Below are 56,243 nucleotides of genomic sequence, written 5' to 3'. Positions count from 1 at the left end.
TCACCTGCGCCATCTCCGGCCCATGCTCCTGCCCCGTCAGCGCCAGACGCAATGGCCGGAACAGCCCGCGCCCCTTGCGGCCCGTGGCTTCCTTGACCGCTGCGGTCCAGCTGGACCAAGTGGTCTCATCGAAGGGCATTTCGGGCAGCAGCAGCATGGCCTGCGCCACGAATTCGCGGTCTTCCTCGGCAATCACGGGCTCCGCCCCGTCGCGGAACATGGCCCACCAAGGGCCGAGGTCTTTCAGGGTCGAGATATTCTCGCGCGTCACGGCCCAGAACTGCGCGGCCTTATCCTCAGGCACGCCGAGAGCGGTGATGTCGTCTTTCACGGCTTCCAGCGGCAATTGCTGCAAGTAGCGCCCAGTCAGCGGGAAGAGGTCAGCCACGTCGAATTTCGTCGGGGCCGAGCCGAAGCGGTTGATGTCGAAGCCGTCGATCAGCTCTGCCATATCCGTGCGCAGTTCCACCGGATCGGAGGACCCGAGCCGCGCCATCAGGCTCAGAAGCGCGAAGGGCTGGACCCCCTGCTCACGCAGATCGCGCAGCGCCAATGTGCCCAAACGCTTGCTCAACGCCTCGCCCTGCGGGCCGGTCAACAGGGAGTGGTGCGCGAAGGAGGGGACATTACCCTGCCCAAGCGCCTCCATGATCTGGATTTGCGTGGCGGTGTTGGTCACATGGTCCGAGCCGCGCACCACATGGGTCACGCCCATCTCGGTGTCGTCCACAACGCTCGCCAATGTATAAAGGATCTGCCCGTCGCCGCGGATGAGCACCGGGTCACTGACCGAGGCCGCGTCGATGGAGATATCGCCAAGAATGCCGTCATCCCATTCGATCCGCGCGTGATCCAGCTTGAAGCGCCAGACCCCATCGCCGCGTTCGGCCCGCAGGGCGGCTTTCTCTTCGTCCGACAGGCTCAGCGCGGCGCGGTCATAGACCGGCGGCTTGCCCATGTTGAGCTGTTTCTTGCGCTTGAGGTCCAACTCCGTCGGCGTCTCGAAAGCCTCGTAGAAACGGCCCTTCTCGCGCAGGTCATCGGCGGCGGCGTGGTAGCGGTCCAGCCGCTCGGACTGACGCTCGACCCGGTCCCACTCCAGACCCAGCCATTCGAGGTCTTGCTTGATGCCATCGACATATTCTTCCTTGCTGCGCTCGGGATCAGTGTCATCGATGCGCAGGATGAAAGTACCGCCCGCCTTGCGCGCGATGAGGTAGTTCATCAGCGCGGTGCGCAGGTTGCCCACATGGATATAGCCAGTGGGGGACGGGGCGAAACGGGTGATTGTGGGGTTGGACATCTGGCGTACTCCTGTTGCGCGCGGGCTTGCCACAGGGCGCGGGCGTTGTCCAGCAAAGGCGGGGGTCAGCCCCCGTCTGCTGCGGTGCCGGTCTGCGCGGGCGTGGCCTCTGACGTATCCGCGCCGGTGCTGTCCTCGGGCGCGGGTGTTTCGGTGGCCGCGTCCTCACCGCCAGCCTCTTCCGAAGCCGCCTCCGCCGCTTCCGAGGCTTCGGCCTCGCTAGCCCCATCACTCAGCGCGCCGTTCTCCCATTGGCCTGAGGCTTCCTCGCCGCTGGCATAGCGCATGGTGCCGCTGCCCTGCCGCTTGCCCGCTTTGAATGTGCCCTCATAGACATCGCCATTGGCATAGGTCGCAACACCCTGCCCTTCGATCTCACCCTCGGTCCACTCGCCCTCATAGACGAAACCGCTGGCCATGGTGATCTTGCCCTGACCGTGGCGCTGGCCGTCCCTAAAGGCCCCCTCGTAAACGGTGCCATCGGGATAGGTCGCCTTGCCCTGCCCATGCCGCTGGCCGTCTTGCCAGCCGCCCTCATAGCGGTAGCCATCGGCATAGGTCATCACGCCTTGGCCGTGGTTACGGGCGTCCTTGAACGCGCCTTCATAGACCACGCCGTTGGTATAGGTGGCGATGCCCTCGCCCTCGATCACCCCGGCGACCCATTCGCCCTCATAGGTGGAGCCATCGGGATAGGTGATCTTGCCCGTACCATCGGCCAGATCATTGCGGAAGGTGCCGACATAGACCGACCCGTCAGGATAGGTCACCTGACCCTCGCCTTCGATCTGCCCCGCCACCCAAGAGCCGGTATAGACATAGCCATCGGTGCCGGTGAAGGTACCCTGCCCATCGCGGCGGTCATCCTTGAAGTCGCCCTCATAGGTGTCACCGTTTTCATAGGTGACCTTGCCCTTGCCCTCACGCCGCCCCGCGACCAGCGTGCCTTCGTAGACGTCGCCATTGGGTTGGGTCAGTGTGCCGGTGCCGTCGATCTGGCCGTCTTTCCATTTGCCCACATAGACCAGCCCGTCGGGCATGGTCAGCGTGCCTTCGCCGCTGCGTTTGCCGGCTTCGATCTCACCTTCATAGACCGCGCCATCGGGATAGGTGATCGTGCCGACGCCCTGTTTGACGCCATCGACCCAATCGCCCTTGTATTCATAGCCACCGGGGCTTTGCATCACGCCTTTGCCGTGGTGTTTGGCGTTGCGGAACGCGCCCTCATAGCGCACGCCATTGGCGTAGATCGCCACGCCCTGCCCCATGATCGCGCCCGCTTCCCATTCGCCCTCATAGGTGCCGCCATCGGCAAAGGTGATCTTGCCCAGACCGTCAGGCTTGCCCTTGGCGAAATTGCCTTCATAGACCGACCCATTGGGGAAACGCGCGACGCCTTCGCCCTTGATCTCCCCCTCGACCCATTCGCCGGAGTATTCATAGCCATTGGGCAGCTTATAGGTGCCGGTGCCATGCTGAAGACCGCCTTGAAAGGTGCCCTCATAGATGCCGCCGTCGTCATATTCCTTGGTCAGCACCTGCCCGTCCTGCGCCGCAAGCGGCGTGGCCAGAAGGGCGATCAGACAGAGGGGCAGGCTGCGGTGCAACATGGGCGGAAATTCCCGATCTCGTTAAGTGGCATTCGGCCCGAGGTTACGGGTGATAGAGGGCAGAGGCAACGTGTTTGCAAGAGGGGCACGCCGGTTTGGGCGGATCCCGCGCACCCGGTGCTGCGGGTCAGCTCTGCGCACGGGGGTTTCGCCCCCGGTCCGATCTGCTAGACCCACCCGGTGCCAGCCAGCCCGGAGCCTTGCCATGTCAGACCGTTTCCGCCTCACCCTCGGGCAGTTGAACCCCACCGCCGGTGATCTGACCGGCAACGCGGCATTGGCCCGCAACGCATGGCAGGCCGGGCGCGACGCAGGCGCGCAGATGGTCGCCCTGCCCGAACTCTTCCTGACCGGGCATGACGCGCAAGGGCTGTCGCAAAACCCTGCCTTTCAGCACGATGTCTTGGCGCAGCTTGAAGCGTTGGCCGCGCATTGTGCTGATGGCCCCGCCTTGGCACTTGGCGCGCCGTGGGTCGCGGCGGGCAAGCTCCACAACGCTTACCTTATTCTGCAAGGCGGAAAGATCGCGCACAGGGTGCTGCAACACGCGCCCCGACCGCGCGCGCCCTTCGATCCCGTGCCGATCAGCGGCCCCTATGCGGTGGCGGGGCTGCGCATCGGCTCTCCCATCGGCGCGGATGGTGAGACGGGCGACGTGGCCGAAACGCAGGCCGAGACGGGGGCCGAACTGCTGCTGATCCCCCATGCCGCGCCCCATTTGCGCGGCGCGATGGAGCGGCGCCTCAACCACATGGTCGCGCGGGTGATCGAAACGGAATTGCCGGTGATCCACCTCAACATGACCGGCGGCGAGGGTGAGACGGTTTTCGACGGCGCCACATTCGCGCTGAACCCCGGCGGCAAGCTGGCATTGCAGATGCCCGCCTTCGACACAGCGTTTGCCCATGTCGATCTAGAGCGCGGTCCCGAGGGCTGGAGCATCGCCGAAAGCGCCTTCGCGCCGCAGCCAGATGCGCTGGAACGGGACTATCTGGCCTTGGTCGTGGGGCTGCGGGACTATGTTGCCAAAACCGGCGCTTCCAAAGTGCTGATCGAACAGGCCGAGGGGAACGATACCGCACTCGCGGCGGCAATCGCGCGGGATGCCTTGGGGGCCGAGAATGTCCGCCAGATTGCCCTGCCGCTGTCGGACAATCTGCACGCCGCGCTGCGGGATGAACTGGCCGCGCTCGGGGCAGAAGTCAGCACCGAGACGCTCACCCCTCCCCTGCGCGGCCTGATGCTGCACGCCTTGGCCGATGACGCGGGGGAGATGCTGCTGACGGCACAGAACAAATCCGCCGCCGCCATGGGGACTGTGGCCCTGCCGGGGGATTTCAACCCGGTCAAAGACCTGTACCAAACCGAGGTGCGGGCACTTTGCGACTGGCGCAGCAAGACGGCGCGGGCATGGATGCAGGGGCCGGCGCCCAGCCCGGCCTCCTCCCCCGACACGGAAAAGGCCCGTGCAGAGGACGCCATCCTGCGCATCCTGCTGGAGGACGGCGGCAACGTTGATGACTGCGTGGCGGCGGGCCACGCGCCGCAGAGCGCGCAGAGGCTTGCAGGGCGGATCGCAGCGGCGAAGGCGCGCAACGGGCCAACCGTTCCCGGCCCGCGTTTGAAAGCAGCGACGGCCTAGACCGTCTCGCCCGCGTCCAACCGCTGCAACCATTTATCCGCATCGCGCAGGACCGCTTCGCGCCGGTCGTCGTCCATACGGTCCCAAGTGGCATAGATGTTTTTCATCCGCATGTTGCCCTGAAACCGCTCGCGGTGGCGGTAAAGGAAATGCCAGTAGAGCAGGTTGAAGGGGCAGGCCTTCGGGCCCGCCTTGGTGCTGACGCTATAGCTGCACCCTTTGCAGTAATCCGACATGCGGTTGATATAGGCTCCGGACGACACATAGGGTTTCGAGGCGATCACCCCGCCATCGGCGAATTGGCTCATGCCCACCGTGTTGGGCGCTTCGACCCATTCATAGGCGTCGGCGTAGACCTCCAGATACCACTCATGCACCTGATGCGGGTCGATCCCGGCCAGCAGGGCGAAATTGCCCGTCACCATCAGCCGTTGGATATGGTGGGCATAGGCGTGTTTCTGGGTCTGGCCAATCGCCTGACGCAGGCAATTCATCTGGGTATCGGCGCCCCAGTAAAAGGCAGGCAAGTCCCGGTCGTGGCGCAGCACGTTGCGCTCAACATAGTCCGGCCCTTCGAGGAAATAGATGCCGCGCACATATTCCCGCCAACCGAGGATCTGGCGGATAAACCCTTCGGCGGCGTTGATCGGCACGTCTCCCGCCTGCCAGGCTTCCTCAGCAGCGCGGCAGACCTCTAACGGGTCCAGCAGCCCGAGGTTGAGATAGGGCGAGATCAGCGCGTGAAAGAGATAGGGCTGCCCCTCTAGCATCGCGTCCTGATAGTCGCCGAAACGCGGCAGGGCGTGGGCGATGAAATGCGCCAACACTTGCAAGGCTTCCGCGCGCGTCGTGGCAAAGTCAAAGGGGTGCAGATCGCCGAAGTTGTCGCCATAGCGCGCCGTCACCAGTTCCAGCACCGCCTCCACCTCCGCATCGGGGGCGAAGGTCAGCGGGTCGGGGATATCCAGCCCTTCTTTCGGAGGTTTGCGGTTGTCGTGGTCGAAATTCCACTTGCCGCCTGCGGGGTCATCGCCCTCCATCAACAACCCCGTCTCGCGGCGCATCTCGCGGTAGAAGTATTCCATCCTGAGCGCCTTGCGCCCCTCGGCCCAATCCTCGAACCGTTTGCGGCTGGCGATGAAGCGGTCATCCGGCACAAGCCGTGTGGGGATCGGCGCGTGGGTCAGCGCGTTGATCAGCCGCCACTCCCCCGGCTCGGTCACGATCACCTCACCCGCGCCCGCCTCTTCCGCACGGCGGAGCAATTCGCCCACGATTGAGCCCGCATTCTCGGGATCGTCCAAGGGGGTATAGCGCAGCGTCCAGCCGTCTTTCTCCAACGCACGCGCGAACTTGCGCATCGCGGCAAAGACCAGCGCGATCTTCTTAGGGTGGTGGCGGACATATTCCGCCTCTTGCGCCACTTCGGCCATGACCACCACATCGCGCGCCTTATCCGCTTCGCGCAGGGACGACAGGTTTAGCGAGAGTTGATCGCCCAAGACCAAGATCAAACGGCTCACCACGGCACCGCCTCTCCGGCCCAGTCGAAGAACCCGCCGCTATCGTCCGGGGTCAGCCCATCGATCACCCGCAGTAGATTGCCCGCCGCTTGGGGAGCCGGAACAGCCGGATGGCGGCCAAGGTATTTCTCGGTGAATGGTGTCTCCACAGTGCCGGGATGCAGCGCCACGCAGATGCTTTGCGGATGGCTGCGGCTCAGCTCGATCGCGGCGGTATGCACGATCTGGTTCACCGCCGCCTTGGCGCTGCGATAGCTGATCCACCCGCCCAGACGGTTGTCCCCGATGGAGCCGACCCGCGCCGAGAGCACGGCGAACACCGCACGCCTGTCGCGGGGCAAAAGCCTTGCTGCGTGGCGCAGCACCAGCGCCGGGCCGACCGCGTTCAGCGCGAACTGATCCAGCATCGCCTTTTGCGTGACGGCACGCAGCGATTTCTCTGGTGTGGCCCCGTCGATCTCCAACGCGCCGGTGGCGACGATCACCGCGTCGAAAGGGCCACTCAGCCCCTCCAGCGCGGCATTGACCGATGCCTCATCCGTCAGGTCCAGCCCATCGCCCGTGCGGGACAGGGCCGTCACCGTATCGCCGCGCGCACGCAGAGCCGCGCTTAGCGCTGCGCCGATCCCGCCGCTGGCACCGATCACCAGCACCCGCGCGCTCATGCCGCCACCCATGGTATCGCTTGTCGCTGCATCCTGATCTCCCTTGCTTATAGGCAGATAGGCGGCGCTGACGCAGGGGCAAACAAAAGCCGCAACACCCCCTTTTCATTTGAAAAGACGGGCGTATAACTACTCCCATGACACAGGCCGTCCATATCCCGACCCTGCCGCGCAACTGCGCGGGCCTGCTGCGCGCCAACTTGCTGCACCTAATCCGCCTCTGAGCGTGCCCTTCGGCGCGCCCGCTCAGAGGGATGTGTTGCGCGCCAAGGATACCAGCAAAGAAAGAACCCAGGATGACAGATATGACGAAACAGGACCGTGTGCTGATTTTTGACACCACCTTGCGGGATGGCGAACAATCCCCCGGGGCGACGATGACCCATGCCGAGAAGCTTGAGATCGCCTCGCTCTTGGACGAGATGGGCGTCGACATCATCGAGGCCGGCTTTCCCATTGCCTCAGAGGGCGACTTCAAGGCGGTGTCCGAGATCGCGCGGCAGAGCCAGAATTCCGTGATCTGCGGCCTTGCCCGGGCGCAACTGGGCGATATCGACCGTTGCTGGGAAGCGGTGAAACACGCAGCCCAGCCGCGCATTCACACCTTCATCGGCACCTCGCCCCTGCACCGCGCCATTCCGAACCTCACCAAGGACGAGATGGCCGACCGCATCCATGAGACGGTGAGCCATGCCCGCAATCTCTGCGACAACGTGCAGTGGTCGCCGATGGATGCCACGCGGACCGAGCTTGACTACCTCTACCGGGTGGTGGAGATCGCCATCAAGGCGGGTGCCACGACGATCAACATCCCCGACACTGTGGGCTACACCGCCCCGCGCGAGAGCGCCGATCTGATCGCGAAGCTTCTGGAAAACGTGCCCGGCGCGGATGAGATCGTCTTTGCCACGCATTGTCACAACGACCTCGGCATGGCGACGGCCAACAGCCTCGCTGCCGTGGAGGCAGGCGCGCGGCAGATCGAATGCACCATCAATGGCTTGGGCGAACGCGCGGGCAATACCGCGCTGGAAGAGGTCGTCATGGCGCTCAAGGTGCGCAATGACATCATGCCTTATGAGACCTGCATCGACAGCCGCAAGATCATGAACATCTCGCGCCGGGTCGCCGCCGTCTCAGGCTTTGCCGTGCAGTTCAACAAGGCCATCGTCGGCAAGAACGCCTTTGCCCATGAAAGCGGCATCCATCAGGACGGCATGCTGAAGAACGCCGAGACTTTCGAGATCATGCGCCCCGAGGACGTGGGCCTCACTGAAACCAACATCGTCATGGGTAAGCATTCGGGCCGCGCCGCGCTGCGGTCCAAGCTCGAAGACCTCGGGTTTGAACTGGGCGACAACCAGCTCAAGGATGTTTTCGTGCGGTTCAAGGAACTGGCCGACCGAAAGAAGGAAATCTACGAGGATGACCTCATCGCGCTGATGCGGACCGCGACGGACCCCGAGGAAGACCGCATTCGCCTGAAATCGCTCAAGGTCGTTTGCGGCACCGATGGCCCGCAGACCGCCGACATGATGCTTGAGATCGACGGCGCAGAGCAGACCACGAACCAGACCGGCGACGGCCCCGTCGATGCGGCGTTCAACTGCATCAAGGCGCTGGTGCCGCATTCCGCGCGGTTGCAGCTTTATCAGGTGCATGCGGTGACCGAGGGCACCGACGCGCAAGCGACGGTTTCCGTGCGGATGGAGGAAGAGGGCCGCATCGTGACCGGCCAGTCGGCGGATACCGATACCGTGGTGGCGAGTGTCCGGGCCTATATCCACGCGCTCAACCGCCTGTTGGTGCGGCGCGAGAAGGGCGGCACAGACAAGCGCGAGATTAATTATAAAGATGTGAGTTGAATTATAGGGCGGGGGCAACCCCGCCTTTTTACGTATACAGTATGGAAGTAGGGCATCGCCTGCCCGCGGGGTGGCGAACCGAACCTTAGTTCATACCACTTTATTGATCTGCCATGGCGCACCCTCAAAATGGCATACCCAGCCTCACCAAATCGCCTACCCGTCCGGGCGGGCAGGCGATGGCCCGGCGCCTGCGGCTTGATTCCGGGCCCGGTGGCAACTTCAATACGGATTCTTCGCCCCGCGATCGTCACTCAGCGACGCCTGCCCCCGCTCTACGATCTTCACCACTGCATCCGCGAGATGCTGCCGCTGGATATGATCATCCCCCGCCGCCACGCGCAGTTTGTGGGCCTCCAGCATCACCTCGGCATGGCTCGACCCGCGCGGCGGGATGAAAGTGTAGCAGGCCAGTTCGATCAACAGCCCCAACGGATCCTTGAAATAGATCGAATGCATGAAGCCGCGGTCCTTCACGCCGGAATGCCCGATGCCCCGCGCCTCCAACCGCGCGGGCACCTGATCGAACATCGCGCGGTCCACCTCGAAGGCCAGATGATGCACGCAGCCCGGGCCCATCGGCGTGCGGTTGTGCACCCGCTTGCGGTTCTCATTGGTGAAGATCGTAATCAGCCGACCATCGCCGGGATCGAAATACAAATGCCCCTCGTCCGGGTCATCCAGATTGGGCTGGTCAAAGATGAAAGGCATCCCCATCACCCCCTCCCAAAAGTCGATCGAGCTTTGCCGGTCCGCCCCGGTGAGGGTGATGTGATGCACCCCAAGTGTCTGTATCTTTTGCATGGTATCGCCGTCCTCCGCCTGTGCTGCGCCCTAAATATTCCGCTCTATGATAGCGCGGCGGCAATATCGCGCCACCTTTGCGGTCTTGCCCCTTTCACCCTGACCCCGTGCGCCCTATAAGAGCCAATAGCCCGCGCGTGGACCCATGCAGGCGGGCCTGTCCGAATAGTTGCAAGGCTCCGCTACTCTATGTCCATCCTCGATCAATTCCGCGGCCTGTTCTCCTCTGATATGGCGATCGACCTCGGCACCGCGAACACGCTGGTTTACGTCAAGGGCAAGGGCATCGTGCTGAGCGAACCTTCGGTTGTGGCCTATCACGTCAAGGACGGTGTCAAGAAAGTGCTCGCCGTGGGTGAGGATGCGAAACTCATGCTGGGCCGAACCCCGGGCAGCATTGAGGCGATCCGCCCAATGCGCGAAGGTGTCATCGCGGATTTCGACACCGCCGAGGAGATGATCAAGCACTTCATCCGCAAGGTGCACAAGCGCTCGACCTTCTCGAAACCCAAGATCATCGTCTGCGTGCCGCATGGCGCCACCCCGGTTGAGAAACGCGCGATCCGCCAGTCGGTGCTGTCGGCAGGCGCGCGCCGCGCCGGACTCATTGCCGAGCCCATCGCCGCGGCCATCGGCGCGGGCATGCCGATCACCGACCCCACAGGCAACATGGTCGTCGACATCGGCGGCGGCACGACCGAAGTCGCGGTGCTCTCGCTGGGCGACATCGTTTATGCCCGCTCGGTCCGTGTCGGCGGTGACCGGATGGACGAGGGCATCATCAGCTACCTGCGCCGCCAGCAGAACCTACTGATCGGGGAGACGACGGCCGAACGGGTCAAGACCTCCATCGGCACGGCGCGGATGCCCGACGACGGGCGCGGCACCTCAATGCAGATCCGCGGCCGCGACCTGTTGAACGGTGTCCCGAAAGAGATCGAAGTGACCCAAGCCCAGATCGCCGAGGCGCTGGCCGAGCCGGTGCAGCAGATCTGCGAGGCGGTGATGACCGCGCTGGAGACCACGCCACCCGATCTGGCCGCCGACATCGTCGACCGGGGCGTCATGCTCACGGGCGGCGGCGCGCTCTTGGGTGATCTCGATCTGGCGCTGCGCGAACAGACCGGACTTGCGATCTCGGTCGCGGATGAGCCGCTCAACTGCGTGGCCCTCGGCACCGGCAAGGCGCTGGAATACGAGAAACAGCTGCGCCACGCGATCGACTACGACAGTTAACACTGGCAAGTTAGCCAGACCCGGCACGCGGCGACACCGCCCCGCCTGACCGGGTGGGAGTTTCGGCACAGATGGCCAAGGACCGTTCCAGTTCCAGCGATTTCACCGGCCCGCTGCGGCGGCTGCTGCTGGTCGTGTTGGTATTGGCGCTGACCGGCATATTCCTGCTTTGGCGCATCGACAGCCCCCGCGTTGAACGCTTTCGCGCGCAGGTGACGGATCGTTTCGTGCCCAATCTCGACTGGGCCATGGCCCCGGTCACCGGCACCATCAACCTGCTGCGCGACTTCCAAAGCTACCAGCGCCTGAGCGAGCAGAACCGCGAGCTGCGCTCGGAACTGCGGCAGATGCAGGCGTGGAAAGAGGCCGCGCTGCAACTTGAGCAAGAGAACGCCCGGCTGCTGGACCTCAACAACGTGCGGCTCGACCCACGGCTGACCTTCATCACCGGCACGGTGCTGGCCGACAGCGGCTCGCCCTATCGCCAATCGGTGCTTCTGAACGTCGGCGCGCGCGACGGGCTGGTCGAAGGCTGGGCCACGATGGACGGCATCGGCCTTGTGGGCCGCATCGCGGGCGTGGGCAAGAACACCGCGCGGGTGATCCTGCTGACCGATGCCTCAAGCCGCATCCCGGCGACGATCCAGCCTTCGGGACAACGGGCCATCGTGGCGGGCGACAACAGCGCCGCGCCGCCCTTGGATTTCATCGAGAACCGCGAGCTGGTCCGCCCCGGCGACCGGGTGATCAGCTCGGGCGATGGCGGCGTGTTCCCCGCGGGCATCCTGATTGGACAGGTCGCCGCCGATCCGGGCGGGCGGCTGCGCGTGCGGCTGGCGGCGGATTACGAACGGTTGGAATTCCTGCGCGTGCTGCGCCACCACGGCAATGAAACCGTGCCGGACACCGCCCATGTCATCACCTCCGACGGCCCCTTGGCCGATCCGGCAGCGCCGGTCGGGGTGCAGCCATGACCGATCTGTCGCGCAGCCGCCTTTGGGTCATGCGCCTGAGCTTTGTCGCGCTGGCGCTGGTGATCCTGTTCTTCCACCTCCTCCCGCTTGAGACGACCCCGCGGGCTTGGGCCGGGCCGGACCTGCTGCTGGGCTTTGCCTGTGCTTGGGGGCTCCGACGGCCTGAATACGTGCCCTCGCTTTTTCTGGCGCTGGTCTTTCTGCTGGCGGACCTGTTGCTGCAACGCCCGCCCGGCCTTTGGGCGGTTCTGGCCTTGATCGGGGTCGAGAACCTCAAATCGCGGGGGCGGCACCTGCGGGACGCGAGCTTTGCCGCCGAATGGCTGACCGTGGCGGTGATCCTGACCATGGTGATCTTTGCCAACCGGATTCTCCTGAGCCTTGCGCTGGTGCCGACGCCTTCGCTGACGCTGAACCTCACGGAATTGGCACTGACGACGCTCGCTTATCCGCTGATCGTGGCGGTGACCCATGGTATCATGGGCGTGCGCAAGACCGCGCCGGGCGATCTGGATGCGCTTGGCAAACGGGTGTGATCGGGGAGCGATGAGATGAGACGAAGCCGCGCCGACAATGATGCAACCCACACGCGCCTGACGCGCCGCGCCGCCCTTTTGGGCGGGGCGCAACTGCTGTTCATGGGCGGGCTGGCCGCGCGCATGCGCTATCTACAGGTCGATCAGGCCGACCAGTTCCGCCTGCTGGCCGAAGAGAACCGCATCAACATCCGCCTGATCCCCCCCGCCCGGGGTGAGATTTTCGACCGCAACGGCATACAGCTTGCCGATAACGTGCCCTCCTACCGGATCGTCATGGTCCGCGAGGATGCGGGCGACGTGGAAGCCGTGATGGAGCGGCTCGCCCAAGTCATCGAGATCGACGAGGAGACCCGCGAACGCGCCATGACCGAAATGTCGCGCTCTGCCCCATTCCTGCCCGTCACCATCGTTGATGACGTGAGTTGGGAAGTCGTGAGCAAAGTCAGCGTCAACGCCCCCGCCCTGCCCGGCGTCACGCCCGAAGTGGGCCTGACCCGCGTCTACCCGCGCGGCGCGGATTTCGCCCATGTGGTGGGCCGCGTGGGCCGGGTGAGCCAAGCCGACCTCGACGCGCTGGAAAACCCCGATCAGGTGCTGCGCATCCCGCGTTTCCAGATCGGCAAAATCAACGTCGAAGCCCGCGCCGAAAACCTGCTGCGCGGTGCGGCGGGCACCAAACATGTAGAGGTGAACGCCACGGGCCGCGTGATGCGCGAGTTGGAGCGGCGCGAGGGGCAGGCCGGGGCCGATCTACAACTGACCGTGGACGCCAATCTGCAACGCTATGTGCAGGCCCGTCTGGGCGAGGAAAGCGCCGCCGTGGTCATCATCGACTGCGAGAATGGCGATCTGGCCGCGCTTGCATCCTCGCCCAGCTATGACCCGAACCTCTTTATCGGCGGCATCTCTTCGGCGGATTACAATCCGCTGCTCAATTCCAAATACCGCCCCTTGGTGAACAAACCCATACAGGGCACCTACCCGCCCGGCTCGACCTTCAAAATGATCGTGGCGCTTGCCGCCATCGAAGAGGGCATCGTCACCCCCGATGAGACGGTCTATTGCCCCGGTCATTTGGAGGTCGCGGGGCGGCGGTTCCACTGCTGGAAACGCGCGGGCCACGGCTGGGTCGACCTGCAACATTCGCTGAAACAATCCTGCGATGTCTATTACTACGATCTGGCGGTAAAAGTCGGGATCGAAAAGATCACCGCCATGGCGAACCGCTTTGGCCTTGGGATCAAACATGATCTTGCGCTGTCCTCGGTCGCGGGCGGGCTGGCGCCCACGAAACAGTGGAAACGCTCGGCCCGGGGTGAGGATTGGGTCGTCGGCGACACGGTCAACGCCTCTATCGGGCAGGGTTTCACCCTCTCCTCCCCGCTGCAATTGGCGGTGATGAGCGCGCGGATCGCCACGGGCCGCGCGGTGACGCCGCGGCTGATCAAATCCATCGATGGGGTAGAGCAACCCAGCGGCGCGGGCGAACCGATGGGGCTGAACGAAAACAACCTGCGCCAATTGCGCAAGGCGATGTACGACGTGGTGAACGACCGCCGCGGCACCGGCTACCGCAGCCGCATCATCGACGACACGATGCGCATGGCGGGCAAGACCGGCACCAGTCAGGTGCGCAACATCACCGCCGCCGAACGCGCCCGCGGCGTGACCAGCAACGCCGACCTGCCGTGGGAACGCCGCGACCACGCGCTTTTTGTCTGCTTTGCGCCCTATGACAAACCGAAATACGCAGCCTGCGTGCTGGTGGAACACGGCGGCGGCGGCTCGACAGCCGCGGCCCCGATTGCGCGCGACGTGATGTTGCAGGCCATGGCGGGCGGCGAGCCGCCGCTCGAAGCCTACCCCAAGTCCGACCGGGGCCGCATCGCCACCCAGCAAGAGGAACTGCGCAACACCACGCCCGAGACCACCGCCAATCTACAGGGGGAGGATCAGGCATGAGCTATCTTGAGCATACGGTCAAATCCGTCCCCACAGGGCTGCGCAAGATCCTCTTTATGAACTGGCCGCTGGCGATCCTGCTGACCAGTGTCGCGGGCGTCGGTTTTCTGATGCTCTATTCGGTTGCGGGCGGGTCATTCTCCCCTTGGGCCGAACCGCAGATGAAACGTTTCGCCATGGGCATGGCGATCATGTTCACCGTGGCGATGGTGCCGATCTGGCTTTGGCGCAACCTGTCGGGCGTGGCCTATGGGGCGACCTTGGTGCTGCTGGTCGCGGTCGAACTTTTCGGCTCGGTCGGCATGGGCGCGCAGCGTTGGATCGACATCGGCTTCATGCGGTTGCAACCGTCGGAACTGATGAAGATCACGCTGGTCCTGTTTTTGGCGGCCTATTACGACTGGCTGCCGGTCAAAAAGGTCTCGCGCCCTTTTTGGGTGCTGGTGCCGATCCTGATCATCGTGATCCCCACCGCGCTGGTGCTAAAACAGCCCGATTTGGGCACCTCGATCCTCCTGTTGACCGCGGGCGGCGGGCTGATGTTCCTTGCAGGCGTGCATTGGGCCTATTTCGCCGCCGTTATCACCGCCGCCATCGGGCTGGTCACCGCTGTCTTTCAATCGCGCGGAACGCCGTGGCAATTGCTGAAAGACTACCAATACCGCCGCATCGATACATTCCTTGACCCCAGCCAAGACCCGCTTGGCGCGGGCTATCACATCACCCAATCCAAGATTGCGCTCGGCTCGGGCGGCTGGTCGGGGCGCGGCTATATGCAAGGCACCCAGTCGCGGCTGAACTTCCTGCCCGAGAAACACACCGACTTCATCTTCACCACGCTGGCCGAAGAGTTCGGTTTCGTCGGCGGCGTCTCCCTTCTGGGTCTTTACGCGCTGATCATCCTGTTCTGCGTGGCTTCGGCGGTGAAGAACAAGGACCGCTTCTCAAGCCTGCTGACCCTTGGCATCGCGCTTAACTTCTTTCTCTTTTTCGCCGTTAACATGTCGATGGTCATGGGGCTGGCCCCCGTGGTCGGCGTGCCGCTGCCGATGGTGAGCTATGGCGGCTCGGCCATGCTGGTGCTGCTGCTGGCCTTCGGCTTGGTGCAATCGGCGCATGTTCATAGACCGAGGTAATTCATGACGATCAACATTCTCTTCGCCGCTAAAGCCGAACGCTGGGACGGCTACGAACAGCCTTTGAACGAAGCGCTGCGCAAAGCACTGCCGGGGCAGGATTTCACGCTGGCCACCGATCTGCCGCCTGAAGAGGTCGACTATATCGTCTACGCCCCCAACAGCGATTTGCAGGATTTCACCCCCTATACCCGCGCCAAGGCGGTGCTGAACCTCTGGGCCGGGGTGGAGGCGATCACCGGCAATGAGACCCTCAAGATCCCCCTGGCGCGGATGGTCGATTTCGGCCTGACCCACGGCATGGTGGAATGGTGTACCGGCCACGTGATGCGCCATCATCTGGGGATGGATACCGACATTCTGCGCAAGGATGCCAAATGGGAGCCGCGCACCCCGCCGCTGGCGCGCGAGCGCAGCGTCGCAGTGCTGGGCATCGGCGCGCTTGGGCAGGCTGTGGCCGAGGCGCTGGTGGGAGTGGGCTTTGACGTGACCGGCTGGTCGCGCAGCGAAAAGCAAATCGAGGGCGTGCGCTGCCTGCATGGCGACGAGGGTCTGAAGGAGGCGCTCAAACGCGCCGAGATCGCCGTGCTCCTGATGCCCGACACGCCCGCCACGCAGAACGTTCTGAATGCCGAGACGCTGGCGCAAATGCCCGAGGGCGCCTTCATCATCAACCCCGGTCGCGGGCCGCTGATCGACGACGATGCGCTCTTGGCAGCGCTCGATAGCGGGCAGATCGCCCATGCAACGCTCGATGTCTTCCGGGTAGAGCCGCTGCCCGAGGATCATCCCTATTGGGCGCATCCGAAGGTGACCGTGACCCCGCATATCGCGGCGGCCACGCGCAACGACACGGCCTCGGAAGTCATCGCGGAAAACATCCGCCGCAGCGAGGCCGGCGAGCCCCTGCTGCATCTGGTCGACCGCGACCGGGGATATTGACCCCCGGCCCCGGCAAGGCTCAGGCGGCCAGCCCGCGCCCCTTGAGCAGCGCCTCAACCCCCGGCAGTCGCCCCCGGAAGGCGGTGTAAAGCTCTGCCGGATCGCGGCTGCCGCCGGTCGAGAGGATGTGTTCCTCCAACGCCTCGGCGCGTTCGGCGTCGAAAGCCCCGCCAGCCTCCTCGAAGGCGGCGAAGGCGTCGGCGTCCATTACCTCGGACCACATGTAGCTGTAATAGGCGCTGGAATAGCCATCGCCTGAGAACACATGCGCGAACTGCGGGGCGGCGTGGCGCATGCGGATCGCCTGCGGCATGCCGATGCTGCTGAGCACCTCGGCCTGTTTCGCCATCGGATCGGCAGGTGGTTCGCCGTCGTGGAACTCCAGATCGACAAGGGCGGAGGCGATATATTCCACCGTCTGAAAGCCCATGTCGAAGGTCGCGGCGGCCAGCACCTTGTCGAGCATCTCCCGCGGCATGGCCTCGCCCGTCCGCGCATGGGTCGCGAATTTCTGCAGCACCTCTGGCTGGTCCAGCCAGTGCTCAAAAAGCTGGCTCGGCAACTCCACGAAGTCGCGCGCCACCGAGGTGCCGCTGACGCTTTCATAGGTCACATCCGAGAGCATCTGGTGCAGCGCATGGCCGAACTCGTGAAACAACGTGCGGGCGTCGTCGTAGGACAACAGCGCTGGATCGCCCTTGGCGAAATTGCAGACGTTGATCACCACGGGGGCCTGTTCGCGCGGGAACTTCGCCTGCGCGCGCATCGCCGAGCACCACGCGCCCGACCGTTTCGAGCCGCGCGCGAAATAATCACCGATGAAGACCGCCACATGCTGGCCGTCCCGCGTCACTTCCCACGCCCGGCAATCGGGGTGGTAGAGCGGCACGTCAAGGGCTGCGAACTCCAGCCCGAACAACCGGTTGGCGCAGTCGAAGGCCGCGTCGATCATCCGGTCGAGCTGGAAATAGGGTTTCAGCGCCGCCTCATCGAGATCATGCTCCGCCGCGCGCCGCTTCTCGGCGTAGTAGCGCCAGTCCCAAGGCTCCAGCGCCCCGTTCACGCCGTCCTCGCGCATCAGCGCGGTCAGCACCTCGGCATCGGCGTCGGCCTGCGCCTTGGCCGGTCTCCAGACCGACATCAGCAGGTCGCGCACGGCTTGCGGGGTCTTCGCCATCTCGGTTTCCAACTTGTAGGCGGCGAAATTGTCGTAGCCCAATAGCGCCGCGCGCTCCTTGCGCAGGGCGAGTGTTTCGGCCGCGATCTCGCGGTTGTCGGTCTCGCCGCCGTTCGCACCGCGGGCTTCCCACGCGCGGAACGCCTTCTCGCGCAGGTCGCGGCGGTCCGAAAATTGCAGGAAGGGCGTGATGAGCGAGCGCGACAGCGTGACCACCGGGCCTCGCGCGCCCTTTTCTTCGCCCGCGGCCCGGGCGGCATCGATCACGAAATCCGGCAGGCCGGTCAGATCGTCCTCGGACAGCGGCATGAACCAGTCGCGCTCATCCGCCAGCAGGTTCTGGGTAAACTGCGTGCCCAGCACAGCCAGCCGCGCCTTGATCTCTTTCATGCGCTCGGCCTCCGACCCCGTCAGCGCGGCGCCTGAGCGGACGAAGCCACGGTGCGTCAGCATCAGCACGCGGGCCTGTTCCTCGCTGAGGTCGAGCCTGTTGCGCGCCTCCCAAACGGCATTGATGCGGGCGAAGAGTTTCGCGTTGCCCGAGATCGCCGATTGATGCGTGGCGAGCTTGGGCGAGAAGTCGCGCTGCAACGCCTCGCGCGCCGGGTTGCTGTCTGCGCCTGCGACGGTGAAGAAGACGCTCAAAACCTTGTCGAGCGCCTCGCCCGAGGCTTCCAGCGCCTCGATGGTATTGGCGAAGCTGGGGGCCTCGGGGTTCTCGGCGATGGCGTCGATCTCCGCCCGGTGGGCGGTGAGCGCCTCCTCCAAAGCGGGGGCGAAATCGTCGTCTGAAATGCGGTCAAAGGGGGCGATGCCGAAGGGGGTCTCCCATTCGGTCAGAAACGGGTTTGTCATGCAGGTCTCCTTTGCGCCCAAGATGGGGCGCGCCGGGGTGACTTGCAATCACCCGCCGCAGGTTTCGCAGCCCGCCCGGCGTTTGAGGCCGATCTTGCGGGTCTCGCCGTAAAGCCCGTCGTAGATCATCATCTCGCCGCGCAAGACGCTGCCCGCCCCGGTGATGAGCTTTACCGCCTCCAGCGCCATCATCGTGCCGATCACGCCGGGCAGCGGCCCGATCACCCCGGCCTCGGCGCAGGAGGGCGCAAGCCCCGCCGCCGGCGCTTCGGGGAAGATGCAGCGATAACAAGGCGCGCCGCGGGCGGGGTCGAAGACGCTGAGCTGCCCCTCCCATTGGCTGAGCGCGCCCGAAATCAGCGGCGTGGCCGTCGCGACGCAGGCCGCGTTCACCCGGTAGCGGGTATCGAAATTGTCGGTCCCGTCGAGCACGAGGTCATAGTCGGCGACGAGTTCCTCGGCGATCTCGTCAGTCAGACGGCGGTGGTAGGGGCGGACCGTGACATGGGGGTTCTGCGCCAGCATCTCGGCCTGCGCGGAAAAGACCTTGGGCGTGCCGATGGCGGCGTCCTTGTGGATCACCTGCCGCTGCAGATTGGCGTTTTCGACCGCGTCGTCGTCGATCACCCCGATGGTACCGACGCCCGCCGCGGCGAGGTACTGCAGCACCGGCGCGCCGAGACCGCCCGCACCGATCACCAGCACCTTCGCGTTCTTCAGCGCCTTCTGCCCGGGGCCGCCGACCTCACGCAGCACGATGTGCCGGGCGTAGCGGTTCAACTCACTCTCCGAAAAACGGCCCGAGGCGGGGGCTTCGGTCGGCGCGTCCGGCGTGGCGCGCGCGCGCAGGGTCGCCAGCCCCTGCCGGTAGAGCAGCACCAGCACGACGAAACCGCCCAAGAGCAGCCAAGGCGCGGCGCTGCCGCCGGTGGCGAGGCGCAGCGGATGGGTGGCCGGAAACAGCAGATGCAGCGCGACCAGCGCCAGATACATCAGCCCGACCAGCCCCGCGCGCAGCCCGCGCGGCAGGCCAAGGAAGCCGCCGCCAAACCAAAGCGCCGCCGCGATGATCAAAACAGCCAGCATCACTGCGCCCCCGTCGAGCCGAACCCGCCCGCGCCGCGCGGGGTCTCATCAAGGCGCTCGGCCAGATCGAAGCCCGCCTGCACCACCGGGGCCACGACCATCTGGGCGATGCGCATGCCATGTTCGACGGTGAAGGCCTCCGCCCCCATATTGCCCATGATCACCCCCACGACGCCGCGATAATCGCTGTCGATGGTGCCGGGGCTGTTGATCAGGGTGATCCCATGCTTCAGCGCGAGACCCGAGCGCGGGCGGATCTGCACCTCGAACCCCTGCGGGATCGCCATGTGCAACCCGGTGGAGATCAGCGCCCGCGCGCCGGGGGCCAGATCGACGGCGCCGCCGGGCAGATTGGCCCGCAGATCCGCCCCCGCGGCCCCGGCGCTTTCATAGGCGGGCAATGGCAGGCTGCGGTCCGCGCCATCGGCCCAGCAGAGTTTGATCGTGGTCATAGCGGCCCCTCAGGCAAGTGCTGCGGCGATACGTTCGGCCAGACGGGCGGCCACGGCATCTTTGCCCATGCGCGGCCAGTCCTCCGCCCCGGTCTCGGTGATCAGTGTCACGGCATTCTCGCGCCCGCCCATGATGCCGGTGGCAGGCGAGACGTCGTTGGCGACGATCCAGTCACAGCCCTTGCGATCCCGTTTCGCGGTGGCATGGGCCAGCACGTCGTCAGTCTCGGCGGCAAAGCCCACGACGAGCGGCGGGCGGCCTTCGCCGCGCTGGCTAATGGTCTTCAGGATGTCGGGGTTTTCCGCGAAAGTCAGGCTGGGCAGCCCGTCTTTCGATTTCTTCAGCTTACGGTCCCCTGCCCCCTGCACATGCCAATCGGCCACCGCGGCGGCAAAGACGGCGGCATCGGCGGGCAGTGCGGCCTCTACCGCCTGCATCATCTCTTGCGCCGTTTGCACCGGCACCACCTCGACGCCCTCGGGCGGGACGACCTCGGCGGGGCCGGTGACAAAGACGACCTCAGCCCCCAGATCCGCCAGCGCCCGCGCGATGGCTGTGCCCTGCGCCCCGGAAGAGCGGTTGGCGATATAGCGCACCGGGTCGATCGGCTCATGCGTCGGGCCGGAGGTGACGAGGATGCGCGTGCCCGCGAGCGGCCCCTGCCCCAGCCGCGCCTCAACAGCCGCGACAATCTCAAGCGGTTCGGCCATCCGTCCCGGCCCGTATTCACCGCAGGCCATATCACCGTCGTTCGGTCCGACCATGGCGATGCCATCGCCGCGCAGGGTGGCGATGTTGCGCTGCGTCGCGGGGTGCTGCCACATCCGTACGTTCATCGCAGGCGCCAGCAGAACCGGCGTATCGGTGGCCAAAAGCAGGGTCGAGGCCAGATCATTCGCCGCCCCCTGCGCCATCTTGGCCATCAGGTCTGCCGTGGCGGGGGCGACCACCAACAGGTCCGCCGCGCGGCTGAGCTGGATATGCCCCATCTCGGCCTCATCTCCAAGGTCGAAAAGATCGCGAAAGACCTTCACCCCGGTCAGGGCAGATACGGAAAGCGGGGTGACAAACTCTTCGCCCGCGCGGGTCAGCACCGGTGTCACCTTGGCCCCACGCTCGCGCAGACGCCGGATCAGATCGAGGGATTTATAGGCGGCAATGCCGCCGCCGATGATCAGCAGAATATGTTTGCCCGACAGCATAAAGGCCCCCCGTTTGCGTTGGGGAGACCTTAATCCGGGGCGGGGAAATCTGCCAGCCCCGGAAGGGATCGCGATGCGGGGTTAGGCCAGAAAGGCAAAGACCTCACGCGATTGCATCTCGAGGGACTTGCGCATCTTGCCAAAGGCCGCGGCCTCAAGCTGGCGGACCCGCTCTTTGCTGAGGCTGAGTTCGTCACCAAGGCTTTCCAAGGTACGCGCCGGATCCCGCAGTTTACGTTCGCGCACGATGAATTGCTCGCGCTCGGACAGGCCCTGCATTGCCGCCAGCAACCAGTTCCGCAACTGCGCCGTGTCATGCTCTTCCTCGACACGCTCCGCCGCCTGCGCGCTTTCGTCAGCCAGTGCTTCGATCCACTCGCGGCCCTCATCCTCAGCGCTCTGCGTGGCGTTCAGCGAATAGTCCGAGCCCGACAGACGGCCTTCCATCATCTCGACATCATGCAGCGGCACGCCGATCTCGGTCGAGATCATCTGGCGCAGCTGGTGCTTATCCAGCGTCTCGCCCATGGCCGTGGCCTCACGCTCCAACCGAGCCTGCACGCGGCGCATGTTGAAGAACAACGATTTCTGAGAGGAGGTCGACCCTGTCCGCACCATCGACCAATTGCGCATCACATGGTCTTGAATGCTCGCCTTGATCCACCAGACCGCATAGGTCGAGAAACGCACGCCGCGGTCGGGGTCGAATTTGTCGGCGGCTTTCATCAGGCCCAGACCGGCCTCTTGGATCAGATCGTTCATCGGCGCGCCGTAACGCTTGAACTTGCCGGCCATCGAAATCGCCAGACGCATGTAGGCGGTGATCAAACGGTGCAACGCGGCCTCATCCCGGTGATCGCGCCACGCATAGGCCAATTCCAACTCCGTTTCGGCATCGAGCAATTCGGCCTTCATTGCGGTGCGGGTGAGTGAAAATTCGCGAGCGGTTTGCAATGACATTTGGTATCCCCCTTGAGAAATGCGCGGCGCACCTTGTGATGGGCCTTTGGTGGAGATACGCAGAGACATGCCATTTGGTTCAAATATTTGGTGAGAAGATGTTGCCTAGAACTACCTTTGCCCTAGGTGGGGCGGCCTCGGGCAAGTCGGAATGGGCAGAGGCCCTCGTAAATTCCAGCGGCATGTCAAAGACTTACCTCGCCACCGGTCGCATATGGGATGACGAAGTTCAAGAACGCGTGAACAAGCATCAAGCAAGGCGCGATGCGGGGTGGCGCACCGTCGAATGCCCGCTCGATCTGACCGAACCGCTGGCGAAACTGCCCGCCGGCGAAATCGTGCTGATCGACTGCGCAACCATGTGGCTGAGCAATCACCTGATGGAAGGCAGCGATCTGGAGGCCGCGCAGGCGCAGCTTTTGCAGGCCCTGCGGGGCTGCGCCGCGTATTGGATCGTGGTCTCGAACGAGGTCGGCCAAGGGATCGTGCCCGAGAACGCCATGGCGCGCCAATTCCGCGAGGCGCAGGGGCGGCTCAACATCGCCTTGGCCGCCGAGGCAGAAACGGTGGTGCAGGTCGTCGTCGGCCTGCCGCAACTGTTGAAAGGGGAGATGCCATGACCATTTGGCACTGGGTGCGCCACGGCCCGACCCATGAGAAGAACTTCGTCGGCTGGCGCGATGTCCCGGCGGACCTTTCCGATGCGCCCCGACTGGCGCGGTTGAACCTGCATCTGCCGGACGAGGCGCTGCTCGTCTCCTCGGACCTGATCCGCGCTGTGCATACGGCGGATGCGCTGGCCCAGCCCGCCCGCCGCCGCCTGCCCCATGAGCATGAGCTGCGCGAGCTGCATTTCGGCGCTTGGGACGGGCTGCATTTTTCCGAAGTCGCCGCGCGTGACCCGGACCTCAGCCGCGCCTATTGGGAGACCCCCGGCGATGTCATGGCCCCCGAGGGCGAAAGCTGGAACCAGACCAAGGCGCGCGTCGACCGAGTTGTGGCACGGATCAACGCGGCCCACCCCAATGCCCATGTGATCGCCGTGGCCCATTTCGGCGTGATCCTCACGCAGGTGCAGCAGGCCCAAGGTGGCGGCCCGCTGGAGGCGATGGCCCATAAGATCGACAACCTCTCGGTGACGCATCTGTCCCACGACAACGGCCAATGGCGGGTTGAAGGGATCAATCATACGCCCTGACCCACAGTGCCGTTAACCATTCCTAAACCCCTCTTGCCTACCGATTAACCATAGCAAGACGGAGCAGGGGTAATGGTATCGCGGGCCTATACGGTCGCATTTCAAGGGGTCGACGCGCGCATCGTCGAGGTGCAATGCGCGGTCACCGCCGGGCTGCCGGGCTTTTCGATCGTCGGACTGGCGGACAAGGCCGTGTCGGAAGCCCGCGACCGGGTGCGCACGGCGCTCAGCGCCTTGGCCATCGCGCTGCCGTCCAAACGCATCACCGTCAACCTCTCCCCCGCCGACCTGCCCAAGGAAGGCAGCCATTTCGACCTGCCCATCGCGCTGGCGCTGCTCTCGGCCCTCGATATCCTGCCCGATGACATCACCCAGAATGTAGTGGCCTTGGGGGAGCTTTCGCTCGATGGGACACTGATGCCCGTGGTCGGCGCCCTGCCCGCCGCCATGGCCGCCGCCGCCGAGGACCGCAGCCTGCTCTGCCCCGCGGGGTCGGGGGCGGAGGCCGCATGGGTGGGCAAGACACAGGTCATCGCCGCCGCCAATCTGGGCGATGTGGTGCGCCACTACACTGGGCAAGTACCGATCGCCCCCGCCGAGCCGGGCGAGGTGCCCCTCACATTGGCGGGCCGCGACCTGCGCGAGGTTAAGGGCCAAGAACGCGCCAAACGCGCGTTGGAGATCGCCGCCGCCGGGCGGCATCACCTGATGCTGGTCGGCACGCCGGGGTCGGGCAAATCCATGCTGGCCGCGCGGCTGCCCGGCATCCTGCCGCCGCTGACGGCATCCGAGGCGCTGGAGACCTCAATGATCCACTCCCTCGCCGGGCTGCTGGATGAGGGCGGCATTTCCCGCAGCCGCCCTTTCCGCGAGCCGCATCACACGGCCTCCATGGCTGCGATCATCGGCGGCGGTCGGCAGGCGCGTCCGGGGGAGGCATCTCTGGCCCATAACGGCGTGCTGTTCATGGATGAGTTCCCCGAGTTCAACCGCACCGTCCTCGAAACCCTGCGCCAACCGATCGAGACCGGCGAGGTCATGATCGCGCGCGCCAATGCCCATGTGAAATACCCCTGCCGCTTTATGCTCGTCGCGGCGGCAAACCCCTGCAAATGCGGCTACCTGCCCGACCCGGCCCGCGCCTGCGCCCGTGTCCCGGCTTGCGGGGAAGACTATCTCGGGCGTATCTCCGGCCCGCTGATGGACCGGTTCGATCTGCGCGTCGACGTGCCGCCCGTCAGCTACAGCGACCTCAACCTGCCCGCCAACGGCGAGACCTCGGCCGAGGTCGCGGCAAGGGTCGCCGCCGCGCGGGCGCTTCAATCCACGCGCTACGCGCCGCATGACGGGATTTCGGCCAATGCTGATGCGGCGACTGACTTGCTTGAAACCGTCGTCAGCCCGGATGCCGAAGCACGCACGCTGCTTCTGCGCGCAGCAGAACGGTTTTCCCTGTCGGCGCGCGGGTATCACCGGGTCATGCGTGTCGCGCGCACCATCGCCGACCTCGCGGGGGAACCCGAGGTCCGCCGCCCCCATATGGCCGAGGCGATCAGTTTTCGCCTGCCCGATCCGACGGCAGGGCATTGATCCAATCGGCGAGGGCCGCAAGGCTCTGCCGCGCCTCGGGCAGGTGGTTCTGAAACAGCGGCCAGACATGCGGCAGGTCATGGAGCTCCTGCAAAGTGGTCGACACGCCCGCTTCGCGCAGACGGGCCGCCAATCGGCGGCTATCATCACGCAGGATTTCGCTGTCACTTACGGTGAGCCAGACGGGCGGTGCGCCTTTGAAATCCGCGAGAATGGGACTCGCCCGGGGGCTCTCCGCATCCTGCCCCTGAAGATAGAGCCGCGCCATTTCCGTCGCGCGGGCGGCGGGCAACAACACGTCGCTTTCGGCATTCTGAGTGAAACTCGGGCCTGAAAACGTCAGGTCCAACAAGGGGGAAAGCCCAAAGGCGCCAGCAGGCAGCGCCACCCCCTCGCGGCAAAGCTGCGCCAAAAGATCGAAAACCAGCGCGCCGCCCGCGCTGTCGCCGCCAATCACGATGTCCCCCGCGGCGATGCCCATTTGACACAGCGCATCCCACGCCGCGCGAATGTCTTGCGCAGGTTTGGGAAAGGCCGCTTCCGGCACGCGCGCATAGCGCGGCAGCACCGCCCGCGCGCCAGTCAGCAGAGATAGGCGCGCGACCATCGCCCGGTGCGTCGCCGGGCTGCCAAACACGAACCCGCCGCCATGAACGTAGAGGATCACACGCCCTTGCGAGGCCTGAGGCGGCGTAAGCCAAAGCGCCGATCCCGCCCCCGGCAGATCACGCCATTCCGCATGCACCTCGCGCGGCCCGTTGAAAAAGAGCCGCGCTTGCATCTCCATCGTGGCCCGCAGGAATTGCGGGTTTGCATGCGCCAGCAAAGGTTTCTCTGTCAGACGCAGGTAGCGGTTCAGAAGATGCTGGCGCAGGCTCACCCGCGCTTGGCCTCGATCGCCTCCCAGATTTTTCCGGCGATATTCTCGCCATCGAACCGTTCCATCTCTTGAATGCCGGTGGGAGAGGTCACGTTGATCTCGGTCAGATAATCACCGATCACATCGATCCCGACAAAGATTTGGCCCTTTTCTTTAAGCAATGGCCCGATGGCGGCGCAGATCTCCAGATCGCGCTCGGTCAACCCGACCTTCTCAGGCCGCCCGCCGACATGCATGTTCGACCGCGTCTCGCCCTCCGCCGGGACGCGGTTGATCGCGCCCACCGGCTCCCCGTCCACGAGGATGACGCGCTTGTCACCCTTGGACACGGCAGGCAGGAATTTCTGAACGATCAGCGGCTCACGCGAGAAACCGGTGAACAATTCATGCAGGGAGGTGAGGTTGCGGTCGTTGGCATCCAGCCGGAACACACCGGCCCCGCCATTGCCGTAAAGCGGTTTCAGAATCACATCGCCATGCTTCGCCTTAAAGGCTTTGATGGTCGAAAGATCACGCGCAATCGTGGTGGGCGGCGTCAGATCGGGAAAGTCGAGCACCAGAAGTTTTTCGGGGTAATTGCGGACCCAAAAGGGATCGTTGACCACTAAGGTGGTTTCTTTCAGCCGGTCCAGCAGGTGGGTCGAGGTGATGTAATGCATGTCGAAAGGCGGGTCTTGGCGCAGCCAGACCACGTCGAAATCCGCCAAATCGACCTCGCGCTCTTCTCCGAACCGGGCGTGATCGCCCTGCACGCGCTGCACGGTAAAGTCATAACCCCGCGCGGTGATCCGCCCCTCTTGGTACGCCAGATGATCGGGCGTGTAGAAGAACAGCTCATGCCCCCGCGCCTGCGCCTCTTCGGCCAGCCGAAAGCTGCTGTCGGCATTGATGTTCACGTCCCCGATCGGGTCCATTTGAAAGGCGATTTTCATCGGCGTCCCCCGCTGCTTACCTTTGTCGTGATCCGACCCGGACCGACGGTGCAGGCTTCTGGGATCGCTTCTTAGATGGCGCAGCAGGGGCCTATGCGCAATGGGTTAGCCGTGGCCAAAGGCGTTTTCGATGATTTCGGTGGCCCCCTGCCCATCGACAAGCGCCACGTCAAAGCGCACCTCGGTCAGGCTTCCTGCAGGTTCGCCAGCAAGAAATTCCTCGGCGGAGCGGTAGATGCGCTGCATCTGTCGGGCAGAAAGGCTTTCGGCGGCCCGTGCGAAACTACGGCTTTGTTTCACCTCGACAAAGATCAAGGCAGCCCCATCGCGCAGGATCAAATCAATTTCACCAGCGCGGCCCCGCCAACGGCGGCGCGCGATGGCAAAACCGCGCCTTTCATAGTCTTGCGCGATGCGGTTCTCGGCAGCGATCCCGGCGTGATAGGCCATGCGCCCCCGTTGGCGCTTGGTCGCAGTTCGTATCCCCGTATCACCCTGCACCATTTTCATTGCTCCGACCCATGTTCTAACCTTTGCCGAGCGCCAATGCCGCTTGATAGACCTGCCGCCGCGGCAGGCCATGGGCCTGCGCCACCAAATCGACAGCGTCACGCATCGACATATCTGTAAGCGCCCGTTGCAAATCTGTTTCTAGGTCAAGGTGATTAACAGAGTCTGAACGGCTGCGATCAATCAGCACCACCACTTCGCCTTTCGGAGCCTTCGCTTGATAAAGCTCGGCGAGGTTTTCTAGGGTATCGCGCTGAATCTCTTCGAATTTCTTGGTCAACTCCCGGCACATTGCCGCTTTGCGCCCCGCGCCCAGTGCGGTTGCCGCATCGCGCAGCATGGCGCCGAGCCGTTTGGGCGATTCGTAGAAAACTAGTGTCCCCGGCACGTCGCGCAGCTTTTCCAGCGCCGCGATGCGTGCCGATTTACTATTGGGCAGGAAGCCCGCAAAGAAAAATGCATCCGTCGGCAGGGCGCCCAAGGCCAGCGCGGTCAGCACGGCCGATGGTCCCGGCGCGCAGGTCTGCATCACGCCCGCTTCGGCTGCGGCGCGGCTTAATTCAAACCCCGGATCGGCGATCAGCGGCATGCCCGCCTCTGACGCATAGGCGACTGATTTGCCCTCGCAGATGGCCGCGATCAGCCGCTCTTCCACCGATGTACCGCTGTGATCGTGCAGCGCCAGCACCTTGCGCCCATCAAGCGGCACCCCATGAATTTCCATCAGCCGCCGCAGGCTGCGCGTGTCCTCTGCCGCCAGCAGATCCGCCGAGGCCAGCGTGTCGAGCGCGCGCAGCGTGATATCGCGTGCGGTGCCGATGGGGACGCCCACGAAATAAAGTCCCGGGGCTAGCTCTGTCTTGTCAAATTTCAACGCTGGACCCGCCTTTCGCAGTCACTATGATCGCGGCCATGTTCCGGCGACCATCGTCGTCTTGCCACCACCGGGGAGTGAATACAAATGATTGCCTGTTTCCGCGCCATCCGCAAGAAGATGCACCTGCTCTTGCTGCCGCTCTTCGCGGTCCTGCTGGCGGCCTGTCAGCCTGTCGCCACGGGCGGCGCCAATTCCGGCGGCCCGCGCATTGACCCTGCGGCCCCCGTCCCCGTGGCGCTCTTGGTTCCGCGGGGCGGCACGGCCGGTGATGAGTTGCTGGCCAAGAACCTCGAAAACGCCGCGCGTCTTGCGATGCGCGATCTGGATGGCGTCCAGATCGACCTGCGCGTTTATGGCACCGCAGGCAATGCCAGCACAGCCGCATCCGTCGCTGCGCAGGCGGTGAATGAAGGGGCCAAGATCATCCTTGGCCCCGTTTACGGCGAAGCGGCCAATGCGGCTGGGGTGGCCGTGGCCTCCTCCGGGGTCAACGTGATCTCCTTCTCGAACAACCCAACCATCGCGGGCGGCAATGTTTTCGTGCTTGGGCCGACTTTTGCCAATACCGCCAACCGGTTGGTGAGCTTTGCCAAGCGCAACGGCAAAGACAAAATGGTCGTGCTGCATGGTCAGGACCTTGCCGGACAGTTGGGCCGTGACGCGATCGTTCAGGCGATCAGCGCCAATGGCGCGACGCTGGCAGGCACCGTCGATTACGCGCTGAGCCAAGAGTCGGTCGTGGCCGCCGTGCCGCGCGTCAAAGCGACCATCGAAGGCAGCGGCGCCAATGCGCTCTTCCTCACCACCTCCTCGGCCAGTGCTCTGCCGCTCTTCGCGCAGCTTCTGCCCGAGGCTGGTATCCAATCGGCCACCACGCAATATGTCGGCCTGACCCGTTGGGACATCCCCGCCCAAACGCTGGAACTGCCCGGCGTTCAGGGCGGCTGGTTCGCCCTGCCCGACAGGGCGGCGAGCGGTGCCTTCTCCAACCGTTACACCGCGGCCTATGGCAGTGATCCGCACCCTCTGGCCGGGCTGGCATTTGACGGGATCGCGGCGATCGGCTCCTTGGTGAAGGGCGGCAAATCCAACGCGCTTTCCGGGGCCGCGCTGACCCAAGGGGCGGGCTTCCAAGGCGCCAGCGGCATCTTCCGCCTGCGCCGCGATGGCACCAACGAACGCGCCTTGGCCGTGGCCACGATCCGCGACAACCGCGTCGTCGTGCTAGACCCGGCACCGCGCGGCTTTGGCGGAGCTGGTTTCTGAATTGGACCTCGCGAAACCGACAACAACATCAGGCGCGCGTCGACACCCGCGCCTGATTTGCGCGCCCGAGCAAATCTTTGACGACACGGCCATCTGGCAGGCCCTCGCCCAGCGCGACAGCACGCTGGAGGGCGCGGCCCTCAGGGCCGAGATCGTTCCCCTGATCCAAGAAGCCCAGCAGGCGGGCCGCAAGGCCATCGCGGCGGGCTTTGCTGAATCGCCCTTCGACGCGCGGGCGATGACCTCTTCCTACACCTATCTCACCGACCAACTGCTGCGCTGCGTCTTGCAGATTGCCACGCAGGTGCTGCACCCCAACCCGAACCCGACCGAGGGTGAACGGCTCGCCATGATTGGCGTCGGCGGCTATGGCCGGGGAGAGATGGCGCCCTTTTCCGATGTCGATCTGCTGTTCCTCATTCCCTACAAGGCCACCGCATGGTCGGAGAGCGTGATCGAATCGATGCTCTACATCCTGTGGGATTTGAAGCTGAAGGTCGGCCACGCCACGCGCACCTTCGAAGACTGCCTGCGGCTGGGAGCGGATGATTTCACCATTCAGACCGCCCTGCTGGAAAACCGTTTCATCGACGGCGATGTGATCCTTGCGCAAGAGCTTTCCGAACGGCTCAAGAACGAACTTTTCTCAGGCGCGGGAAAGGATTTCATCGAAGCGAAACTTGAAGAGCGCGACAACCGCCACCTGAAACAGGGTGAGCGCTATATGGTCGAGCCCAACGTCAAAGAAGGCAAAGGCGGGCTGCGCGATCTGCATTCGCTGTTCTGGATCGCCAAGTTCATCCATGACGTCGACCGGGTCGCGGATCTGGTCGATCTCGGCGTCTTCCGCGCCGATGAATACGACACTTTCCGCGAGGCCGAGGCCTTTCTCTGGGCCGTGCGCGGGCACCTTCACCTGATCGCGGGACGTGCGACGGAACAGTTGACCTTCGACATGCAGGTGCAGGTCGCTCAAGCCATGGGCTATCAGGATATCGGGGGCCGGCGGGGCGTCGAGATCTTCATGCAGGCCTATTTCCGCCATGCCACCGCGGTGGGGGATCTGACCCGTATCTTCGTCAGCGGGCTAGAGGCGTCGCATATGAAGGCCGAGCCGCTGCTGGAACGCATCTTCCGCCGCCGCCCGAAAATCCGCGAAGGGTTTCAGGTGGTCCACAACCGCATCGCGGTGAAGGACGACGAAGAGTTTCTGCAAGACAAGCTGAACCTGTTGCGCATCTTTGAAGAGGCGCTGCGCACGGGGATGTTGATCCACCCCGATGCGATGCGTCTGATCAAGGCAAACCTCGCGCTGATCGACGATGACATGCGTCGCACGCCCGAGGCGCGCCGCATCTTCCTTGATCTGCTGCTGAAACACGGCAATCCCGAACGCTCCCTGCGGCGGATGAACGAATTGGGCGTCTTGGGCGCCTTCATCCCTGAGTTCGAGCCGATCGTCGCGATGATGCAGTTCAACATGTATCATTCCTACACCGTCGACGAACACACCATCCAATGTATCGCCAACCTCGCCCGGATTGAGAAGGGCGAGCTGGAAGAGGAACTGCCCGTTGCCTCTTCGATCCTGAAACGTGGGGTGAACCGCAAGGTGCTCTATGTGGCCCTGCTGCTGCATGACATCGGAAAGGGGCGGCCCGAGGACCATTCCATCATCGGCGCGAAACTGGCACGGCGCATTGGCCCGCGGCTGGGGCTGAAACGCGATGAGGTCGACACGGTGGAATGGCTGGTGCGCTATCACTTGCTGATGTCCGACATGGCCCAGAAACGCGACATCGCCGATCCGCGCACGGTGCGTGACTTTGCCAAGGCAGTGCAGACGGTCAAACGGCTCGACCTGCTCTGCGTGCTGACGGTCTGCGACATTCGCGGCGTCGGGCCGAACACGTGGAACAATTGGAAAGCGGTGCTGATCCGCGCGCTCTATCGCCAGACCGAGCGGGCGCTGGAAACCGGGCTCGAAGACCTCAACCGCGAAAACCGAGGCGCGGAGGCCAAGAAAGCCCTGCGCGCCGCGCTCTCCGATTGGCCGCGCAAACACCTGCAACGCGAGACCGCCCGCCATTATCCGCCCTATTGGCAGGGTCTGCATGTCACCGCGCATGTCGCCTTTGCGGAACTGCTGCGCGACATCGGCAATGACGATATCCGCATTGATCTGCACCCCGACGAAGACCGCGGTGCGACGCGGGCCTGTTTCGTCATGGCCGATCACCCCGGCATCTTTGCCCGGCTTGCAGGCGCGCTGGCGCTGGTCGGCGCCAATGTGGTGGATGCGCGCAGCTACACGACGAAGGACGGTTTCGTAACTGACGCTTTCTGGATTCAGGACAGCGAAGATCAGCCCTATGAGGCCAGCCGCCTGCCGCGGCTGCGCGAGATGATCCTCAAGACCCTGCGCGGTGAGATCGTTGCCCGCGACGCGCTGAAATCCCGCGACAAGGTCAAGAAGCGCGAGCGCGCTTTCAAAGTGCCCACACATATCACCTTCGACAACGAAGGTTCGGAAATCTACACGATCATCGAGGTCGACACCCGCGACCGGCCCGGTCTGCTCTATGATCTGACGCGCACCTTGGCGGCCTCCAACGTCTATATCGCCAATGCGGTGATCGCGACCTATGGCGAACAGGTGGTCGATACTTTCTACGTCAAGGATATGTTCGGCCTGAAATACTATACCGAGGCCAAGCAGCGCACCTTGGAGAAACGCCTGCGCGAAGCGATTGCCGCAGGGGTGGAGCGGGCGGAGGGCTAGCCCCCGCCTCCGCCTCATCGGCGGGTTTCCGCCAGCCGCTCTTTGGTCGCTTTGCTTTGCGCATCAGATCCTCAAAATCCCTGCAACCCGCCGCTGAGACGGGATTCCATGAATGAGGGACATATGAGCGTGACACGCGCCGCACCGCCGAACCGGGGCCTGATGGCCCTTTGCGCCACACTTCTTCTCACGGCAGCCTGCGCCAATGCGCCTGACCTCCCGCAGACCTATGATTTCGGCGGCATCGATCCCCAGCGGCATTTCATGGCCGTGCAGACCGCCAAAGACATGCGCGCCAAGGGCCAGCGCGTTTGGTGCGTGCCCTTCGCCCGCAATGTCAGCGGCATCCAGATTCGCGGCAATGCGGAGACATGGTGGGGCAAGGCCAAGGGGCTTTACCCGCGCGGCGATGATCCCGTCGTCGGTGCTGTGATGGCCTTCAGCGCCACCCGCTCCATGCCGATGGGCCATATCGCTGTGGTTTCCGATATCGTCTCACCCCGCGAAATCCGGGTGGATCACGCCAATTGGAAGCGCAACGAAGTGTCGCTGAAAATGGCCGTGATTGACGTGTCCGACGACAACGACTGGTCCGCCGTCCGCTTGGAAAGCCAGCCCGGCGCCTTTGGCAGCACCTATCCGATCAACGGGTTCATCTACCCCACGGGGGGATAAGCGCCGGCTTGCCAAAGCGGCGGGCGGGGCCATTCAGCACCGCTCACCGCGATTGCACCGGATGAGCGCCCGCGCTAGGGATCACCGCAGCGCAATTTAAGGCTCCTCCGATGAAACCTATCCGTCTTATGTCCGGCTTTTTCACTGTCGGGGTCTGGACCCTGCTGAGCCGTGTGCTTGGCTTCCTGCGCGAAGTGCTGCTGCTGTCGCTCATCGGGCCCGGCCCTGTCATGGACGCTTTCGTCGCCGCCTTTCGCCTGCCCAATATGTTCCGCCGCTTCTTTGCCGAGGGCGCGTTCAACGCGGCCTTCGTGCCGATGTTCGCCAAAAAGCTGGAGGGGGAGGAAGGCGCCGGGACATTCGCCCGCGATGCGTTTAACGGCCTATCGTTGGCGGTGCTGGCGCTGACCGCTTTGGGCATGATTTTCATGCCCGGTCTGGTCTGGCTGACTGCCGAAGGTTTCGTCGGAGACCCGCGCTTTGACATGACGGTCGCCTTTGGCCGCATCGCCTTTCCCTATATCCTCTGCATGTCGCTCTCGGCGCTGTTCTCAGGCATCCTCAACGCCACCGGGCGCTTTGCCGTGGCCGCCGCAGCACCGGTGCTCTTGAACATCTTCGTCATCGCCGCCATGACCTTTGCCGCGCTTACCGGGGGCGAAGTGGCGCTTTGGCTGATCTGGTCGATCCCCGTCGCCGGTGTGGCACAGCTGGCGCTGACATGGCGCGCCGCGGCCCAAGCGGGTTTCCCGCTGCGCCCCTCCCGCCCGCGCTGGACCCCCGACATGCGCGCGATGATCGTCATTGCCCTGCCCGCTGCGCTGGCCTCGGGCGTGATGCAGATCAACCTCGTGGTCGGGCAATTGGTGGCCAGCCAATATGACAAGGCCGTCTCATGGCTCTTCGCCGCCGACCGCCTTTATCAACTGCCCTTAGGCGTGGTGGGCATCGCCGTGGGCATCGTGCTGCTGCCCGACCTGTCGCGCCGCCTGCGGGCCGGAGACGACGCAGGCGCGCAAACCGCGCTCAGCCGCGCCGCCGAGATTTCGCTGGCGCTGACGATCCCCTCGTCGGTCGCGCTGATCGTGATCCCCTTCGCGCTGGTCACCGTGCTGTTCGAGCGCGGCGCCTCGGGCGTCGATGACACCGCCGCGATTGCCACGGCGGTAATGGTTTACGGCCTCGGCCTGCCCTCCTTCGTGCTGCAAAAAATCCTGCAACCGGTCTATTTCGCGCGCGAAGACACCCGCCGCCCCTTCCATTTCGCTGTGATCGCCATGGTGGTGAACGCAGCGCTCGCCATCGGCCTTGCCCCCTTCATCGGCTGGATCGCCCCGGCGGTCGCCACGACGCTGGCGGGCTGGGCGATGTTTGCCTGCCTCGCCATCGGCGCACGGCGCTTTGGCGACGCCGTTAAATTCGACGCGCGGTTTCACAAACGCATCTGGCGCATCCTCATCGCCTCTGTCGCCATGGGCGGCGCGCTCTGGCTGGGCAATGCTGCGCTGCAACCGATGCTTGGCCTGCCGTGGTGGCGCGGGCTGGCGCTGGTGCTGCTGCTTATCATCGCGGCACTCAGCTACTTCGGTGTCGGCCAGCTGATCGGCGCATTCCGCCTGTCGGAGTTCAAATCGGCAATGCGGCGCGGTTAACGCTGCTGCAACCGCGCCCGCAGTCGCGCCCATTCCCCGGGCGCGACCAGAAAGCTCAGCCCGAAACCACAGATGAACCCGGCCAGTTCCGCCACCCAGAGAAAGCCAGTCTCGAAAAACATACCCCAGAACAGCTGCAACCCCATCAGCAGCCCGATCAGCGTAAAGGCCTGATACTGCGGCCCGCCCGAGCCCAGCAACCGCCGCCACATCACGAAACTATAGCCGCCGATCAGCCCGTAAACATTGGGATAGGCCCCGGCGAGCCAAACCGGATCGTTCAATAGCGCGCCGTAAACCAACGCCCCGCCAATGCCCGACAGCACGAAGATCACCAGAAAGGCCAGTTGCCCCATCGCCTCGGCCACCATCTTGCCCAGAGCCAATAGCAGCACCACGGCAAAGATCGCATGGGTAAAGCCCAGATGGATGAAGGGGTAAGTCACCACCCGCCAGATATGTTCGATCGGGTACTGGCCTGCCCCGATCATCGCGTCAAAGATCAGCCCCGAAAAGCCAAAGTCGCGCACCAGCGCTAGTCGCCAGCCTACGGCAGCGGGGCCACCCACCAGCCCGGCCTCGGCCAAAGAGAGCACCACCTCGACCCCGGCGATGGCCAGAAACAGAATGACAACCGCGGGCGGCAGCGGGTTCACGGGGGGCTGGAGGTCTGGGTCTTGCATGGGCGCTCCTTGACGGGGTTCGCGGCCAGAAGTAAGCCTGCCGCGCAAGACTTTCCAGCCCAGAGGTGCCTCCAGATGTCCGAGACCCAATTCACCCCGCGCGTGTTTTCCGGCATTCAGCCCTCGGGCGACCTGCATCTGGGCAACTACCTCGGCGCGCTGAAACGGTTCGCCGATGCGCAGGAAAAGGGCGTGCAATCGATCTACTGCATGGTGGACCTGCATGCGATCACGGTCTGGCAAGACCCGGCGGACCTGAAGAAAAGCACCCGCGAGCTCTGCGCCGGTTTCATCGCCTCGGGCATCGACCCTGAAAAATCCATCCTAATCAACCAAAGCCAAGTGCCTGAGCACGCGCAGCTGGCTTGGGTCTTCAACTGCGTCGCGCGCATGGGCTGGATGGGGCGCATGACCCAGTGGAAGGACAAGGCCGGCAAAAACGCCGAAGCCGCTTCGCTGGGCCTTTTCGCCTACCCCGCGCTGATGGCCGCCGACATCCTGATCTACCACGCCACCCATGTGCCGGTGGGCGAGGACCAGAAACAGCACCTTGAGCTGACCCGCGACATCGCCGCGAAGTTCAACCACGACTACGGCGTCGACTTCTTCCCGCTCACCGAACCGGTGATCGAAGGCGCGGCCACCCGCGTCATGTCCCTGCGCGACGGGTCCAAGAAAATGTCGAAGTCCGACCCCTCGCCCGCGAGCCGCATTAACCTGACCGACGATGCCGACACGATCGCCAAGAAGTTCCGCAAGGCCAAGACCGACCCCGACGCCCTCCCGTCCGAGGCTGAGGGCCTGAAGGACCGCCCCGAGGCGCGCAACCTCGTGAACATCTACGCCGCCCTCAGCGACCAATCCGTCGATCAGGTGCTGGCGGAAGTCGGCGGCCAGCAATTCGGCACCTTCAAGCCTGCGCTGGCGGAACTGGCCGTCTCCAGAATGGGCCCGATCACCGCCGAAATGCAGCGCCTGATGGCCGACCCGGCCGAGATCGACCGCATCCTCGCCCGCGGTGCGGAACAAGCGCGCGAGATCACCGCCCCGATCCTCAAACGCACCTATGAGATCGTCGGCATGGTCGGCTAACCACCAAAACCCCTAGCGCCCCCCAAAGGCGCTAGGGCCACCCCAAGCCCTACGATTTCCACCCAAAGCGCCCCCCTCCCCCCCTTCATCCTTTCTCAAATACCAAATCCCGCACCCACCTCACGCGCCACCGCCCGCGTGAGCCCCCCGCGCCATGGACAATCCCGCCGCCCTGCGCCACCTTCCCCGCAAGGATGAAGGGGAGCACAAGATGACCACAGGTTTTTTCTGGGACGAACGCTGCTTTTGGCACGCAGGGGGCAACTACGTCTTTACCATGCCGGTGGGCGGGCTGGTGCAGCCCCTCGCCGCCGGGGGCCTGCCGGAAAACCCCGAGACCAAGCGCCGGATGAAGAACCTGATGGAGGTGACCGGGCTCTTCGCCGAACTCGACACCCGCAACGCTGCCCCCGCAAGCCGTGAGGCCTTGGCGCGGGTGCATCCCGAAACCTATCTTGATGACTTCAAACGCCTCTCGGATGCGGGAGGTGGTGAGTTGGGCCATGCGGTGCCCTTCGCCCGTGGCGGCTATGAACTGGCGGCGCTCTCTGCCGGGCTGTCCATCGCCGCCGTCGATGCCGTGGCGCGGGGCGAGCTTCAGAACGCCTATGCCCTCAGCCGCCCGCCGGGGCACCACTGCCTGCCGGACCTGCCCAACGGTTTCTGCCTTCTCGCCAATATCGCCATCGCCATTGAGGCCGCGCAGGCCAAGGGGCTGGCAAAGCGCGTCGTTGTGCTGGATTGGGACGTGCATCACGGCAATGGGACCGAGGCGATCTATTATGACCGCGATGACGTGCTGACCATCTCGCTCCACCAAGAGGGGAATTACCCCATCGACACCGGCGGCCTGACGGAGCGCGGACGCGGGGCGGGCGAAGGCTATAACATCAACCTGCCGATGCACGCAGGCTCGGGCCATACCGCCTATCTTCATGCGATGGACCGCGTTGTGATCCCGGCGATCGAGGCTTTCGCCCCCGACATGATCATCGTCGCCTGCGGCTATGACGCGGCGATCATCGACCCGCTGGCGCGAATGCAGGCCACCGCCGAAACCTTTGCCGAGATGACCAAACGCATCCGCAGCACCGCCGAGCGGCTTTGCGATGGCAAGCTGGTGCTGGTGCATGAGGGCGGCTATTCCGAGGCCTATGTCCCCTTCTGCGGCCATGCCACCATCGCCGCGCTGAGCGGCAGCGCGATTGACGCGCCGGACCCGATGGCGCGGTCGCTGAATGCGCGCCAACCCTCGCCCGCCTTTGATGCCTTCCTCCGCCAGTCGATTGACGATATGGCGCAGCAACTGGACCTGTGAGAGACCCCGATGCCCGTAGCTGATCCTTCCGCCCTCGCCTTTTTGCAAAACCGCCGCTCGCGCCCGGCCAAGACGCTGGGCCTGCCGGTGCCCGATGCCGAGGCCCTGCGCCCGCTTCTGACCGCCGCTGCGCGCACGCCGGATCATGGCAAGTTGGAGCCCTGGCGTTTCGTGGTCATCGACCGTGCCGCGATGGCGCGTTTGGCAGGTGTGGTAGAGACACGCGGCGCGGCGCTTGGCCTTGGGGCCGAGGATATCGCCAAGGGGCGTGGCCAGTTCGATCAGGGCAACCTTGCCGTGGCGGTGATCGAGGTGCAAAAGCCCTCTCTCAAAATTCCGCCGCTGGAGCAGACCTATTCCGCCGGGGCGGTTTGCCTCGCGCTTCTGAATGCCGCCCTCGCCGCAGGCTGGGGCGCCAATTGGCTGAGCGGTTGGCCCGCCCATGACCGGGGCTTTATGGAAGAGGGCTTGGCCCTCGCCCCGCATGAGCGCATCGCGGGCATCATTCACATCGGCACCGAAACCACCGCCCCGCCGGAGCGTCCGCGCCCGGACATCGGTGGGATCACCACATGGCTGTAAACGCGATCCTCAGGTCATTCACCCGCGCGCTTGGCCAATTGGGCGATGCGCGCTTTCGCAAGGTGGTGCTCTTGGGCGTGGGCCTGTCGCTGGCGCTGCTGATCGCGGCCACAGCGGGCTTTGCCTATCTGGTGGATTGGGTCACCCCCGAAGACGCTTGGCTGCCCGTGCTGGGCGAGGTCAACTGGCTCGACGATCTGCTGAGCTGGAGCGCGCTGATCCTGCTCATGGTGCTTTCGGTCTTCCTGATGGTGCCCGTGGCCTCGGCGATCACCTCGATGTTTCTCGATGAGGTGGCAGATGCGGTGGAAGAGGTGCACTACCCGCACTTGCCCCCCGCGAACCAAGTCGGCATGGGCGACGCCATCCGCGACACGGTCAATTTCATGGGCGTGTTGGTAGGGGCGAACCTGCTGGCGCTGGTGCTCTACCTGCTCTTCGCCCCGGCGGCGCTGTTCATCTTCTGGGGGCTGAACGGGTTTCTGCTGGGGCGGGAGTATTTCACCCTCGCCGCGCTGCGCCGCCACGGGCGGGACGAGACCAAGCGCCTGCGTCGCCGCCATGCGGGCACGATCTGGATGGCCGGGGTGCTGATGGCGGTGCCGCTTTCGGTGCCGCTGCTGAACCTGCTGATCCCGATCCTAGGGGCGGCGACCTTTACCCACCTGTACCATGCGTTGGTGCCGCATTCGGATGCAGCCAGCCTTCGATATCCGCCACGCTGATCCAGCCCGACAGAATGATCGTCGCGCTGATCGCCCAGATGATCGCGGCGACCAGCGTGGTCCACAGCGCCTTGCGGCCCAGATGATGCTGCTCGGGCGCGCCCGCGTGGGTGCCCGGCACCACCTCGCCCGCGTCGCCTTGGGTTTGCACGCGGATCGGCAGGGCGATCATGAAGGTCATCGACCAGATGACGGCAAAGAGGACGAGCCCCGAAACGATCCCCATGATCAGACCTCCTCAAGCTCGACGAGCGCGCCGTTGAAATCCTTGGGGTGCAGGAACAGCACCGGCTTGCCATGGGCGCCAATCTTCGGCTCGCCCGAGCCCAAGACACGCGCGCCGGTGGATTTCAGATGGTCCCGCGCGGCGAGGATGTCTTCGACCTCATAGCAGATGTGGTGGATGCCGCCTGCGGGGTTCTTTTCCAGAAAGCCGTTGATCGGGCTGTCTTCGCCCAAGGGGTGCAGCAATTCGATCTTGGTATTCGGCAGTTCTATGAAGATCACGGTCACCCCGTGGTCCGGTTCGGCCTGTGGCGCGCCGACCTCGGCACCAAGCGCGTGGCGATACTGATCCGCCGCCGCTTCGAGATCCGGCACCGCGATGGCCACATGGTTAAGACGTCCGATCATCCTAAATGCTCCTCGTGATTTGCCAGCTTTATGCCCGCCGCCCCGGTAAACAACAATGCGTCACGTTAACGCGTCATTAGCCAACGCGGCGTAACGATGGCGCTGCAGTTGTTGTTGGAGGCGATGATGGACGATACCGACCCCTTTGAAAGACCGACCCTCACCCCCACGGCGGAGCGGCCATTGCTGGGCCTTACCGTTCTGGTGGTGGAAGACAGCCGTTTCGCCTGTGAGGCGATGCGCCTGCTCTGCCTGCGCTCCGGCGCGCGGATCAGACGGGCGGATTGCCTGCGTTCGGCCCGGCGGCATTTGCAGGTTTACCGCCCCAGCGTGGCGCTCGTCGACCTTGGCCTGCCCGATGGCAGCGGGTTGGACCTGATTGCCGAACTGATGCAAAGCACACCGCGGGTCGAGGCGATCATCGCCATCTCCGGCGACAGCCATATGGAGCCTGACGCCCGCGCGGCGGGGGTGGATGGGTTCCTGTCCAAGCCGATCACCTCGCTGTCCTCCTTTCAGCAAGCCATCCTCGCCGCGCTGTCCGACGACCGCCGCCCCCGGGGGCCGCGCATCCTGCCGGATGAGGATGTCACCCCCGACCGGATCGGTTTCCAAGATGACATTGCCCATATCGCTGACGTGCTGGGGGACGCGCCCGACAATCAAACGCTGGATTACGTCGCGCAATTCCTGTGCGGGGTGGCCCGTTCGGCCAATGACCAACGTTTGGAAGAAGCTGCCCGCGCCTTGGCCCATAAACGCGCCCTGGGCCAACCTGCGGGGCCAGAGACCGCAGCCATCACCGGGATGATCCAGCACCGCCTTGCTGAAAAGCTGGCGATCTAGCCTGACGGGTTAAAGCGTCGGATCCCCCGCCACCCGGACAAGGCGGGTCAGATCGCCAAGCCGCTCTTTCTGCTGCCCCTGCCCGTCGAAATTGCCGGGGGCAAGCCAGACCTCGAACGCCTCTTTCAGCGCGGGCCATTCCGTGTCGATCGCGGCGAACCAAGCCGTGTCGCGATTGCGCCCTTTGACGATGGTCGCCTGCCGAAAGACGCCCTCATAACTCAGCCCCAGACGCTGCGCCGCGCGGCGCGACGGACGGTTCAGCGCATCGCACTTCCACTCGAACCTGCGATAGCCCGCCTCAAAGGCCCATTGCATCATCAGGAATATCGCCTCGGTCGCCGCCGGGGTCCGCTGAAGCGCGGGGCTAAAGTTGATATGGCCCACTTCGATACTGCCCGCCTCGGGCTTGATCCGCAGGAAACTCGCCACGCCGAGCCATTGATCCCGCGCGCGGTCCTTTACGGCCATGAAATAGGGATCGGCCTTTTCCGCATTGTCGCGCACCCAGCGGTGGTACTGCGCCGCCGAAGAGAATGGCCCGTAGGGCAGATAATCCCAAACGTGATCCTCCCCCACATAGGCGGGGTAAAGCAGCGCCGCGTGTTTCTCGGCCGAAAGCGGTTCCAACACTACATGACGGCCGGTGAGCACCTCACCCCCCGGGCGCGGCGGCTCGGACCAATTCTCGACAAGGGGCCCAACGGGGCGCGGATCAGATTTACTGTTCATGGAAAAGTTATGCACCGGCGTTTTCGAGCCGCCAAGCTGAATAAACTTGAAATAATCGCATCAGACCCCAGTCTTGGCCCCCAAGCTACACATTGATGCCACAATCAGCCTTCAGCATCGTCGCAACCGCAAAGGCCCGGGAGGGTGAGATGAGCCAGCAGCACGCCAAAGACAGCGCGACACCCGCAAAGCCGGTCGACTGGATCGTTGTGGGCGCGAATGCGCTTGGGCTGGTCGTCGTCGCATTGGCAGCATTTCACGCGCAAACCGGCGGGCTGTTTCAAGAGGTTGCCAGCCAAGCGGCGCAGGGCACGGTCTTCTAAGGCGGGAACCTGCCGGTGGCTGCGGCGTTAGCCACAGGTAACACCAAAGGATTTCCCATGCCCTCTATCTATGACGCGATCAAAGAAGATCATGATGAACACCGCGCCCTGTTGAACACCATCGCTGACACCGAAGGCGATAGCGCCGAGCGCCGCAAAGCTTGGGACCGCTTTTACCATGACGTGAAATCCCACGCCGCCGCCGAGGAAGAGACCTTTTATTCCACGCTGATGTCCGAAACATGGGGCCAAGATCACGCCCGCCATTCGGTGCATGAGCACCAACAGCTTGACGACATCATGGAGGAATTGCGCGAAACCGATATGTCCTCGTCGGCTTGGCTGACTCGTTTCAAGCAGCTCAAGCATGATTACGAACATCACATGGACGAGGAAGAAGACGAGCTTTTCACCCGCGCCAAGAAGGTCATCGGTGAGGAACAGAACGACGCCTTCGGCGACAAGTTCCTGAAGCGTAAGGAAAAGGAAGCCAAACTCATCGAGGAAAAGCGCGAAGACAGCCTTGAGGATTGACCCAAGCCGCTTTTCCCTGCTAAATGTGTTCCCTTAACGTTCTTGTGGATATCCAGCCCCGCCGGGCAGGTTGCGGTTGCAAGAAAGCCCGAGGGAACGCAATATATTGGATATGAGCGATAATCCATCACAAGACCTACGCGACTTTCTGGGCAAAGACCGGTTTGGATGCGTCATGGCGGACCCGCCGTGGCGCTTTACCAACCGCACCGGAAAGGTCGCGCCCGAGCATAAGCGCTTGGCCCGTTATCCCACGATGACGGTTGAGGATATCTGCGCCCTGCCCGTGGCCGATCACCTCGAAGACCGCGCGCATTGCTACATGTGGGTGCCAAATGCGCTCCTGCCCGAAGGGTTGCAGGTGCTCAAGGCTTGGGGGTTTGAGTATAAATCCAACATCATTTGGCACAAAATCCGAAAGGATGGCGGCAGTGATGGGCGTGGCGTGGGGTTTTACTTCCGCAATGTGACCGAGATTTTGCTGTTCGGCGTGCGTGGTAAGAACGTGCGCACGCTCGACGCCGGGCGGCGGCAGGTGAACATGCTGCAAACCCGCAAGCGCGAGCATTCGCGCAAGCCGGATGAGCAATATGACCTGATCGAAAGCTGCTCTTGGGGCCCCTACCTCGAACTCTTCGGGCGTGGCGTGCGCGAGGGTTGGACCGTTTGGGGCAATCAGGCCGAGGCGGATTACAAGCCCGATTGGAAGACCTACAGCTACAATTCCAGTGTCGCGGCTGAGTAATCTGGCGCGGCGCATCGACGACGCGGTTTTCGACGACGAAAGGCTTGTCGAAGACCTGCTGCCCGTCGATCTGCGCGACCGCTATTCCGTCACCAGCTACCGCAGCGCCGCCGCCGTGCTGCAACAACGCGCGCCCGAGGAATTGGCCGCGATCATCCGGGTGCTGCGCCAATTCACCATCAGCCGCGATGAAATCCGCGCGCCGGGGGGCAACCGCATGTCGGCCACCACCCGTTTCGCGCAATATGCGGCAGCCGAGAATTTCCACGAAGAGGTGCGCATCAAGGCCGACCTGCTGGTGCAGCTCACCGCGGGCAAGGGCGACAGCGCGCCGGAGGTTGACCGCATCATCCGCGAAGACTTCATCCACAATCATATGGTCGATTTCTGGCGCGGCCGGGTGGCGTTCGACTATGAGTGGAACAGCAAGGACCAGACCTACGACCGCGACCTATACGCCTTTCGCAGCTTCTTTGAAGCGGGGGTGATCGACGTGGGAGTCATCGTGACGCGCGAACTGTCGAACGACTTTTTCAAATCGCTCGGCAATTGCTTGGACAAATTCGGCAATGAGACCGACAAGACCGTCAGCGCGAAATTCGGGGCCAGCACCACCGGCACCCACAAGCTGATCAGCCGCATCGCCGCCGGGCGCAGCGGCGGCTGCCCGGTTCTGGTGCTGGGCATCCTACCGGGCAATATCACCCCCGACTGAGCCGGGGGCGAGGTTTCATTCAGACAGGATCACTCCTGCGGGATGACCCGCAGCCCCAGTTCCATCAGCTGATCGCTGCTGGGCTCGGAGGGGGCGTTCATCATCAGGTCTTCGGCGCGCTGGTTCATCGGGAAGAGGATGACTTCGCGGATGTTCTGCTCTTCGGCCAGCAGCATGACGATCCGGTCGATGCCCGCGGCACAGCCACCGTGGGGCGGCGCGCCGTATTGGAAGGCGTTGACCATGCCGCCAAAGCGCTTGCGCACCTCGTCTTCGCCGTAGCCCGCGATCTCAAACGCTTTGAACATGATCTCGGGCTTGTGGTTCCGGATCGCGCCCGAAACCAGCTCGTAGCCGTTGCAGGCGAGGTCATATTGATAGCCCAGCACCTTGAGCGGATCGCCCTCCAGCGCTTCCATCCCGCCTTGGGGCATGGAGAAGGGGTTGTGTTCGAAGTCGATCTTGCCGGTCTCTTCGTCGCGCTCATAAATCGGGAAATCCACGATCCATGCAAAGGCGAAACGCTCTTTGTCGGTGAGGTTCAACTCCTCGCCGATGACGTTACGCGCGCGGCCTGCGACGGCCTCAAAGCTCTTCGGCTTGCCGCCGAGGAAGAAGGCCGCGTCGCCGACGCCCAGACCCAACTGCTGGCGGATCGCCTCAGTGCGCTCAGGCCCGATGTTCTTGGCCAGCGGGCCTGCCGCCTCCATTCCGTTGCCCTGATCGCGCCAGAAGATATAGCCCATCCCGGGCAGCCCTTCCTTCTGCGCGAAGGCGTTCATGCGGTCGCAGAACTTGCGGCTGCCGCCTGTGGGCGCGGGAATGGCGCGGATTTCCGTACCCTCTTGCTCAAGCAGTTTGGCAAAGATCGCGAAGCCGGAATCTCGGAAATGCTCGCTCACCACCTGCATCTTGATTGGGTTGCGCAGGTCAGGCTTGTCGGAGCCATACCACAGCGCGGCGTCCTTGTAGGAAATCTGCTCCCAAGTCTCGTCGACCTTCTTGCCGCCGCCGAACTCTTCGAAGATGCCTGCGATCACCGGCTGGATCGTGTCGAAGACGTCCTGCTGCGTGACAAAGGACATCTCCATGTCGAGCTGGTAGAAATCGGTGGGCGAGCGGTCGGCGCGCGGGTCTTCGTCGCGGAAGCAGGGTGCGATCTGGAAGTATTTGTCAAAGCCCGAAACCATGAGCAGCTGTTTGAACTGCTGCGGCGCCTGTGGCAGGGCGTAGAACTTGCCCGGATGCAGACGCGACGGCACGAGGAAGTCGCGCGCGCCCTCGGGGGAGGAGGCGGTGATGATCGGCGTCTGGAACTCGCGGAAGTTCTGATCCCACATGCGCTTGCGGATCGAGGCCACCACGTCAGAGCGCAGCGCCATGTTCTTTTGCATCTTCTCACGGCGCAGGTCGAGGTAGCGATAGCGCAGACGTGTCTCCTCGGGGTATTCCTGATCGCCGAAGACCTGAAGCGGCAGTTCCGCGGCAGAGCCCAAGATTTCGATGTCGCGCGCGTAGACTTCGATCTCGCCCGTGGGCAACTTGGGGTTCACAAGGCTCTCGTCGCGCGCCTTGACGGTGCCGTCGATGCGCACACACCACTCCGCGCGGACCTTTTCCATCTCGGCGAAGGCCGGGCTGTCGGGGTCGCAGATCACCTGCGTGATGCCGTAATGGTCGCGCAGGTCCAGAAACAGCACACCGCCGTGGTCCCGCACCCGGTGCACCCAGCCGGACAGGCGCACATTGTCACCCTTGTTCTCAAGGCTCAGATCGGCACAGGTATGGCTGCGATAGGCGTGCATGATGGTCCCTTCCTAGGGCTATTTCAGGTTTCGCGCAGGTACACCGTTTGACGGTCGGGAAGTCAAGACTTTGCTGCCACGCGCCCCCACAATAATAGGAGGTTTCCGCGCCTGGACCCTCAGCCTGGGTCCTGCGCGATCCCGCTTTGAAGGGTCAGCTAGAGCGCAAGCGCATCCAAAAGCTGCTCTCTTTTCGCTTCTGCCTTTGGGATCGATTGGGTGATCTGGCCGCGCTGCATGACGTGGAAATGATCCGCGTTGTTATAGGCAAAATCAAAGTTCTGCTCGACCAGCACGATGGCCAACTCCCCCCGATCGCGCAGAAGCCGGATGGTGCGGCCAATCATCTGGATGATATTGGGCTGAATCCCCTCGGTGGGTTCGTCCAACAGCAGCACGCTGGGCCGCGCGATAAGTGCGCGGGCAATGGAAAGCTGCTGTTGTTGCCCGCCAGACAGGTCCCCCCCGCGCCGGGTCTTCATCTCAGCGAGCACGGGGAACAGATCAAAGATATCATCCGGGATCCTGCGCTCGGACTTGGGCAAGCAAGCAAAGCCCGTCTCAAGGTTCTCTTGCACGGTCATCAGCGGAAAAATCTCACGCCCCTGCGGCACATATCCGACGCCCGCCTTGGCCGAGAGTGCCGCACGCCCCGGTTGCAATTCCACGCCATTAAGCCTGATCGCCCCGTCTGAGAAAGGATGCCGCCCGGCGATGGCTTTGAGCAGGCTTGTCTTGCCGACCCCATTCGTGCCGGTCACACAGGTCACCTGCCCCACGGGGGCGTTCAAGGTGATGTCATGAAGGATCTGGGATTGCCCGTATTTCAGGCTCAGGTTCTCAATCTCCAGCATCGGTGCGCCCCAAATAAACGTCAATTACAGTCTGATTGTTGGTCACATGATCCAGTGACCCTTCGGCCAGCACCGATCCTTCGTGCAATACGGTCACCTTGCAGTTCAGCCGCCGCACGAACTCCATATCATGCTCCACCACGATAACGGCGCGGGTCTCGGCCGCCTTTTTCAGGATGTCGGTGGTGTGCTCGCGCTCATGCGCGGTCATGCCCGCGGCGGGCTCATCCACCAGCAGCAGGCACGGTGATTGCGCAAGCAGCATCCCAATCTCCAGCCATTGTTTTTGCCCGTGGCTCAACTCTCCGGCAGGGCGGGAGAGATGTGCGGTCAGGTTAATCTCATCGGCGATCTGTTCAAGTCGCGCCGCCCCCTCGGCACTTTTGCGATAAAACAGGACCGAGAAGGTGCCCCGCGGGTTCTTGAGCGCCATGGCAAGGTTTTCGCGCACGCTTTGCGCCTCGAAAACCGTGGGCTTTTGAAACTTGCGTCCGATCCCCAGCATGGCGATCTGGCTTTCCGACAGGCCGATGAGCGAGCGGCTGTCTTCGCCGAAACGAATATAGCCCTCATCCGGCTTCGTCTTGCCGGTGATGATGTCCATAAAGGTAGTTTTGCCCGCCCCGTTGGGGCCGATAACGGCCCGCAATTCGGGCTCGCCAATCTGAAGGCTGAGGTTCTTGATCGCCTGAAACCCGTCAAAGGATTTCGAGATTCCGGACATTTCCAAAAGAGAAGTCATGACTTGCGCACCAGTTTATCAAAGAGGCCGCCGATGCCCTTGGGCGCAAACAGCGTGATAAGTACAAAGCTGAGACCAAGCAGCACCAGCCACCAGTCGACCCAATGGATCGTATAGACCCCCAGATCGATGCTGGGCGCGCCGCCCCCCGTGAACCAACTGGACAGGAGCGAGACCACCGCCGCCCCGATGACCGCCCCGTAAAGCCGCCCTCGCCCGCCAATGGCGACCCAGACCGCGAGATAGATTGAGGCAATGGGCGCGATCTCAGCCGGGTTGATGATGCCCGCCTGCGGGTAATAGAGCGCGCCCGCGATGCCTGCGACAATGGCGGTGATGGTAAAGACGAACAGCTTATAGCTCTCAACATGATAGCCGAGGAAACGGACGCGCGATTCATCGTCGCGGATGGCTTGGATGATATTGCCCAGCTTGCTGTCGGTGATCCAAGCGAAGAACAGATAGCCCAATGCGAGCGCCAAGGCAGAGGCGAGAAAGAAGACGATTGAGACCACGTCTTGCCCACTATCGGCGAAACCGGGGATGTTTTGTAGGCCCGACAGGCCGTTGTTGCCCCGCAGCCCGCTGTCGTTCTGGAAGAGGTAAAGCGCCAGCGCGAGTGTCATGGCTTGGGTTAGGATCGACAGGTAGACCCCATTGACGCGGCTGCGGAAGGCAAGCCAGCCAAAGACCAGTGCCAGCGCGCCGGGGATCAGCACGACGAAGGCCAATTGAATCCACAGACTGTCCGCAAAGGCCCAGATCAGCGGAAAGTCGGATGAGCCGACAACCCCGAAAATCTGGTTTCCGATGGCGTCCGATATCTCCTGCGGCGTGGGCGGGATGGTCTGACCGGCGAGGCTGTCGGCCACGATAATCTCGGTGCGCGCATACATGAGCCACATCCCGATAGCGTAGCCCCCGATCCCGAAAAAGGCGAAATGCCCAAGGCTGAGGATGCCACAATACCCCCAGACCACATCCATTGCGATGGCCACAAGGCACAGGCAAAGGGTTTTGCCCAAGGTCTTGACGAAAGAGGTCGAGACAAGCCCGGTGCCCACCGCTTCGGACATCACCGTGACAAGGGCCGTGAACAGGCCCAGCGCGGCGAGGAAGTAGAGAACCGAAGGATTTCGCTCGATGAAGGAACTACGTTGGCTCTGCGTCTGGGTCATGGCTCAATCCGCCGCTGCCGGGCCTTTGGGGGCGACAATGCCCTTGGGCCGGAATTGAATGAACAGGATGATGAAAAGGATCATGTAGGTCTGGGCCGCCAGCGTGTTGGAGGGGTTCAACCACTCGATCCCCTTTTGCAGGAAGCCGATCAGCCCCGCGCCCGCCAGCGTGCCGAAGACCGATCCGACACCGCCCACCACGACGGTCATGAAGCTTTGCACGATGTAATTCGTGCCCATCTCAGAGGTGACCTGCGCATAAAGCCCGATGCCGACGCCCGCGACCCCGGCGATGCCGGAGCCCAGCCCGAAGGTCATCATGTTGATGCGATCCGGGTTGATCCCCATCGAGGCCGCCATGCCGGGGTTCTGCGTCACCGCGCGCACCTCCAAGCCAAGACGCGTGCGCTTGAGGATATACAGCAGCAAGAACAGAAAGATCAGCGCCAGCACAAATATGGCGATGCGGATGAAACTGATCTGAACCACATCCGAGATTACCAGCGCCCCGCGCAGCCATTCGGGCGATGTCAGCGGGCGGGCCTGCGTGCCAAAGATGTTCTTGGCGATCTGCTGCAGGGCGATCGAGATGCCGAAGGTCGCCAAGAGGGTTTCAAGCGGGCGATGGTAGAGATGGCGGATCACCAGCCGCTCCATCGCGACGCCCGCGCCAAAGGTGACAGCAAAGGCCAGCGGCAGCGCGATCAGAAGCGACACCGTGTAATCGGGAACGATGAGCTGCACCACATAGCCCGTATAGGCCCCCATCATGATAAACTCGCCATGGGCCATGTTGATGACCCCCATCTGCCCAAAGGTGATCGCGAGCCCAATCGCGGCGAGGAAATAGATCGAGGCCAGCGAAAGACCGTCGAGTGTCAAATCCAACGTCTGCGCCCAGCCAACCCGCGTTTCGACCGCGTCGAGCGTGGCGCGGGCCGCGCCGGTGATCGCGGCGTCCTCCTCTTCGTAGCGCTCATAAAAGACCGCGTTCTGCAAAGCGGTGTCGATATCATCCTGCGTTACCAGAGGCGGCACGCGGCCTGCCTCGGCAAGCGCGCGATAGGCATCCACACGCCGCGCCGGGTCATCCAATTGCGCCAGAGGGACGCCGCCCACCCGGCCATCGACGATATTGGCCTCCAGCGCCGCGCGTATCTCGCCTTGTGGCACGATTGCGGGGGCGAGGCCCGCCTCCACCAGCGTCTCATAACTTGCCGAGGGTGCTGCCGTGGGATCAAGAATGCGGGCGATGTTCCCCTCGGGCTGCTGTTCGGCCACGCCGGTCTTGGCCGAGAGGATCTGGCTCAGCACCGCCCGCGCTTCGAGGGAGGTGTCAGAGGAAAGGCTTTCAATCGCGCGGATGCGCTCATCAACCGCCTGCCCAAAGCGCGCGGTCAGGAAATTGGCCAATTGCTCCTTCCGGGCGCGCAGGGCGAGGTCATCCTCCCCGTCGAGGGAGGCCAGGAGCGGGCCAAGCTGGCTGGCATCGCTGCGGCGCGCGATGCTTTCAAGCGCGGCGCGGCGGCGCGCAGGGTCGGGATCGGACAGTTGAAACTGCACCAAGGCCGTGCCGATGACCCGCCGCACGCCGCCATTGGGGCGCAATTGGCTGAACCCATCCGAGGGCGCGGTGGCCTCCTCGCCCGTATCTATGTCGCGCAGCGCGAGTGTATCATCCGCCTCGGCCCCAAAGTAGAACAGGCCCGAGGTATCGTCTTGCCAGACGTTCCGCTCGGCCCATTGCTCCAGAAAGGCTGGCACCTGCGGCAGGCCCGAGGCCACCAGATCGTCCAATAGGACACCGACCGATTTACGCGAGGGTTTGACCACCTCTGCTTCGTGGGTCTGCAAAAGGGACTGGAGGTCCTGAGCGGATGCAAAACCGACAGAGGCCAGCAAGCACATCAGGCTGAGCAGCATTCGAACCATGAGGTATGGGGCTTTCGAAGAGGGAGTGGTCAAAGCGGATGCCGGGCACGGCTGAGGGCGCGCCCGGCTCTTGGGGTCAGTAGTTCGAAGTCAACTGAACGCAGGTCTCGGTCTCTTTGTTGTACATGCCGCATTCGAGGTCTTTCCAATCGGAGACCAGAACCGCCGATTCAGGCAGGAAATCCGTCCATGCATCGCCCGGCACTTCTTCGGTCTGGCTGATGATGTCGAATTGGCCGTCTTCGGTGATTTCACCGATCAACACAGGCTTGGCGAGGTGGTGATTGGGCAGCATGACAGCCGTTCCGCCGGTGAGGTTCGGGAACTCCTGCCCATACATCGCCGCACGCACCGCATCCACATCCGTGGTGCCTGCTTCAGTGACCGCGTTCACCCACATGTTGAAACCGATGTAATGCGCCTCCATCGGGTCATTGGTCACCCGGTCTTCGCCCATCGCCTCTTTCCAGGCGGCGACCCATTCGTCATTCTGCTCGGATTCAGCCGATTGGAAGTAGTTCCACGCCGCGAGATGGCCCACGAGGTCAGCGGTATCGAGGCCCGAAAGCTCTTCTTCCCCGACCGAGAAGGCGACGACCGGAATGTCATCGGCAGAGATGCCCGCCGCGGCCAGTTCTTTGTAAAAGCCGATATTCGCATCGCCATTGATGGTTGAGATCACGCCCACCTGCGAGCCATCCGCACCCAGTTCGACCACATCCGACACGATCGTGGACCAGTCGGAATGGCCGAAAGGCGTATAGTTGACGAAGATGTTCTCTTCGGGAATGCCCTTATCCAGCAGATATTGCTCAAGAATGTTGTTGGTGGTTCTGGGATAGACATAGTCAGTGCCCAGCAACGCGAATTTCTCGACGCCCAGTTCCTCAAGGAAATAATCGGTGGCCGGAATCGCCTGCTGGTTCGGGGCCGCACCGGTGTAGAACACATTGCGCGAGCTTTCCTCGCCCTCATACTGGACCGGGTAGAACATCAGGCCGTTCAGCTCTTCCAGAACGGGCAGCGCGGATTTGCGCGAGACCGAGGTCCAAGAGCCAAAGATGACATCCACCTCGGAGACGGTGAGAAGCTCACGCGCCTTTTCGGCGAACAGCGGCCAGTCCGAAGCCGGGTCAACGACGACCGCTTCGATCTCACATCCCAGCAAGCCGCCCGCGGCGTTCTGCTGCGCAATCAAAAGCTCCATCGTGTCTTTCAATGTCGTCTCGGAAATGGCCATCGTCCCCGAGAGGGAGTGCAGCACGCCAACCTTGATCGGATCGTCGCAGGCCGCAGCGGCGGCTGATCCTGCGAGCAGAAGGGCAGCGGTCGCCGTGACTGTGCGTTTGGTGGAAAATTTCATGACGGTATCCCCGTTTGGTGTGCGGAGGAGCAAAGACGCGATGATGCCTCTTCCACACAGCGTTTATTGTTATCGCGCGCGGATGCCCCCCTTGCCGGACAACTCCCTTGGCGCAGCCCCATAGCGAGGCCCCTGCAGCCTCAATTTCAGGGCGCGTTGCAACAAGCCCTAACCCGAGGTCGCTTTCTGCGGCGCAGCAACAACGCCCTTCGATTGGGCAATTTGAGGTGGACCTGCCAAAATTTGGGCGCTGAGCGCATGGATTTGGCAAGCTTGGGGCATCGGCCTACGGGTTGCACTATATATTGTAACGTTATAACGTTACGTAGATTGTCCATAGCAGAGCCCACAAACCATGCCCGCCACCGACAAACGCATCCCCGTCACCCTGCTGACCGGCTTCCTCGGCGCGGGGAAAACCACGCTGCTCAATCACATCGTCGCAAGCGAAGAGGCCCCCAAAATCGCAGTCGTCGTGAATGAATTCGGTGAGGCCGGGCTTGACCACGATCTGATCGAAACCGCCGACGAAGAGGTCATTCTCATGCAATCGGGCTGTCTGTGCTGCTCGATCAGGGGGGATCTGTCGCGAACGCTGCAAGACCTCAAGCGCCGTAAGCAAACGTGGCGTGTGCAATTCGACCGCGTTGTGATCGAGACGACGGGGCTGGCCGATCCCGGCCCCATTCTCCAGACCTTCTTGGCCGATCCCTATCTGGCCCGCAAATTCCACGTGGACGGGGTTGTGACGGTCGTCGATGCCGCGAATGGGCCGGACACGCTGGATCAGCAGTTCGAAGCCGTCTCGCAGGTGGCGATGGCCGATCTGCTGGTGCTCAGCAAATCCGACTTGGTGACCCAGCAAGCGCTTGCCGCCTTTGAAGGCAGGCTGCGCGACCTTAATCAAACGGCGCGCATCATCAAGGCCGAAAGCGGGCTTATCCCGGCTGCATCGCTCTGGGGGCTCAGCGGTATGCGGCGGGCGGTTGATGCGAGCAACGTTATGGAATGGCTCACGCCCGTCGAGAAGTCCGATCCGCTTGACAACCTCTCGGGCTTCGCCGCGCCCTCGGCATCCGCGCCTATGATGCAAACCCACCAACATGATGCGCGGATCGGGTCGGCCTCTATCGTGCTAGACGCACCGATCCCGGCCGAGGCTTTCGACCTTTGGCTCGACACGCTGGTCAGGCTGCGCGGGTCCGATCTTTTGCGGGTCAAAGGCATCGTGCATCTGGAAGACGTCCCCACCCCCTTTGTCTTTCACGGGGTGCAGCATCTTTTCGATCCGCCCGTCCCCCTGCGCGACTGGCCAAAGGACGACCAGCAGTCCCGCATCGTCGTCATCGCCCGCGACATGACCAACCCCGAACTGAACCGCAGCCTCGATATGCTGCGCGCCCGGCGCGATGGGCCTGAGCGACAGGCGGGATAGCAGCTTGACCCGGCATGGCTCTTGGGCCACAGATCATGGCGATGGTTTCCAGCCGCCGCAGCGGCGTCTGGGATGAAAAGGGAATACGGTAAGGCAAGCAGCGCGCGCCGAAACCGTAACTGCCCCCGCAACTGTGAGCGGTGAGCGACCCCGGCAAAACCACTGAGCTTTAGGCTTGGGAAGGTTCGGGCGAGCGTCGATCCGCGAGTCAGGAGACCTGCCATCACCGGCACCGAGAGGGTCGTAATTGCAACTCAACCCAGACGGGGTGTCTGGTTAGGAGAACATGATGGCGACAGGGAAACTCCCCTGCTGTAGAACATGGCTGCTCGATCCCCCGCGCGTTCGCGGAGGTCGACATGGATACGCATCAAAACCACAGGATTACGGTTTGCACGTCATGCAAACACAAAGGCACGGATTGCCGCCCGGGCTTTGACCTAATCCAGAGGCTGAGCGCCGCAATCGCGGCAGCCGGCGCGGCGATCCCTGAGGATTTCGAGGTCGCGGGCGTGGCCTGTATGGCGGGCTGCGAACGCCCCTGCACGGTGGCCTATCATGCCAGCGCAAAGGCGACCTACCTCTTTGGTGATATCGACCCTGACGAAGACATCGACGACCTTGTGGCCTTCGCCCAGCACTATGCCACACTGAATGACGGCTGGTGCTCTTCGCTGGACCGCCCCGGCAAACTGCGCAAATCCACCCTTGCGCGGGTGCCCGCGGCGATGATCGAGCTGAAACCCAGCCACCTGCGCGTCTCATGAGGGCCGCCGATCTTGCGGTAAAGGATGTAAGCTGGGCGCCGGGAAAATCGGGCCAGCCGGTTCTACACCCGACGTCCTTTAACGTCGCAGCGGGTGGCGTTCTGGGTGTGTTGGGGCCGAATGGCGCGGGCAAATCCACCCTCTTGCGCCTGCTCTACCGTTTTCAACCGCCCCAAACGGGGTCAATCCATGTGGGCGGGCATAATATCTGGTCCCTCTCCGCCCGTGCCGCCGCGCGGCGCATCGCCGCCGTCTTGCAAGAACAGACGTCGTCCTTTGGGCTGACGGTCTTGGAGATCGTCCGCCTTGGCCGCACGCCTCATCGCGCGGCGTTTTCGACATCAAGCCGGAAAGACGAGGAGATCATCGACCGCGTCTTGGACCGGCTCAGCCTGCGCCCCCTCGCCCACCGCGATGTCGGCACCCTTTCGGGCGGGGAAAGGCAGCGCGTCATGGTCGCCCGCGCTTTGGCACAGGAGCCGCAGGTCTTGGTTCTGGACGAGCCGACCAACCACCTCGATATACGCCACCAACTTGAAATCGTGTCACTGATCCGCGGATTGAACATGACCATCGTCGTCTCGCTTCATGATCTCAATATGGCCGATGGCATCTGTGACGAGGTGCTGGTGCTGAAAGAAGGCTATCCGCAGGGCTTCGGCCCGCCAAATACGGTTCTGACCGATGATCTCGTCTCAAAAACATTTCGCGTCGACGCGCAGCGCGAGCGGCTCACCCCCAGCGGCGCGGCGCATTTCTCTTTTGCCCTTCCAGATTGAAACGGAAAACTCTTATGAAACTTACTCTCACCACCCTCGCCGCCCTGATGATCGCCGGATCGGCTATTGCCCAGACCACCGTTCAAAGCTGCGACCGCGAAGTCACCTTCGATCACCCGCCCCAAGCCGCGGTCGCCAATGACGTGAACCTGCTTGAGATGATGCTGGTGCTCGGCCTCGCAGACCGCATGGTGGGCTATACCGGCATCTCGGGCTGGAACAAACTGGACCAAGAGATGACCGCAGGTGTCGCGGCGCTGCCGGAACTGTCGTCGAAATACCCCTCGCGGGAGGTGCTGATCGGGGCGGATGCCGATTTCTTCTTTGCCGGTTGGAACTACGGCATGAAGGTCGGCGGCGAGGTGACGCCGGAAACGCTCGCCCCCTTCGGCATTCAAGTCTATGAACTCACCGAAAGCTGCATCCATATCGGTCAAAAAGCCCCATCCTCGATGGAGGATATGTATAACGATCTGCGCAATCTCGGCACGATCTTCGACGTCTCGGATCGCGCGGAAAGCTTGATCGAAGGCTACCAAGCCGAACTCGACGCATTCCTAGCGGCGCTGCCCCCGATTGAGACCGCCCCCCGGGTCTTTGTCTATGACAGCGGCGAAGATGTGCCCTTCACCGCCGGGGCCTATGCCATGCCGAACGCCTTGATCGAGGCCGCAGGCGGCACGAACATCATGAACGACCTTGAGAAAAGCTGGGCCACCGTCGGTTGGGAGGCCGTGGTCGCGCGCGATCCAGAAGTCATCGTGATCGTCAATTACGGCGAAGTCACCGCCGATCAAAAGCGCGCCTTCATGATGGAGAACCCCGCCTTCGCCGACATCGATGCCGTGCGCAACGACCGTTTCGTCGTGCTGGAATATGTCGAGGCCACGCCCGGCCCGCGCAACATCGAAGCGGTCAAAACCCTCGCCACCGCGTTTCGGGGGCAGTGAGCATTCATGACGTTTAAACCGCGATCGATAGCGCCTCGGAAACCCACGCGGGGGGTGTGGATCACTTGCCTGTTCGGCATGGCGATCCTGCTGGCATCGCTGTCGATTGCGGTGAGCGTGGGGGCCGTCGTGGTCCCCGTCGAAACCGTCTGGGGCATCTTGGCCAACAAGGCCGCCCCCGGCGCCGTGGCCGTGGACTGGTCCGCCGGGCGGGAGGCAATCGTCTGGAGCATCCGCCTGCCGAGAGCCATCCTTGCCTGTTTGGTCGGGGCGGGATTGGCGATCGTCGGCGCGAGCCTTCAGGCCGTCACCCGCAATCCGCTAGCAGACCCGCATCTGCTGGGCATCTCGGCAGGCGGCGCATTTGGCGCCATTCTGGCCCTGCTGCACACGGGGCTGTTCCTCGGAGGGCTGACCGTCCCCCTGCTCGCCTTCCTCGGCTCGCTCGGGGCGATATTGATCGTTCTTGCCGTCACGCAATTCGCGGCCGCCACCAGCGCCGACCGGCTGGTCTTGGCTGGCGTCGCCGTGTCCTTCATCGTCATGTCCGCTGCCAATGTGCTGATTTTTCTCGGCGATCCACGGGCCACACATACGGTCGTGTTCTGGATGCTCGGCGGCCTCGGCTTGGCAGGATGGGACAAACTCATCTACCCCGCCGTGATCCTGCTGGGCTGCGGCGCCTACCTCTGGCTCAGGTCCGGCCACCTGAACGCCATGACCGTCGGCGATGAAACCGCCACCACCCTCGGCATCCCCGTGGCGCGTTTCCGGCTCACAATCTTCGTCATCGGCGCCCTGATCACGGGGGTCATGGTCGCTTTCTCAGGGGTGATCGGCTTCGTCGGCCTGATGATCCCCCACATCGTGCGCCTAATGGTCGGCGGCGACTACCGCCGCCTGCTCCCTATCTCAGCCCTATGCGGCGCCGTGTTCCTTTTATGGGCGGACATCGTGGCCAGAACCATCATGGCCCCCGACGATATGCCCATCGGCATCGTTACGGGACTTATCGGCGGCGTGTTTTTCGTCTGGTTGCTGCGGCGCCAGATACGGTGAGGCGCATAACAATGAGAGACGCTGCAACGGTAATCCCCCCCGATCTTAAGGGGATGCGGAAGTAGAATTTTCTCGGCAGGATGAACGAGGAGATTCCGATGAAGAAGACACGTTTTACCGAGGCCCAGATCATGGCCGTACTGCGCCAGATGGAG

Annotated in this window: 53 protein-coding genes and 1 riboswitch (1 of these 54 running past the window's edge); of the genes, 29 read left to right on the top strand and 24 right to left on the bottom strand. The window is 63.5% G+C overall.

Features of this window, described 5'->3' with window-relative positions:
- Together gltX and HKX24_RS14900 are read right to left on the bottom strand one after the other, a co-directional pair.
- A protein-coding gene (gene gltX, locus HKX24_RS14905; protein ID WP_271692341.1) for a glutamate--tRNA ligase crosses the window boundary here: on the bottom strand, window positions 1-1,303 show its 5' portion. The gene continues 35 nt to the left of window position 1, outside the view; the window shows 1,303 of its 1,338 coding nt (coding positions 1-1,303); the start codon lies at window positions 1,301-1,303; its stop codon lies off the left edge, out of view.
- A gap of 65 nt (window positions 1,304-1,368) precedes the next feature.
- On the bottom strand, window positions 1,369-2,913 hold the full coding sequence (locus HKX24_RS14900) for a 2-isopropylmalate synthase (RefSeq protein ID WP_271692342.1): 1,545 nt from the start codon (window positions 2,911-2,913) through the stop codon (window positions 1,369-1,371).
- Window positions 2,914-3,118: 205 nt separating this feature from the next.
- On the opposite strand from HKX24_RS14900, the gene HKX24_RS14895 reads away from it, so the two are divergent.
- Complete coding sequence (locus tag HKX24_RS14895) at window positions 3,119-4,555, top strand: nitrilase-related carbon-nitrogen hydrolase (RefSeq protein WP_271692343.1); 1,437 nt, start codon at window positions 3,119-3,121, stop codon at window positions 4,553-4,555.
- Here HKX24_RS14895 and HKX24_RS14890 read toward each other — a convergent pair.
- The gene (locus HKX24_RS14890; RefSeq protein ID WP_271692344.1) at window positions 4,552-6,078 is read right to left on the bottom strand and encodes a cryptochrome/photolyase family protein; all 1,527 of its coding nucleotides are present in this window, start codon (window positions 6,076-6,078) and stop codon (window positions 4,552-4,554) included. The two genes, HKX24_RS14895 and HKX24_RS14890, sit on opposite strands and share 4 nt — an antisense overlap.
- On the bottom strand, window positions 6,075-6,743 hold the full coding sequence (locus HKX24_RS14885) for an SDR family NAD(P)-dependent oxidoreductase (RefSeq protein ID WP_271692345.1): 669 nt from the start codon (window positions 6,741-6,743) through the stop codon (window positions 6,075-6,077). The genes HKX24_RS14890 and HKX24_RS14885 overlap by 4 nt, the downstream gene beginning before the upstream one ends.
- A gap of 296 nt (window positions 6,744-7,039) precedes the next feature.
- Between HKX24_RS14885 and HKX24_RS14880 the strand changes: the two genes are divergently transcribed.
- Window positions 7,040-8,608 (top strand): 2-isopropylmalate synthase, encoded by a 1,569-nt coding sequence (locus HKX24_RS14880; RefSeq protein ID WP_276154080.1) that lies wholly within the window; start codon window positions 7,040-7,042, stop codon window positions 8,606-8,608.
- Between the two features lie 222 nt (window positions 8,609-8,830).
- Here the strand turns inward: HKX24_RS14880 and HKX24_RS14875 are convergent, their stop codons facing one another.
- Window positions 8,831-9,412 (bottom strand): VOC family protein, encoded by a 582-nt coding sequence (locus HKX24_RS14875; RefSeq protein WP_271692347.1) that lies wholly within the window; start codon window positions 9,410-9,412, stop codon window positions 8,831-8,833.
- Between the two features lie 189 nt (window positions 9,413-9,601).
- Here HKX24_RS14875 and HKX24_RS14870 point away from each other — a divergent pair, with 189 nt between their 5' ends.
- The 6 genes from HKX24_RS14870 to HKX24_RS14845 all read left to right on the top strand — a co-directional run bounded on the left by HKX24_RS14870 (window position 9,602) and on the right by HKX24_RS14845 (window position 16,201).
- Window positions 9,602-10,648, top strand: a complete 1,047-nt coding sequence (locus HKX24_RS14870; protein ID WP_040700660.1) for a rod shape-determining protein — start codon at window positions 9,602-9,604, stop codon at window positions 10,646-10,648.
- Window positions 10,649-10,719: 71 nt separating this feature from the next.
- Entirely contained in the window at window positions 10,720-11,622 is a 903-nt protein-coding gene (gene mreC, locus HKX24_RS14865; RefSeq protein WP_067265288.1) for a rod shape-determining protein MreC, read from the top strand.
- Window positions 11,619-12,158: a rod shape-determining protein MreD gene (locus HKX24_RS14860; RefSeq protein WP_067265291.1), complete on the top strand. Its 540-nt coding sequence runs from the start codon at window positions 11,619-11,621 to the stop codon at window positions 12,156-12,158. Before mreC ends, HKX24_RS14860 begins: the two co-directional genes overlap by 4 nt.
- 15 nt (window positions 12,159-12,173) lie before the next feature.
- Window positions 12,174-14,123: a penicillin-binding protein 2 gene (mrdA, locus tag HKX24_RS14855; protein ID WP_271692348.1), complete on the top strand. Its 1,950-nt coding sequence runs from the start codon at window positions 12,174-12,176 to the stop codon at window positions 14,121-14,123.
- Complete coding sequence (gene rodA / locus HKX24_RS14850; RefSeq protein WP_067265296.1) at window positions 14,120-15,259, top strand: rod shape-determining protein RodA; 1,140 nt, start codon at window positions 14,120-14,122, stop codon at window positions 15,257-15,259. The genes mrdA and rodA overlap by 4 nt, the downstream gene beginning before the upstream one ends.
- 3 nt (window positions 15,260-15,262) lie before the next feature.
- Window positions 15,263-16,201, top strand: coding sequence for a glyoxylate/hydroxypyruvate reductase A (locus HKX24_RS14845; RefSeq protein WP_271692349.1), 939 nt, complete (start codon window positions 15,263-15,265; stop codon window positions 16,199-16,201).
- Between the two features lie 19 nt (window positions 16,202-16,220).
- Here the strand turns inward: HKX24_RS14845 and HKX24_RS14840 are convergent, their stop codons facing one another.
- From HKX24_RS14840 to HKX24_RS14820, 5 genes are all read right to left on the bottom strand, one after another.
- Window positions 16,221-18,233 carry a M3 family metallopeptidase gene (locus tag HKX24_RS14840; RefSeq protein ID WP_271692350.1) on the bottom strand — a complete coding sequence of 671 codons (2,013 nt, stop codon included), beginning with the start codon at window positions 18,231-18,233 and terminating at the stop codon, window positions 16,221-16,223.
- A 48-nt stretch (window positions 18,234-18,281) separates the two neighbouring features.
- Window positions 18,282-19,319, bottom strand: a complete 1,038-nt coding sequence (moeB, locus tag HKX24_RS14835; RefSeq protein WP_271692351.1) for a molybdopterin-synthase adenylyltransferase MoeB — start codon at window positions 19,317-19,319, stop codon at window positions 18,282-18,284.
- Window positions 19,319-19,771: a dUTP diphosphatase gene (gene dut / locus HKX24_RS14830; RefSeq protein ID WP_271692352.1), complete on the bottom strand. Its 453-nt coding sequence runs from the start codon at window positions 19,769-19,771 to the stop codon at window positions 19,319-19,321. Before dut ends, moeB begins: the two co-directional genes overlap by 1 nt.
- Before the next feature lie 9 nt (window positions 19,772-19,780).
- Complete coding sequence (coaBC, locus tag HKX24_RS14825) at window positions 19,781-20,974, bottom strand: bifunctional phosphopantothenoylcysteine decarboxylase/phosphopantothenate--cysteine ligase CoaBC (protein WP_271692353.1); 1,194 nt, start codon at window positions 20,972-20,974, stop codon at window positions 19,781-19,783.
- A gap of 81 nt (window positions 20,975-21,055) precedes the next feature.
- Window positions 21,056-21,934, bottom strand: coding sequence for an RNA polymerase factor sigma-32 (locus HKX24_RS14820; protein ID WP_067265311.1), 879 nt, complete (start codon window positions 21,932-21,934; stop codon window positions 21,056-21,058).
- Window positions 21,935-22,032: 98 nt separating this feature from the next.
- On the opposite strand from HKX24_RS14820, the gene cobU reads away from it, so the two are divergent.
- From cobU to HKX24_RS14805, 3 genes are all read left to right on the top strand, one after another.
- The gene (gene cobU, locus HKX24_RS14815) at window positions 22,033-22,554 is read left to right on the top strand and encodes a bifunctional adenosylcobinamide kinase/adenosylcobinamide-phosphate guanylyltransferase (RefSeq protein ID WP_271692354.1); all 522 of its coding nucleotides are present in this window, start codon (window positions 22,033-22,035) and stop codon (window positions 22,552-22,554) included.
- On the top strand, window positions 22,551-23,132 hold the full coding sequence (locus HKX24_RS14810; protein ID WP_271692355.1) for a histidine phosphatase family protein: 582 nt from the start codon (window positions 22,551-22,553) through the stop codon (window positions 23,130-23,132). The genes cobU and HKX24_RS14810 overlap by 4 nt, the downstream gene beginning before the upstream one ends.
- Window positions 23,133-23,204: 72 nt before the next feature.
- Window positions 23,205-24,722, top strand: coding sequence for a YifB family Mg chelatase-like AAA ATPase (locus HKX24_RS14805; RefSeq protein ID WP_271692356.1), 1,518 nt, complete (start codon window positions 23,205-23,207; stop codon window positions 24,720-24,722).
- Here the strand turns inward: HKX24_RS14805 and HKX24_RS14800 are convergent.
- The 4 genes from HKX24_RS14800 to rsmI all read right to left on the bottom strand — a co-directional run bounded on the left by HKX24_RS14800 (window position 24,685) and on the right by rsmI (window position 27,918).
- Window positions 24,685-25,602 carry an alpha/beta hydrolase gene (locus HKX24_RS14800; protein ID WP_271692357.1) on the bottom strand — a complete coding sequence of 306 codons (918 nt, stop codon included), beginning with the start codon at window positions 25,600-25,602 and terminating at the stop codon, window positions 24,685-24,687. The genes HKX24_RS14805 and HKX24_RS14800 overlap by 38 nt on opposite strands.
- Entirely contained in the window at window positions 25,599-26,534 is a 936-nt protein-coding gene (gene gshB, locus HKX24_RS14795; protein ID WP_271692358.1) for a glutathione synthase, read from the bottom strand. Before gshB ends, HKX24_RS14800 begins: the two co-directional genes overlap by 4 nt.
- Window positions 26,535-26,639: 105 nt before the next feature.
- Entirely contained in the window at window positions 26,640-26,984 is a 345-nt protein-coding gene (locus tag HKX24_RS14790; RefSeq protein WP_276154079.1) for a YraN family protein, read from the bottom strand.
- A 76-nt stretch (window positions 26,985-27,060) separates the two neighbouring features.
- Window positions 27,061-27,918 carry a 16S rRNA (cytidine(1402)-2'-O)-methyltransferase gene (rsmI, locus tag HKX24_RS14785; RefSeq protein ID WP_276154078.1) on the bottom strand — a complete coding sequence of 286 codons (858 nt, stop codon included), beginning with the start codon at window positions 27,916-27,918 and terminating at the stop codon, window positions 27,061-27,063.
- Window positions 27,919-28,005: 87 nt separating this feature from the next.
- Here rsmI and HKX24_RS14780 point away from each other — a divergent pair, with 87 nt between their 5' ends.
- The 4 genes from HKX24_RS14780 (at window position 28,006) to murJ (ending at window position 34,296) form a co-directional block, all read left to right on the top strand.
- Complete coding sequence (locus HKX24_RS14780) at window positions 28,006-29,187, top strand: penicillin-binding protein activator (protein ID WP_271688939.1); 1,182 nt, start codon at window positions 28,006-28,008, stop codon at window positions 29,185-29,187.
- 1 nt (window position 29,188) lies between these two features.
- Window positions 29,189-31,969, top strand: coding sequence for a [protein-PII] uridylyltransferase (locus HKX24_RS14775; RefSeq protein ID WP_271693857.1), 2,781 nt, complete (start codon window positions 29,189-29,191; stop codon window positions 31,967-31,969).
- 123 nt (window positions 31,970-32,092) lie between these two features.
- Window positions 32,093-32,644 carry a CHAP domain-containing protein gene (locus tag HKX24_RS14770; protein WP_271692360.1) on the top strand — a complete coding sequence of 184 codons (552 nt, stop codon included), beginning with the start codon at window positions 32,093-32,095 and terminating at the stop codon, window positions 32,642-32,644.
- A 110-nt stretch (window positions 32,645-32,754) separates the two neighbouring features.
- Window positions 32,755-34,296 carry a murein biosynthesis integral membrane protein MurJ gene (gene murJ, locus HKX24_RS14765; RefSeq protein ID WP_271692361.1) on the top strand — a complete coding sequence of 514 codons (1,542 nt, stop codon included), beginning with the start codon at window positions 32,755-32,757 and terminating at the stop codon, window positions 34,294-34,296.
- On the opposite strand, the gene HKX24_RS14760 is transcribed toward murJ, so the two are convergent.
- The gene (locus tag HKX24_RS14760; RefSeq protein WP_271692362.1) at window positions 34,293-34,979 is read right to left on the bottom strand and encodes a rhomboid family intramembrane serine protease; all 687 of its coding nucleotides are present in this window, start codon (window positions 34,977-34,979) and stop codon (window positions 34,293-34,295) included. The two genes, murJ and HKX24_RS14760, sit on opposite strands and share 4 nt — an antisense overlap.
- 75 nt (window positions 34,980-35,054) lie before the next feature.
- Here HKX24_RS14760 and trpS point away from each other — a divergent pair, with 75 nt between their 5' ends.
- The 4 genes from trpS to HKX24_RS14740 all read left to right on the top strand — a co-directional run bounded on the left by trpS (window position 35,055) and on the right by HKX24_RS14740 (window position 38,696).
- Window positions 35,055-36,071 carry a tryptophan--tRNA ligase gene (gene trpS / locus HKX24_RS14755; RefSeq protein ID WP_209217007.1) on the top strand — a complete coding sequence of 339 codons (1,017 nt, stop codon included), beginning with the start codon at window positions 35,055-35,057 and terminating at the stop codon, window positions 36,069-36,071.
- Window positions 36,072-36,282: 211 nt separating this feature from the next.
- Window positions 36,283-37,389: a class II histone deacetylase gene (locus tag HKX24_RS14750; RefSeq protein WP_271692363.1), complete on the top strand. Its 1,107-nt coding sequence runs from the start codon at window positions 36,283-36,285 to the stop codon at window positions 37,387-37,389.
- A gap of 9 nt (window positions 37,390-37,398) precedes the next feature.
- Window positions 37,399-37,971: a nitroreductase family protein gene (locus HKX24_RS14745; RefSeq protein ID WP_276154077.1), complete on the top strand. Its 573-nt coding sequence runs from the start codon at window positions 37,399-37,401 to the stop codon at window positions 37,969-37,971.
- Window positions 37,962-38,696, top strand: coding sequence for an EI24 domain-containing protein (locus tag HKX24_RS14740; RefSeq protein WP_271692365.1), 735 nt, complete (start codon window positions 37,962-37,964; stop codon window positions 38,694-38,696). Before HKX24_RS14745 ends, HKX24_RS14740 begins: the two co-directional genes overlap by 10 nt.
- Here HKX24_RS14740 and HKX24_RS14735 read toward each other — a convergent pair.
- Window positions 38,629-38,922 carry a DUF1467 family protein gene (locus tag HKX24_RS14735; protein WP_271692366.1) on the bottom strand — a complete coding sequence of 98 codons (294 nt, stop codon included), beginning with the start codon at window positions 38,920-38,922 and terminating at the stop codon, window positions 38,629-38,631. The genes HKX24_RS14740 and HKX24_RS14735 overlap by 68 nt on opposite strands.
- Window positions 38,923-38,924: 2 nt before the next feature.
- The gene (gene mce / locus HKX24_RS14730) at window positions 38,925-39,329 is read right to left on the bottom strand and encodes a methylmalonyl-CoA epimerase (RefSeq protein WP_271692367.1); all 405 of its coding nucleotides are present in this window, start codon (window positions 39,327-39,329) and stop codon (window positions 38,925-38,927) included.
- A gap of 126 nt (window positions 39,330-39,455) precedes the next feature.
- On the opposite strand from mce, the gene HKX24_RS14725 reads away from it, so the two are divergent.
- A complete protein-coding gene (locus HKX24_RS14725) occupies window positions 39,456-40,175 on the top strand; it encodes a response regulator (protein WP_209219794.1) in 720 nt (239 codons plus the stop codon).
- A gap of 9 nt (window positions 40,176-40,184) precedes the next feature.
- Here the strand turns inward: HKX24_RS14725 and HKX24_RS14720 are convergent, their stop codons facing one another.
- Window positions 40,185-40,907 carry a GNAT family protein gene (locus HKX24_RS14720; RefSeq protein WP_271692368.1) on the bottom strand — a complete coding sequence of 241 codons (723 nt, stop codon included), beginning with the start codon at window positions 40,905-40,907 and terminating at the stop codon, window positions 40,185-40,187.
- Between the two features lie 149 nt (window positions 40,908-41,056).
- Here HKX24_RS14720 and HKX24_RS14715 point away from each other — a divergent pair, with 149 nt between their 5' ends.
- From HKX24_RS14715 to HKX24_RS14700, 4 genes are all read left to right on the top strand, one after another.
- A complete protein-coding gene (locus HKX24_RS14715) occupies window positions 41,057-41,230 on the top strand; it encodes a hypothetical protein (protein ID WP_271692370.1) in 174 nt (57 codons plus the stop codon).
- A gap of 57 nt (window positions 41,231-41,287) precedes the next feature.
- Window positions 41,288-41,764 carry a hemerythrin domain-containing protein gene (locus tag HKX24_RS14710; protein ID WP_067261510.1) on the top strand — a complete coding sequence of 159 codons (477 nt, stop codon included), beginning with the start codon at window positions 41,288-41,290 and terminating at the stop codon, window positions 41,762-41,764.
- Window positions 41,765-41,876: 112 nt separating this feature from the next.
- Window positions 41,877-42,509 (top strand): MT-A70 family methyltransferase, encoded by a 633-nt coding sequence (locus tag HKX24_RS14705; protein ID WP_067261508.1) that lies wholly within the window; start codon window positions 41,877-41,879, stop codon window positions 42,507-42,509.
- Entirely contained in the window at window positions 42,493-43,224 is a 732-nt protein-coding gene (locus tag HKX24_RS14700) for a BglII/BstYI family type II restriction endonuclease (protein WP_271688922.1), read from the top strand. Before HKX24_RS14705 ends, HKX24_RS14700 begins: the two co-directional genes overlap by 17 nt.
- Window positions 43,225-43,253: 29 nt before the next feature.
- On the opposite strand, the gene aspS is transcribed toward HKX24_RS14700, so the two are convergent.
- From aspS to urtA, 6 genes are all read right to left on the bottom strand, one after another.
- Window positions 43,254-45,029, bottom strand: coding sequence for an aspartate--tRNA ligase (aspS, locus tag HKX24_RS14695; protein WP_271692371.1), 1,776 nt, complete (start codon window positions 45,027-45,029; stop codon window positions 43,254-43,256).
- 158 nt (window positions 45,030-45,187) lie between these two features.
- A complete protein-coding gene (gene urtE, locus HKX24_RS14690; protein WP_271692372.1) occupies window positions 45,188-45,883 on the bottom strand; it encodes an urea ABC transporter ATP-binding subunit UrtE in 696 nt (231 codons plus the stop codon).
- Window positions 45,870-46,625 (bottom strand): urea ABC transporter ATP-binding protein UrtD, encoded by a 756-nt coding sequence (urtD, locus tag HKX24_RS14685; RefSeq protein WP_271692373.1) that lies wholly within the window; start codon window positions 46,623-46,625, stop codon window positions 45,870-45,872. The genes urtE and urtD overlap by 14 nt, the downstream gene beginning before the upstream one ends.
- Window positions 46,622-47,803, bottom strand: a complete 1,182-nt coding sequence (gene urtC, locus HKX24_RS14680; protein ID WP_271692374.1) for an urea ABC transporter permease subunit UrtC — start codon at window positions 47,801-47,803, stop codon at window positions 46,622-46,624. Before urtC ends, urtD begins: the two co-directional genes overlap by 4 nt.
- Window positions 47,804-47,806: 3 nt before the next feature.
- On the bottom strand, window positions 47,807-49,735 hold the full coding sequence (urtB, locus tag HKX24_RS14675; protein WP_276154076.1) for an urea ABC transporter permease subunit UrtB: 1,929 nt from the start codon (window positions 49,733-49,735) through the stop codon (window positions 47,807-47,809).
- 76 nt (window positions 49,736-49,811) lie between these two features.
- Window positions 49,812-51,098 carry an urea ABC transporter substrate-binding protein gene (gene urtA / locus HKX24_RS14670; RefSeq protein ID WP_168613474.1) on the bottom strand — a complete coding sequence of 429 codons (1,287 nt, stop codon included), beginning with the start codon at window positions 51,096-51,098 and terminating at the stop codon, window positions 49,812-49,814.
- 355 nt (window positions 51,099-51,453) lie between these two features.
- On the opposite strand from urtA, the gene HKX24_RS14665 reads away from it, so the two are divergent.
- The 5 genes from HKX24_RS14665 to HKX24_RS14645 all read left to right on the top strand — a co-directional run bounded on the left by HKX24_RS14665 (window position 51,454) and on the right by HKX24_RS14645 (window position 56,088).
- Entirely contained in the window at window positions 51,454-52,533 is a 1,080-nt protein-coding gene (locus HKX24_RS14665) for a GTP-binding protein (RefSeq protein ID WP_271692377.1), read from the top strand.
- Between the two features lie 25 nt (window positions 52,534-52,558).
- Window positions 52,559-52,773: riboswitch (cobalamin riboswitch) on the top strand.
- A 119-nt stretch (window positions 52,774-52,892) separates the two neighbouring features.
- Entirely contained in the window at window positions 52,893-53,300 is a 408-nt protein-coding gene (locus tag HKX24_RS14660) for a DUF1636 domain-containing protein (protein WP_271692378.1), read from the top strand.
- On the top strand, window positions 53,297-54,079 hold the full coding sequence (locus tag HKX24_RS14655) for an ABC transporter ATP-binding protein (protein ID WP_271692379.1): 783 nt from the start codon (window positions 53,297-53,299) through the stop codon (window positions 54,077-54,079). The genes HKX24_RS14660 and HKX24_RS14655 overlap by 4 nt, the downstream gene beginning before the upstream one ends.
- Before the next feature lie 14 nt (window positions 54,080-54,093).
- On the top strand, window positions 54,094-55,029 hold the full coding sequence (locus HKX24_RS14650) for an ABC transporter substrate-binding protein (RefSeq protein ID WP_271692381.1): 936 nt from the start codon (window positions 54,094-54,096) through the stop codon (window positions 55,027-55,029).
- 78 nt (window positions 55,030-55,107) lie between these two features.
- Window positions 55,108-56,088 carry an iron ABC transporter permease gene (locus tag HKX24_RS14645; RefSeq protein ID WP_271693858.1) on the top strand — a complete coding sequence of 327 codons (981 nt, stop codon included), beginning with the start codon at window positions 55,108-55,110 and terminating at the stop codon, window positions 56,086-56,088.
- Window positions 56,089-56,243: the final 155 nt, after the last annotated feature.

It is taken from the genome of Sulfitobacter sp. M85 (assembly GCF_029285915.1).
GTDB lineage: Bacteria > Pseudomonadota > Alphaproteobacteria > Rhodobacterales > Rhodobacteraceae > Sulfitobacter > Sulfitobacter faviae.
This window is presented reverse-complemented; position numbering and strand designations above follow the sequence as displayed.

Excerpts from the sequence above, each read along its gene's own strand:
- HKX24_RS14900 (WP_271692342.1), bottom strand. The coding sequence starts at position 2,913 with ATGTTGCACCGCAGCCTGCCCCTCTGTCTGATCGCCCTTCTGGCCACG.
- HKX24_RS14895 (WP_271692343.1), top strand. The coding sequence starts at position 3,119 with ATGTCAGACCGTTTCCGCCTCACCCTCGGGCAGTTGAACCCCACCGCC.
- HKX24_RS14885 (WP_271692345.1), bottom strand. The coding sequence starts at position 6,743 with ATGAGCGCGCGGGTGCTGGTGATCGGTGCCAGCGGCGGGATCGGCGCA.
- HKX24_RS14880 (WP_276154080.1), top strand. The coding sequence starts at position 7,040 with ATGACAGATATGACGAAACAGGACCGTGTGCTGATTTTTGACACCACC.
- HKX24_RS14875 (WP_271692347.1), bottom strand. The coding sequence starts at position 9,412 with ATGCAAAAGATACAGACACTTGGGGTGCATCACATCACCCTCACCGGG.
- HKX24_RS14870 (WP_040700660.1), top strand. The coding sequence starts at position 9,602 with ATGTCCATCCTCGATCAATTCCGCGGCCTGTTCTCCTCTGATATGGCG.
- mreC (WP_067265288.1), top strand. The coding sequence starts at position 10,720 with ATGGCCAAGGACCGTTCCAGTTCCAGCGATTTCACCGGCCCGCTGCGG.
- HKX24_RS14860 (WP_067265291.1), top strand. The coding sequence starts at position 11,619 with ATGACCGATCTGTCGCGCAGCCGCCTTTGGGTCATGCGCCTGAGCTTT.
- mrdA (WP_271692348.1), top strand. The coding sequence starts at position 12,174 with ATGAGACGAAGCCGCGCCGACAATGATGCAACCCACACGCGCCTGACG.
- rodA (WP_067265296.1), top strand. The coding sequence starts at position 14,120 with ATGAGCTATCTTGAGCATACGGTCAAATCCGTCCCCACAGGGCTGCGC.
- HKX24_RS14845 (WP_271692349.1), top strand. The coding sequence starts at position 15,263 with ATGACGATCAACATTCTCTTCGCCGCTAAAGCCGAACGCTGGGACGGC.
- HKX24_RS14840 (WP_271692350.1), bottom strand. The coding sequence starts at position 18,233 with ATGACAAACCCGTTTCTGACCGAATGGGAGACCCCCTTCGGCATCGCC.
- moeB (WP_271692351.1), bottom strand. The coding sequence starts at position 19,319 with ATGCTGGCTGTTTTGATCATCGCGGCGGCGCTTTGGTTTGGCGGCGGC.
- dut (WP_271692352.1), bottom strand. The coding sequence starts at position 19,771 with ATGACCACGATCAAACTCTGCTGGGCCGATGGCGCGGACCGCAGCCTG.
- coaBC (WP_271692353.1), bottom strand. The coding sequence starts at position 20,974 with ATGCTGTCGGGCAAACATATTCTGCTGATCATCGGCGGCGGCATTGCC.
- HKX24_RS14820 (WP_067265311.1), bottom strand. The coding sequence starts at position 21,934 with ATGTCATTGCAAACCGCTCGCGAATTTTCACTCACCCGCACCGCAATG.
- cobU (WP_271692354.1), top strand. The coding sequence starts at position 22,033 with ATGTTGCCTAGAACTACCTTTGCCCTAGGTGGGGCGGCCTCGGGCAAG.
- HKX24_RS14810 (WP_271692355.1), top strand. The coding sequence starts at position 22,551 with ATGACCATTTGGCACTGGGTGCGCCACGGCCCGACCCATGAGAAGAAC.
- HKX24_RS14805 (WP_271692356.1), top strand. The coding sequence starts at position 23,205 with ATGGTATCGCGGGCCTATACGGTCGCATTTCAAGGGGTCGACGCGCGC.
- gshB (WP_271692358.1), bottom strand. The coding sequence starts at position 26,534 with ATGAAAATCGCCTTTCAAATGGACCCGATCGGGGACGTGAACATCAAT.
- HKX24_RS14790 (WP_276154079.1), bottom strand. The coding sequence starts at position 26,984 with ATGGCCTATCACGCCGGGATCGCTGCCGAGAACCGCATCGCGCAAGAC.
- HKX24_RS14780 (WP_271688939.1), top strand. The coding sequence starts at position 28,006 with ATGATTGCCTGTTTCCGCGCCATCCGCAAGAAGATGCACCTGCTCTTG.
- HKX24_RS14770 (WP_271692360.1), top strand. The coding sequence starts at position 32,093 with ATGAGCGTGACACGCGCCGCACCGCCGAACCGGGGCCTGATGGCCCTT.
- murJ (WP_271692361.1), top strand. The coding sequence starts at position 32,755 with ATGAAACCTATCCGTCTTATGTCCGGCTTTTTCACTGTCGGGGTCTGG.
- HKX24_RS14760 (WP_271692362.1), bottom strand. The coding sequence starts at position 34,979 with ATGCAAGACCCAGACCTCCAGCCCCCCGTGAACCCGCTGCCGCCCGCG.
- trpS (WP_209217007.1), top strand. The coding sequence starts at position 35,055 with ATGTCCGAGACCCAATTCACCCCGCGCGTGTTTTCCGGCATTCAGCCC.
- HKX24_RS14750 (WP_271692363.1), top strand. The coding sequence starts at position 36,283 with ATGACCACAGGTTTTTTCTGGGACGAACGCTGCTTTTGGCACGCAGGG.
- HKX24_RS14745 (WP_276154077.1), top strand. The coding sequence starts at position 37,399 with ATGCCCGTAGCTGATCCTTCCGCCCTCGCCTTTTTGCAAAACCGCCGC.
- HKX24_RS14740 (WP_271692365.1), top strand. The coding sequence starts at position 37,962 with ATGGCTGTAAACGCGATCCTCAGGTCATTCACCCGCGCGCTTGGCCAA.
- HKX24_RS14735 (WP_271692366.1), bottom strand. The coding sequence starts at position 38,922 with ATGGGGATCGTTTCGGGGCTCGTCCTCTTTGCCGTCATCTGGTCGATG.
- mce (WP_271692367.1), bottom strand. The coding sequence starts at position 39,329 with ATGATCGGACGTCTTAACCATGTGGCCATCGCGGTGCCGGATCTCGAA.
- HKX24_RS14725 (WP_209219794.1), top strand. The coding sequence starts at position 39,456 with ATGGACGATACCGACCCCTTTGAAAGACCGACCCTCACCCCCACGGCG.
- HKX24_RS14720 (WP_271692368.1), bottom strand. The coding sequence starts at position 40,907 with ATGAACAGTAAATCTGATCCGCGCCCCGTTGGGCCCCTTGTCGAGAAT.
- HKX24_RS14715 (WP_271692370.1), top strand. The coding sequence starts at position 41,057 with ATGAGCCAGCAGCACGCCAAAGACAGCGCGACACCCGCAAAGCCGGTC.
- HKX24_RS14710 (WP_067261510.1), top strand. The coding sequence starts at position 41,288 with ATGCCCTCTATCTATGACGCGATCAAAGAAGATCATGATGAACACCGC.
- HKX24_RS14705 (WP_067261508.1), top strand. The coding sequence starts at position 41,877 with ATGAGCGATAATCCATCACAAGACCTACGCGACTTTCTGGGCAAAGAC.
- aspS (WP_271692371.1), bottom strand. The coding sequence starts at position 45,029 with ATGCACGCCTATCGCAGCCATACCTGTGCCGATCTGAGCCTTGAGAAC.
- urtE (WP_271692372.1), bottom strand. The coding sequence starts at position 45,883 with ATGCTGGAGATTGAGAACCTGAGCCTGAAATACGGGCAATCCCAGATC.
- urtD (WP_271692373.1), bottom strand. The coding sequence starts at position 46,625 with ATGACTTCTCTTTTGGAAATGTCCGGAATCTCGAAATCCTTTGACGGG.
- urtC (WP_271692374.1), bottom strand. The coding sequence starts at position 47,803 with ATGACCCAGACGCAGAGCCAACGTAGTTCCTTCATCGAGCGAAATCCT.
- urtB (WP_276154076.1), bottom strand. The coding sequence starts at position 49,735 with ATGGTTCGAATGCTGCTCAGCCTGATGTGCTTGCTGGCCTCTGTCGGT.
- urtA (WP_168613474.1), bottom strand. The coding sequence starts at position 51,098 with ATGAAATTTTCCACCAAACGCACAGTCACGGCGACCGCTGCCCTTCTG.
- HKX24_RS14665 (WP_271692377.1), top strand. The coding sequence starts at position 51,454 with ATGCCCGCCACCGACAAACGCATCCCCGTCACCCTGCTGACCGGCTTC.
- HKX24_RS14660 (WP_271692378.1), top strand. The coding sequence starts at position 52,893 with ATGGATACGCATCAAAACCACAGGATTACGGTTTGCACGTCATGCAAA.
- HKX24_RS14655 (WP_271692379.1), top strand. The coding sequence starts at position 53,297 with ATGAGGGCCGCCGATCTTGCGGTAAAGGATGTAAGCTGGGCGCCGGGA.
- HKX24_RS14650 (WP_271692381.1), top strand. The coding sequence starts at position 54,094 with ATGAAACTTACTCTCACCACCCTCGCCGCCCTGATGATCGCCGGATCG.
- HKX24_RS14645 (WP_271693858.1), top strand. The coding sequence starts at position 55,108 with ATGGCGATCCTGCTGGCATCGCTGTCGATTGCGGTGAGCGTGGGGGCC.